Annotated in this window: 51 protein-coding genes and 2 tRNA genes (1 of these 53 running past the window's edge); 32 read left to right on the top strand and 21 right to left on the bottom strand. The window is 48.0% G+C overall.

Features of this window, described 5'->3' with window-relative positions; translation table 11 throughout:
• The 3 genes from Q7J08_RS01650 to Q7J08_RS01640 form a co-directional block, all read left to right on the top strand.
• On the top strand, nucleotides 1–901 hold the 3' portion of the coding sequence (locus tag Q7J08_RS01650; protein WP_370651227.1) for an acetate--CoA ligase family protein. 1,181 nt of this gene lie to the left of the window's left edge; only the last 901 of its 2,082 coding nucleotides appear in the window; its start codon lies beyond the left edge, outside the window; its stop codon occupies nucleotides 899–901.
• Nucleotides 902–1,815: 914 nt separating this feature from the next.
• Complete coding sequence (locus tag Q7J08_RS01645; RefSeq protein ID WP_304909948.1) at nucleotides 1,816–2,610, top strand: SIR2 family protein; 795 nt, start codon at nucleotides 1,816–1,818, stop codon at nucleotides 2,608–2,610.
• Nucleotides 2,598–5,177 carry a hypothetical protein gene (locus Q7J08_RS01640; protein ID WP_304909947.1) on the top strand — a complete coding sequence of 860 codons (2,580 nt, stop codon included), beginning with the start codon at nucleotides 2,598–2,600 and terminating at the stop codon, nucleotides 5,175–5,177. The genes Q7J08_RS01645 and Q7J08_RS01640 overlap by 13 nt, the downstream gene beginning before the upstream one ends.
• Nucleotides 5,178–5,582: 405 nt before the next feature.
• On the opposite strand, the gene Q7J08_RS01635 is transcribed toward Q7J08_RS01640, so the two are convergent.
• The 9 genes from Q7J08_RS01635 to Q7J08_RS01595 form a co-directional block, all read right to left on the bottom strand.
• Nucleotides 5,583–7,169, bottom strand: a complete 1,587-nt coding sequence (locus Q7J08_RS01635) for a sodium:solute symporter (protein ID WP_304909946.1) — start codon at nucleotides 7,167–7,169, stop codon at nucleotides 5,583–5,585.
• A 270-nt stretch (nucleotides 7,170–7,439) separates the two neighbouring features.
• Nucleotides 7,440–7,916 carry a hypothetical protein gene (locus Q7J08_RS01630; protein WP_304909945.1) on the bottom strand — a complete coding sequence of 159 codons (477 nt, stop codon included), beginning with the start codon at nucleotides 7,914–7,916 and terminating at the stop codon, nucleotides 7,440–7,442.
• A gap of 9 nt (nucleotides 7,917–7,925) precedes the next feature.
• Entirely contained in the window at nucleotides 7,926–9,428 is a 1,503-nt protein-coding gene (locus Q7J08_RS01625) for a glutamine synthetase beta-grasp domain-containing protein (protein ID WP_304909944.1), read from the bottom strand.
• Between the two features lie 107 nt (nucleotides 9,429–9,535).
• Nucleotides 9,536–10,438, bottom strand: coding sequence for an aldolase (locus Q7J08_RS01620; RefSeq protein WP_304909943.1), 903 nt, complete (start codon nucleotides 10,436–10,438; stop codon nucleotides 9,536–9,538).
• A gap of 53 nt (nucleotides 10,439–10,491) precedes the next feature.
• Nucleotides 10,492–10,935, bottom strand: a complete 444-nt coding sequence (locus tag Q7J08_RS01615; RefSeq protein WP_304909942.1) for a hydrogenase 3 maturation endopeptidase HyCI — start codon at nucleotides 10,933–10,935, stop codon at nucleotides 10,492–10,494.
• Between the two features lie 45 nt (nucleotides 10,936–10,980).
• A tRNA-Gly gene (locus Q7J08_RS01610) sits at nucleotides 10,981–11,052 on the bottom strand.
• An 82-nt stretch (nucleotides 11,053–11,134) separates the two neighbouring features.
• On the bottom strand, nucleotides 11,135–11,926 hold the full coding sequence (locus tag Q7J08_RS01605; RefSeq protein WP_304909941.1) for an RNA methyltransferase: 792 nt from the start codon (nucleotides 11,924–11,926) through the stop codon (nucleotides 11,135–11,137).
• Between the two features lie 120 nt (nucleotides 11,927–12,046).
• Entirely contained in the window at nucleotides 12,047–13,387 is a 1,341-nt protein-coding gene (gene gltA, locus Q7J08_RS01600; RefSeq protein WP_304909940.1) for an NADPH-dependent glutamate synthase, read from the bottom strand.
• Nucleotides 13,388–14,242, bottom strand: coding sequence for a sulfide/dihydroorotate dehydrogenase-like FAD/NAD-binding protein (locus Q7J08_RS01595; RefSeq protein WP_304909939.1), 855 nt, complete (start codon nucleotides 14,240–14,242; stop codon nucleotides 13,388–13,390).
• A 109-nt stretch (nucleotides 14,243–14,351) separates the two neighbouring features.
• On the opposite strand from Q7J08_RS01595, the gene Q7J08_RS01590 reads away from it, so the two are divergent.
• Genes Q7J08_RS01590 through Q7J08_RS01575 form a run of 4 tightly spaced genes read left to right on the top strand, consistent with a single transcriptional unit; the run spans nucleotide 14,352 to nucleotide 17,298 of the window.
• A complete protein-coding gene (locus Q7J08_RS01590) occupies nucleotides 14,352–14,813 on the top strand; it encodes a Holliday junction resolvase (RefSeq protein WP_304909938.1) in 462 nt (153 codons plus the stop codon).
• 34 nt (nucleotides 14,814–14,847) lie between these two features.
• On the top strand, nucleotides 14,848–15,951 hold the full coding sequence (locus Q7J08_RS01585) for a methanogenesis marker 9 domain-containing protein (RefSeq protein WP_304909937.1): 1,104 nt from the start codon (nucleotides 14,848–14,850) through the stop codon (nucleotides 15,949–15,951).
• Entirely contained in the window at nucleotides 15,944–16,750 is an 807-nt protein-coding gene (locus Q7J08_RS01580) for a triphosphoribosyl-dephospho-CoA synthase (RefSeq protein ID WP_304909936.1), read from the top strand. The genes Q7J08_RS01585 and Q7J08_RS01580 overlap by 8 nt, the downstream gene beginning before the upstream one ends.
• Nucleotides 16,738–17,298, top strand: a complete 561-nt coding sequence (locus Q7J08_RS01575; protein WP_304909935.1) for a DUF447 domain-containing protein — start codon at nucleotides 16,738–16,740, stop codon at nucleotides 17,296–17,298. Before Q7J08_RS01580 ends, Q7J08_RS01575 begins: the two co-directional genes overlap by 13 nt.
• Before the next feature lie 47 nt (nucleotides 17,299–17,345).
• Here the strand turns inward: Q7J08_RS01575 and Q7J08_RS01570 are convergent, their stop codons facing one another.
• The gene (locus tag Q7J08_RS01570) at nucleotides 17,346–18,539 is read right to left on the bottom strand and encodes a Xaa-Pro peptidase family protein (RefSeq protein WP_304909934.1); all 1,194 of its coding nucleotides are present in this window, start codon (nucleotides 18,537–18,539) and stop codon (nucleotides 17,346–17,348) included.
• A gap of 231 nt (nucleotides 18,540–18,770) precedes the next feature.
• On the opposite strand from Q7J08_RS01570, the gene Q7J08_RS01565 reads away from it, so the two are divergent.
• The gene (locus Q7J08_RS01565) at nucleotides 18,771–20,225 is read left to right on the top strand and encodes an aminotransferase class I/II-fold pyridoxal phosphate-dependent enzyme (RefSeq protein ID WP_304909933.1); all 1,455 of its coding nucleotides are present in this window, start codon (nucleotides 18,771–18,773) and stop codon (nucleotides 20,223–20,225) included.
• Nucleotides 20,226–20,544: 319 nt separating this feature from the next.
• Complete coding sequence (locus tag Q7J08_RS01560; protein ID WP_304909932.1) at nucleotides 20,545–21,885, top strand: aspartate aminotransferase family protein; 1,341 nt, start codon at nucleotides 20,545–20,547, stop codon at nucleotides 21,883–21,885.
• A 111-nt stretch (nucleotides 21,886–21,996) separates the two neighbouring features.
• On the opposite strand, the gene Q7J08_RS01555 is transcribed toward Q7J08_RS01560, so the two are convergent.
• Genes Q7J08_RS01555 through Q7J08_RS01530 form a run of 6 tightly spaced genes read right to left on the bottom strand, consistent with a single transcriptional unit; the run spans nucleotide 21,997 to nucleotide 28,053 of the window.
• Complete coding sequence (locus tag Q7J08_RS01555; RefSeq protein ID WP_304909931.1) at nucleotides 21,997–23,160, bottom strand: nitrogenase component 1; 1,164 nt, start codon at nucleotides 23,158–23,160, stop codon at nucleotides 21,997–21,999.
• The gene (locus Q7J08_RS01550; protein ID WP_304909930.1) at nucleotides 23,161–24,387 is read right to left on the bottom strand and encodes a nitrogenase component 1; all 1,227 of its coding nucleotides are present in this window, start codon (nucleotides 24,385–24,387) and stop codon (nucleotides 23,161–23,163) included.
• Between the two features lie 2 nt (nucleotides 24,388–24,389).
• Nucleotides 24,390–25,136: a nitrogenase iron protein NifH gene (locus tag Q7J08_RS01545; protein WP_304909929.1), complete on the bottom strand. Its 747-nt coding sequence runs from the start codon at nucleotides 25,134–25,136 to the stop codon at nucleotides 24,390–24,392.
• Between the two features lie 10 nt (nucleotides 25,137–25,146).
• Nucleotides 25,147–25,929, bottom strand: a complete 783-nt coding sequence (locus tag Q7J08_RS01540) for an ABC transporter ATP-binding protein (protein ID WP_304909928.1) — start codon at nucleotides 25,927–25,929, stop codon at nucleotides 25,147–25,149.
• Entirely contained in the window at nucleotides 25,926–26,930 is a 1,005-nt protein-coding gene (locus Q7J08_RS01535; RefSeq protein WP_304909927.1) for an iron ABC transporter permease, read from the bottom strand. Before Q7J08_RS01535 ends, Q7J08_RS01540 begins: the two co-directional genes overlap by 4 nt.
• Nucleotide 26,931: 1 nt before the next feature.
• Nucleotides 26,932–28,053 carry an ABC transporter substrate-binding protein gene (locus Q7J08_RS01530; RefSeq protein ID WP_304909926.1) on the bottom strand — a complete coding sequence of 374 codons (1,122 nt, stop codon included), beginning with the start codon at nucleotides 28,051–28,053 and terminating at the stop codon, nucleotides 26,932–26,934.
• A 351-nt stretch (nucleotides 28,054–28,404) separates the two neighbouring features.
• On the opposite strand from Q7J08_RS01530, the gene Q7J08_RS01525 reads away from it, so the two are divergent.
• Nucleotides 28,405–29,238: a class I SAM-dependent methyltransferase gene (locus Q7J08_RS01525; protein WP_304909925.1), complete on the top strand. Its 834-nt coding sequence runs from the start codon at nucleotides 28,405–28,407 to the stop codon at nucleotides 29,236–29,238.
• A gap of 41 nt (nucleotides 29,239–29,279) precedes the next feature.
• On the opposite strand, the gene Q7J08_RS01520 is transcribed toward Q7J08_RS01525, so the two are convergent.
• Nucleotides 29,280–30,386 (bottom strand): YeiH family protein, encoded by a 1,107-nt coding sequence (locus Q7J08_RS01520; protein WP_304909924.1) that lies wholly within the window; start codon nucleotides 30,384–30,386, stop codon nucleotides 29,280–29,282.
• 162 nt (nucleotides 30,387–30,548) lie between these two features.
• On the opposite strand from Q7J08_RS01520, the gene Q7J08_RS01515 reads away from it, so the two are divergent.
• Together Q7J08_RS01515 and Q7J08_RS01510 are read left to right on the top strand one after the other, a co-directional pair.
• The gene (locus Q7J08_RS01515) at nucleotides 30,549–31,100 is read left to right on the top strand and encodes a flavodoxin family protein (RefSeq protein ID WP_304909923.1); all 552 of its coding nucleotides are present in this window, start codon (nucleotides 30,549–30,551) and stop codon (nucleotides 31,098–31,100) included.
• 190 nt (nucleotides 31,101–31,290) lie between these two features.
• Nucleotides 31,291–32,139: a glycerophosphodiester phosphodiesterase family protein gene (locus tag Q7J08_RS01510; protein WP_304909922.1), complete on the top strand. Its 849-nt coding sequence runs from the start codon at nucleotides 31,291–31,293 to the stop codon at nucleotides 32,137–32,139.
• A 14-nt stretch (nucleotides 32,140–32,153) separates the two neighbouring features.
• Here the strand turns inward: Q7J08_RS01510 and Q7J08_RS01505 are convergent, their stop codons facing one another.
• Entirely contained in the window at nucleotides 32,154–32,804 is a 651-nt protein-coding gene (locus tag Q7J08_RS01505; protein ID WP_304909921.1) for a YitT family protein, read from the bottom strand.
• Between the two features lie 100 nt (nucleotides 32,805–32,904).
• Between Q7J08_RS01505 and Q7J08_RS01500 the strand changes: the two genes are divergently transcribed.
• From Q7J08_RS01500 to Q7J08_RS01490, 3 genes are all read left to right on the top strand, one after another.
• On the top strand, nucleotides 32,905–33,723 hold the full coding sequence (locus Q7J08_RS01500; protein WP_304909920.1) for a DUF169 domain-containing protein: 819 nt from the start codon (nucleotides 32,905–32,907) through the stop codon (nucleotides 33,721–33,723).
• 431 nt (nucleotides 33,724–34,154) lie between these two features.
• Complete coding sequence (locus tag Q7J08_RS01495) at nucleotides 34,155–35,576, top strand: amino acid permease (protein ID WP_304909919.1); 1,422 nt, start codon at nucleotides 34,155–34,157, stop codon at nucleotides 35,574–35,576.
• Between the two features lie 14 nt (nucleotides 35,577–35,590).
• A complete protein-coding gene (locus Q7J08_RS01490; protein ID WP_304909918.1) occupies nucleotides 35,591–37,501 on the top strand; it encodes a pyridoxal-dependent decarboxylase in 1,911 nt (636 codons plus the stop codon).
• Nucleotides 37,502–37,762: 261 nt separating this feature from the next.
• Here Q7J08_RS01490 and Q7J08_RS01485 read toward each other — a convergent pair.
• A tRNA-Ala gene (locus tag Q7J08_RS01485) sits at nucleotides 37,763–37,834 on the bottom strand.
• A 149-nt stretch (nucleotides 37,835–37,983) separates the two neighbouring features.
• Here Q7J08_RS01485 and Q7J08_RS01480 point away from each other — a divergent pair.
• The 13 genes from Q7J08_RS01480 to Q7J08_RS01420 all read left to right on the top strand — a co-directional run bounded on the left by Q7J08_RS01480 (nucleotide 37,984) and on the right by Q7J08_RS01420 (nucleotide 51,122).
• Nucleotides 37,984–38,652, top strand: a complete 669-nt coding sequence (locus Q7J08_RS01480; protein WP_304909917.1) for a cytochrome c biogenesis CcdA family protein — start codon at nucleotides 37,984–37,986, stop codon at nucleotides 38,650–38,652.
• A 57-nt stretch (nucleotides 38,653–38,709) separates the two neighbouring features.
• Nucleotides 38,710–39,381: an MTAP family purine nucleoside phosphorylase gene (locus Q7J08_RS01475; RefSeq protein ID WP_304909916.1), complete on the top strand. Its 672-nt coding sequence runs from the start codon at nucleotides 38,710–38,712 to the stop codon at nucleotides 39,379–39,381.
• Nucleotides 39,378–40,682, top strand: a complete 1,305-nt coding sequence (locus tag Q7J08_RS01470; protein WP_304909915.1) for an amidohydrolase — start codon at nucleotides 39,378–39,380, stop codon at nucleotides 40,680–40,682. Before Q7J08_RS01475 ends, Q7J08_RS01470 begins: the two co-directional genes overlap by 4 nt.
• A 96-nt stretch (nucleotides 40,683–40,778) precedes the next feature.
• Nucleotides 40,779–41,381, top strand: a complete 603-nt coding sequence (locus Q7J08_RS01465; protein ID WP_304909914.1) for a transglutaminase family protein — start codon at nucleotides 40,779–40,781, stop codon at nucleotides 41,379–41,381.
• Between the two features lie 85 nt (nucleotides 41,382–41,466).
• Complete coding sequence (locus Q7J08_RS01460) at nucleotides 41,467–42,195, top strand: NifB/NifX family molybdenum-iron cluster-binding protein (protein ID WP_304909913.1); 729 nt, start codon at nucleotides 41,467–41,469, stop codon at nucleotides 42,193–42,195.
• Between the two features lie 3 nt (nucleotides 42,196–42,198).
• The gene (locus Q7J08_RS01455) at nucleotides 42,199–43,044 is read left to right on the top strand and encodes an ATP-binding protein (RefSeq protein ID WP_304909912.1); all 846 of its coding nucleotides are present in this window, start codon (nucleotides 42,199–42,201) and stop codon (nucleotides 43,042–43,044) included.
• On the top strand, nucleotides 43,041–43,904 hold the full coding sequence (locus tag Q7J08_RS01450) for an ATP-binding protein (RefSeq protein ID WP_304909911.1): 864 nt from the start codon (nucleotides 43,041–43,043) through the stop codon (nucleotides 43,902–43,904). The genes Q7J08_RS01455 and Q7J08_RS01450 overlap by 4 nt, the downstream gene beginning before the upstream one ends.
• A gap of 235 nt (nucleotides 43,905–44,139) precedes the next feature.
• Nucleotides 44,140–45,312 (top strand): molybdopterin oxidoreductase family protein, encoded by a 1,173-nt coding sequence (locus tag Q7J08_RS01445; protein ID WP_304909910.1) that lies wholly within the window; start codon nucleotides 44,140–44,142, stop codon nucleotides 45,310–45,312.
• A gap of 2 nt (nucleotides 45,313–45,314) precedes the next feature.
• Complete coding sequence (locus Q7J08_RS01440; protein WP_304909909.1) at nucleotides 45,315–46,553, top strand: Coenzyme F420 hydrogenase/dehydrogenase, beta subunit C-terminal domain; 1,239 nt, start codon at nucleotides 45,315–45,317, stop codon at nucleotides 46,551–46,553.
• A 218-nt stretch (nucleotides 46,554–46,771) separates the two neighbouring features.
• Nucleotides 46,772–47,713 carry a DMT family transporter gene (locus Q7J08_RS01435; protein WP_304909908.1) on the top strand — a complete coding sequence of 314 codons (942 nt, stop codon included), beginning with the start codon at nucleotides 46,772–46,774 and terminating at the stop codon, nucleotides 47,711–47,713.
• 284 nt (nucleotides 47,714–47,997) lie between these two features.
• On the top strand, nucleotides 47,998–49,224 hold the full coding sequence (locus Q7J08_RS01430) for a glycine betaine/L-proline ABC transporter ATP-binding protein (RefSeq protein WP_304910176.1): 1,227 nt from the start codon (nucleotides 47,998–48,000) through the stop codon (nucleotides 49,222–49,224).
• On the top strand, nucleotides 49,224–50,066 hold the full coding sequence (locus Q7J08_RS01425; RefSeq protein WP_304909907.1) for a proline/glycine betaine ABC transporter permease: 843 nt from the start codon (nucleotides 49,224–49,226) through the stop codon (nucleotides 50,064–50,066). The genes Q7J08_RS01430 and Q7J08_RS01425 overlap by 1 nt, the downstream gene beginning before the upstream one ends.
• A gap of 177 nt (nucleotides 50,067–50,243) precedes the next feature.
• Entirely contained in the window at nucleotides 50,244–51,122 is an 879-nt protein-coding gene (locus tag Q7J08_RS01420) for a glycine betaine ABC transporter substrate-binding protein (RefSeq protein WP_304909906.1), read from the top strand.
• Between the two features lie 99 nt (nucleotides 51,123–51,221).
• Here the strand turns inward: Q7J08_RS01420 and Q7J08_RS01415 are convergent, their stop codons facing one another.
• Together Q7J08_RS01415 and Q7J08_RS09455 are read right to left on the bottom strand one after the other, a co-directional pair.
• On the bottom strand, nucleotides 51,222–52,796 hold the full coding sequence (locus tag Q7J08_RS01415) for a sodium:solute symporter (RefSeq protein WP_370651229.1): 1,575 nt from the start codon (nucleotides 52,794–52,796) through the stop codon (nucleotides 51,222–51,224).
• Nucleotides 52,780–52,908: a symporter small accessory protein gene (locus Q7J08_RS09455; RefSeq protein ID WP_370651226.1), complete on the bottom strand. Its 129-nt coding sequence runs from the start codon at nucleotides 52,906–52,908 to the stop codon at nucleotides 52,780–52,782. The genes Q7J08_RS01415 and Q7J08_RS09455 overlap by 17 nt, the downstream gene beginning before the upstream one ends.
• Before the next feature lie 349 nt (nucleotides 52,909–53,257).
• Here Q7J08_RS09455 and Q7J08_RS01410 point away from each other — a divergent pair, with 349 nt between their 5' ends.
• The 4 genes from Q7J08_RS01410 to mcrG form a co-directional block, all read left to right on the top strand.
• Nucleotides 53,258–53,476 (top strand): heavy-metal-associated domain-containing protein, encoded by a 219-nt coding sequence (locus Q7J08_RS01410; protein ID WP_304909904.1) that lies wholly within the window; start codon nucleotides 53,258–53,260, stop codon nucleotides 53,474–53,476.
• Between the two features lie 12 nt (nucleotides 53,477–53,488).
• Nucleotides 53,489–55,372 carry a heavy metal translocating P-type ATPase gene (locus Q7J08_RS01405; protein ID WP_304909903.1) on the top strand — a complete coding sequence of 628 codons (1,884 nt, stop codon included), beginning with the start codon at nucleotides 53,489–53,491 and terminating at the stop codon, nucleotides 55,370–55,372.
• 748 nt (nucleotides 55,373–56,120) lie between these two features.
• Nucleotides 56,121–57,434, top strand: a complete 1,314-nt coding sequence (gene mcrB / locus Q7J08_RS01400) for a coenzyme-B sulfoethylthiotransferase subunit beta (protein WP_304909902.1) — start codon at nucleotides 56,121–56,123, stop codon at nucleotides 57,432–57,434.
• Between the two features lie 96 nt (nucleotides 57,435–57,530).
• The coding region (mcrG, locus tag Q7J08_RS01395) for a coenzyme-B sulfoethylthiotransferase subunit gamma (protein WP_304910175.1) at nucleotides 57,531–57,671 on the top strand (141 nt) is incomplete at its 3' end.

Here is a 57,671-nt window from a genome sequence, read left to right as displayed (position 1 = left end):
GGGAGCTATCGTGAATGCAGTTGTCGGAATCTCCCTTTCGGAAGGCTCCGAGATGGGATACTCCGAGGTCGTATCGGTCGGAAACCAGTGCGATCTGGACTTCCTCGACTATATGAGTTATGCAGCCCGTGACCCGCACACCAAATCGATCATCCTCTACGTTGAAGAGATCAAAAACGGTGTGGCATTCATGGAGATGGCAAAGCAGATCACCCAGACAAAGCAGATCACCCAGACAAAGCCGATCGTTGCCATCAAAGCAGGTTCTTCGAAGAGAGGTCAGGCGGCAGCCGCTTCCCATACCGGTTCCCTTTCCGGTGCATTCGAAGTCTACATGGAGGCATTCAGAAAGTGCGGTGTTGTTCCGGTCAAGACGCTTCCGGGCGCATTCCAGGTGGCAAAGGCCCTTGGCGATCTGAAGAAGCCGCTGACCGGCCGTCGTGCTGTCGTGATCACCAATGCAGGTGGATTCGCCGTTCTCTCCAATGATTACGCCGAGACCTGGGGTATCGAGATCGTTGATCTGCCAAAGCACATCATCGATGAGCTGAACACCTTCCTCCCGCCGTTCTGGAACAAGAACAACCCGATCGATCTCTTAGGCGATGCCACCGAGGCACGCTTCAGAGGGGTCTTCGATGTTCTGTGCAAGAATGCAGATCTCTGGGATATGGCGATCCTCGTCAACTTCCCGAACAAAGTTCTGGCACCCGACCGGGTTGCCCAGATCCTGATCGACAACTCGAAACGCACGGACAATCTGCTTGTCGGAACCTTTGTTGGAGGAGACTGCCTGAAACCGGGTGTTGATCTCTTAAAGAAGAACAATATCCTGGTCTTCGAGGAGCTGGAGTTCACCTACCGTGCACTCGGACACCTGAGCTGGACCGCAGATCGCTGAACGCTGAAAAGCGAAATCAGGTCTGCCTCTCATTTTTTTGCGGGTTGGACGCTGAAAGCGGCCGACCTCAGCCGAGCAAGGCTTTGCCTTGCGACCGACGCGGTGGAAATATCGTATTTGCACATTTAAGAATAGGTAATCCCTTTTTTGCGGACGTGTGCTTTGATCTCGTGTAAGAGATTGTGTAGATCCATGAGGAAGAACCAACTGCGAATCGGCGCGAATCCCGCCCTTCGGGCGAAGAGAATCGGATTTGCTTATCCTCACTTTCGCAAGCCAGCTACGCTGTCTTGCTCCTCCCTCATCGGGAACGTTCGGGCAAATCCTGTCGCCGCTCCGGCGGCTCCCAAAAATATCCCATCCCTTTTTTTGATTATCAAAACCCAATTGGGTGTTTTATTAGAGAGAAATATGTTATAGATCATTTTTCTCAAGAAATTTCCTGGGGATGTTATGAGAAATAACTAGTGAAGGTGATTCTAAATTATGGACAATTTACCGCAATTTCTTTCACAAACCTTTTATTATATTCGAAAACTTATAATTCACATCCTTAACCGCAAAAATGTCTCAAAGAACTATTCTAGATATTCCTCAAATACCACAAGAAATAATCGATGCAGTGAACGATGACGAGTTAGCTATTTTTTTTGGTGCTGGAACTTCGATGTCAATAGGATGCAGCAGTTGGGAAAAAACTTGCCGAGACTCTCATCGACAAGTGTTTTCCAGAAGAAAAAAAGGACGACTCGCCAAGTACATCCAGAAATATAATTGAGCGAAAGACCCTTGAAGATATAATAGAAAAAGATCCAAAAAAAGTAATCACAATTTGTCAATGTATACTTGATAAAAATAATTCAAGCAACATCTTTTATGAGACGGTCAATGATTCTCTGAAAGTTGATTTAGATTTGTTAGATAAACAAAATATCTACACCGAATTGTATGGACTGCGGGGATTATTTATTACAACAAATATTGACACGCACTTTGACGATCGTTTTGATTCATCTCACATTATTTGTCGAAAAGAAGAGATTACTGAGGATAACATTGATAAATCAAAATTATACCATATCCATGGTTCGATATTAGATAGGGATTCAGTTGTTCTTACCGTTAAGAATTACTTTGATAGATATAGTGATCCTAAATTTATGGCTTTTTTAAGGAAAATTTTTGATGAAAAAGTAATATTATTTATCGGATATGGTTTAAGTGAATTTGAAGTATTAGATTTCTTATTTACTAAATCGCAAGATTCTCTTCCCGGAAGAAAAAAACATTTTATCTTACTGCCTTATCGCGAAAATGAAGACACAAGATTACAATTTGATACATATTATTATTCTGAACTTGGTATTGATGTAATTCCTTATCTGGATAGTAATAGAGATTATAATCAGTTATTCAATGTGATAAAAACATGGAATCGAAATATAATTCTTGAATCTCGTGCATTTTATGCATTATTTAATGAATTTAGGGATGCAGCTAATAATTATGATCCATTGAAAGAAGGGAAGATATTCCAAGAAATCAATAATGATCGATCCTGCAAATTAGAGTTCTTTAAACAATTATCACAATCACAAAATTCTCTTCCCTGGTTAATTCCTCTTAAGAAAGAGGATATTTCAATCCAAAAAATAATCCCGCACCGGTCAATGGATCCGTGTCATATTGGATTGTTATGGGGGTTTTAGAAAATATTGCCAAACTTAATCAAACCAATCCCAATTCAGAGATAACACATGAAATCCTTACAATTATCAAATCGATTATAGAATATAAAGATGCAAAAAATGAGCGTATCCTAAATTATTTAACAGACCAGCACATCATACGCATACTCTTTCTCCTTCCTTTAAATGAAATCAGTCAGTTCCACTTTGATTATATTAAAAAATGTATGCATGATTATACTGATACCCTCTATTTTGCACATGATATTGCTGAAACTATCATTCCGCGACTTCTTGAAAACGGTAATAAAGAATTACTTCTTGAAGTTCTTGATATCGTATTAGATTTCAAGAAAAATGAAATTCCGGCATTTGAAGAATATATCTCTATTCTATATAGCCCTAATCTTGAAGAATATTATCTCAATTTAATATTAGAGACATTCTCTGAGAGAATTATAACATTATGTGCGATGGACAGTATAAAAATCGCATTAGAAAAAATCGAGATAATTGTGAGAGAAGATTCAACTCAGTTCAATCCTGTCTGGATCCCCTCGATTAAAGAAGATGATGAATATTCAGACAGGTATGATTATCAAATAGTTCATTTCGTTTGGATTGCGCTCAATATGATGAATATTGAGGAAATCCAAGATCTTACGAAGTCATTGTTAGAGAAAGATCACCCAATTTTCAAGAGAATCGCAATTTGTTTGATAGATGAGCATTATCCGGAATTAAATGAGATATTTTGGAATTACAAAGAAAATCCACTTCAGGAATATCATCTTAAAACTGAAGTATATGACTTGTTTACCAATCACTGCAAAGAGTTTTCGGAATCAGAAATTACACAGATTATTGACTGGATCGAGACTAAAGACTATCATGAAGATAAATTATCTCATGATTTAGAAATTCAGAAACTATATCTTGCAGAGTGGAAAAAAGAATGGTTATCTGCGTTATTGGAAGCAAACAATCCAATAGTTAAATCCCTTTTCGATAAATATAATCAGATAAATCCTGTAAAACTATCACCTCCAAACCAACCTCCAAACCGAAGTGCAAGAGATTATATGGATGCTGCCCAATCTCCTCTATCAAAAGAGGAACTTCTTAGCAAATCTAATTATGACATTGCCGAATATCTCAACAATTTTAAGAGAGAAGACTTTGGAGAGATATTTGTATCAGCTCACTCTCTTGGTAATGTCCTTCGATTAAGCATTATTGATAATCCCGTAAAATTTGTTGAATATCTTGATCCATTTCTAACATTAAAACGGCTATATCAATCTGAATTGATATATGGCTTATCTGAAGCCTGGAAAGCAGATAAACAATTCAACTGGAATCCTGTCATTCAATACATCAATTCCATCATTGATTCTGATGAATTTTGGACAGAAGCATATCAAGATGGAGAAATTAACTACAGAAAAGAGATAATCTCCGGAATTACAAGATTATTTGAAGAAGGAACCAGAAATGATGCTCACTTAATAGAGATGGAGTTGTTACCGGAAGTTGAGAAGATTCTCTTAACTCTCTCTAATAACGTTGAGTCCGATCTCTATCCAATGGGCGACCTTGTGGCTTCCGTCTTAAATTCAGCTAAAGGGCATATTTATTCATCGATGGTATGTTATTCTCTTTGTTTTGGCCGCCATTATCGTAAAACCGATGAAATACGATGGCCGGAAACAATTAAAGCTGAGTTTGAACGAAGACTTGATATTACATTTGAACAGACGGTGGAATTTTCTGTGACTCTAGGTCAATATCTTTCAAACCTCTGTTATCTCGATAATTCCTGGGTAAGAGAAAATATCAATAAGATATTCCCCCAAGAAAATGACGAACATTGGAATGCTGCATTTACAGCGTATTTATTCAATTCAAATATTTCCAAAAATATCTATATATTGCTTAAAGAGAATGGGCATTACTCAAAAGCAATTCAAACGGAATTTAAAGAGCTACGTATCAATCGCCATTTAGTAAATCATATTTGTCAGGGATATCTAGAAGGATTTGAGCTATTAAGTGAGAAAGAAAGTTTGATCAACCAAGTTTTTGACCGATGGGATTCTGAACAGATTATACAATTAATACGTTCATTTAGATTTTATGGTAATAAACTCCCTCCAGAGAAGCGTCCAATGGTTATATCGCTCTGGAACATCATTATTTCTAAAATCGAAGAGGATCCGGAAAATAGTGACAACATCAAAATATTAGCTGAACTAAATTGCTGGATATCTTTAGTCGATGAATTAACCGATGAAATATGTGAGTGGCTAAAACTATCAGTAAAGTACATGAAACCCTTTGAAACAAAATTCATCGACAATTTAATCAAACACGCCCCATCACAACCAAAACGTTGTGTGGAACTGTTTCTAATTATGATTGAATCAGGACAATACTCTAGGCACCCTGAAGACAAAATTGTTCAATTTGTGAAGATACTTTATCAATTAAATGAACGCAGAAATGCAGATATGATATGCAATAGTTATTTACAAGCGGGTTATGATTTTCTCCGACCTATCTATGAAGAAAATATGCAAGTTCCCTAATGTCGGATGATATTCACAGGACTATTTTGTCCTCAACTTTTTTTAATGAGATGGTCTATGTTTTCTCCCAGAGGAGCCGCTGGGGCGGCGACAGGATTTGCCCGAACGCTCCCGATGAGGGAGGAGCAAGACTGCAGAGCAGGCTTGCGAGAGTGAGGATAAGCAAATCCGATTCTGGGAGCCCGAAGGGCGGGATTCGCGCCGATTCGCGGTTGGTTTTATCTTATGGGTCCACAATGTCAGGATCCCCCACCGCGGGCCGCTCCGCGCCGGATCGCAAATCAGAGATTTGCTTCGCTGAGGTCGTCCGCTTTCAGCGTCCAACCCGCAGTCGCGTCCCCGCACCCCGCGATCAGAAAAAGAATTGGAATAAACGATTGGCGAAAATCGCGTGAAAAAAAGAAGTTACTCTTTTGACTCTTCAGTCAGAGAGGTTGGTCCATCCTTTGGATGAAGGTACATGCCTGTGTAGGTCATGTCAAGTGCCTTCTCGGAGTTCTTCTTCGTCAGCAGACTGAATATGATCATCGCGGCGATCGAACAGGCCAGTGAGTAGATCGAGAAGTGCATTGGCAGTTTCTCTACGAAGTTGTAGTAAGCGCCGAACGCGAGACAGGTGATCAGACCGATCAGCATACTGGCGATAGCGCCTTGTGCGGTCGCCCGTCTCCAGTAGAGGCCTGCGATCATCGGCACGGCGAATGCACTGAGCATCAGACCGATACCGAGCCAGATCAGGAATGCGAGCATCTCCGGCGGGTTGATTGCAAGGATCAGCGAGATGACGGCTGCGAGAAGAACGCAGATCTGACTCACGAGTACCACCTGACGCTCGTTTGCTTTCGGTCTGAGCATGGTCTTGAAGATATCCCAGGAGAAGGTCGTTCCGACCGTCAGCATCAGCCGATCGGTCGTTGACATGACTGCCGAGAGCACGATCACCGCAAAAAGCCCGGTGATCAGGATGCTTGGACTTGACGCCTGGATACCGTACATAAGTGCAAAGTCTGCGACCCGTCCTCCCTCCGGCACAATGCCCGAGAGGAGTCCGTCGGCCTGCATGGATCTGACAGCCATACCGCAGATCTTAATGAGAAGCATGATCACGAGGTAGATCAGAAATGCCACCATCGGCGCCCACTTGAAGTACGATGTCTTTTTTGCAGCAAATACGTTCGAGAGAACATGCGGTGCACAGGCGAGACCCACGATCAGCAGTACGCCAAATGAGAATAGATATTCAGGTGTACAGTAGGCATATGCCGCGGTACTTCCCGACGGGAACCAGGGCATTACCAGGTTCGGATCAATCGTTGCAAGAACGGTATTGATATGCTCGAGACCGCCTGCATAGGTCAGGATGAACGGAGCTACGAGGATCACACCAAAGATAAGGATCAGACCCTGAACGAGTCCTGTCCATGAGACTGCATACAGACCGCCGATCACAGTATATGCGGTGATAATGACTCCTGCAATCAGCAGAGCCTGCCAGTGTTCAATACCAAACGCCCAGATCAGAACGATACTGATGGCAGTATACTGCCCGACGAGATATACCAGTGAAACAGCAATACTTGCAAGAGCAGAGAGGGCACGAAGCTCCCTCGTATTTTCATATCTGAGTGAAAAGTAATCCACAACGGTCATGCAACCGTGTTTTTTACCGATCTTATTGAGTTTCGATCCAAAGAATATGATACAAAATGCTGCCGACAGCGGAACGAAAATCTGTTCCCAGATGCCCGGCCAGCCTGATGCAAAACCAAATCCGCTGGTTCCAACAAGGGTCATACCGCTGCAGATCGAACAGACGATCAGGAGGGTAAACAGCCAGAACCCGAGACTTCTGCCCGCGAGCATATAGTCTTCGGTATTTTTGATCTTCTTTGAGGCCCATACGCCGATACCTAGTAAAACTACAAAGTAAACAGCGATGAGAGCTATCGTAATAATTGTGCTTCCTTCAGCAAGTGCCATCTCAGTCTTCATTCTCCTTAGGGAATGTAATGCCCCAAATCAGTAGGAGGATGATACATAAAATGATGGCTCCGCCTACAGCAAAAACTGTAATATCGGGTAATCCTAATATCATATCAATAGTATGCTACGTGTTGACATATAACACGATCGGTTTAATTTTGGAAAGCCACTGAGTGATTAATGGCTGAAGAGTGAAAAAAGAGGGTTTGTCGTTGATTTATCTGTGAGGTTTAGAAGTTTTCACGCGGAACCGCAGATGACCGCGCGGGATTGGAGAAGTTACAGCAGCTTTTGACCGGGCTGGATCTCATACTGCTGGAGAACACTTTTTTTCAGATCAATGACTGCGTCCTCAAGCGGTACGACGAATACGAACTTCGGCACATCGGCAAATCCGTGCAGACCGAAGACGACGTAGAATGGATTTCCCTCAGCTTTTGCATAGGCAAGATATTTGTCGTAGATCTCCTGTGTCGTCCACGGCAGATACGCCTCGCCGTCTTCACCGATAAACATCCGGCTCCGGTAGCAGGTGACCAGATCGAAACGGACCTCGTCGGCGTTCCTGAGGGCAAGAAGATCGGGCTCACCCAACTCCCTCTCCTCGCGGCCGGTCGCCGACCAGTTGCTTCCAAGCCTGTTGATCACATAATCACGGAACGCCAGAGCTACCAGCGGATTTCCGTCATCGGGCTCAGTGTCCTTGTCCGGATACCAGACGCCAAGTGCACGTTCAATGTTGCCTAAAAGTCCCATACTATCAAATCAGTTTATGTGTACGTAGTGCTCTACGCATTCGATGAACAGGGTCTCGTCGCGGATGATCCTTTCGGAAAGCGTCTCGTCATTATATGCTCTCAGCTTTTCTGCCTGTGCATCGATGACTCCCGGCGGGAAGATATCATCTCTTTCAAACATTTTTCGTTTTGCTATGAGGGCATCAGCTGATTCAGCACAACAGGTCGGCAGTTGCCGAAGCGTTTTAAGGAACGACGTGCACTCCTCGTCGAAAATGTTTCTGGACGTGTAGAGTTCATCTGCTTTGGTGAGAGCGCCGTTCATACCAAGACCGTGGATCGCTCCGCAGATCAGACAGGCGACCGTTTCGTAGATATTGGCCGAACCGTCTGCAACACGGTATTCGAAGGTCTGCTTGGCATCTTTGTCGGTTTTTCTCTTGAGACCAAAGTTTGCTTCTGCAGCCATATCGGCCGAGTCGATCCAGCCGAGCGGTACGCGGATCACAGCCGAGCGGTTGTGGTTTCCCCAGAAGATATAGGTTGGTGCTCTTTGATTGGGAACGAGTCTCAGATATGAGACGGGAATAGTGTTCCCGAATGCGGTCACTGCGTCGCTGACATCCAGAATGCCGACAATCATCCTCTTTGCCGTGTCGGAAAGCACGCCCTCTTTGATCAGCACGTTTGTACCGTTTTTCTCTGCGAGGATGTGGATATGGAGACCTGAACCTGCTTTGTTGATGGCGATTTTCGGAGCGAAGGAGACTTCAACACCGTACTGGACACTGAGCACACGAAGGATCCATTTTGCAATGAGGATCTGTTCGACGGCGAAGACCGGACTGGTCGGCAGAAACTCGATCTCATGCTGCTCATAATAGTAGCCGTCTTTGGTGAAGGAGCCGACTTCGGAGTGTCCGTATTTGATCTTACAGCCTGCCCGGGTGATCATGAGCAAGGCTTTGGTCCGCATCTCACAAAACTTGCAGAATGGGGCTGATTCCTGATATCCCGTCCTGTTGCTTCCGTGGTAGAATGTATCCTCTTTGGAGATGACATAGTATTCAAGTTCACCCAGACATTTGAATTCCATACCGGTGTGTTTCTTGAATGATGATTCTGCCTGACGAAGAATATGTTCTGGAGAAGAGGCAAGCGGATGTCCGGTACTGTCGTAGTAGGAACAAAGGATGTTTAACGTCGGGACCCCTGCGAAAGGATCCATGAAAGCTGTGCCGTACCTTGGAACGACAAAGAGATCGGAACTTGGTGCTTCAATGAAGGAAAAGAGTTTGCTGCCGTCAACACGCTCACCATCGGAGAGGATGGTGTCGAGATACTCCTTTGACGAGACGGCGAAATTCAGGGTCTTGAGTTTCCCGTCGCCTGCAGCGTAGCGGAAGTTGACCATTTCAACATGGTTTTCTTCACAGAAACGGAGGATGTCGTCTTTTGTGAAATACTCCGGACTTTTTTTCAGAAACTGTACCAAATCATTCGGGTTCATCATAACCTCCGCATCATTCATAATGATGTATTATTGTACTTTTTTGGTAATTAAGGGAACTGGGTATACATCAGCCCGGGGTCCGTGCTGCGCTGTGCATTCCAAAAAAATGTAAAGAAAAGAGGGTATTATTTGAGAAGAGCGATTGCGTCGCTCACGCTTTTATTTTCCACAGTGATCGCATAGATCGCATTGCAGAATTTGACTGCATCATCCAGAGATTTCTGGTGGATGTTTCTGCCGGTTGCGTTTCCGGATGCTCCGCCGACATGGATCTGGTCATAGAGTTCGCTGAGGAACTTCTCTTCCGTGGTGACCGAGCCCCCTGCACAAACAAGTTTCGTGCGGCCGGCGGCACGAACCGCTTCCCTGAGGAGTTCGGGCGAGGACTTTCCATCTTTTTTGGGTGCGTTGACCTTGACGAAGTCGCTGCCGAGACATGCGGCGACACCTGCCGCTCCGGCGATGAGGTGGGGATCCTTCTCGTCACCAACGGCTTTTCCTCTCGGATAGATCCAGAGCACACAGACCATGCCGTAGAAGTGTGCTTCGTTGATGATCTGGGCGGCTTCAGCGAGCATATCGGCTTCGTTTTCGCTGCCGAGGTAGATCGTATAGCCCACACCGGCGATCTTTATTCCGGACTCTTCAGCGATATCAGCGATCTGCTCAACACTCCACAGCTGCGGGGAGACCGGGTCTTTCTGGGAAACGTTTACCAGATGCGACTTGGAGTTCATCTTCACGAGATAGGGAACGGAAGGGTAGTCTCCGGCATACCGCACGATGAGTCCCAGTTGAGCCGCGAGAACGCCGATCTTTGCTTTGGATGCGATGCGGAAGAGATGTTCAGGATCAGCATCATCTTCGGAGATCCCTGCACCGTAGAAATCGTCGTTCAAGTGTTCTATTTTCTGATCTCCGGCAAAGAGCATCAGGCGACCGGATCCGGCAGTGATCAGATCATAATTGGAAAGATATATGTCCCGCATGGCAAGGGGGACGTCGAGGGGGACCGTAATGTCGGACATGATTGTATTACTTTCTGTTTTTCGACAGTGATTAACTTTATCTTTACGCGAAATCACAAAACAGGGATTTTCAGCAGGTTGTTTTCGGCAATCATCATCTTAATTTCGTTTAATGCCGACGCAACCGGGTCACTCACGTGATCTGCCCATCCAAGACTTGCCGGCTGGATGCCGATAATCACGATTTTCCGTGAGGGTTCGGCTAAAAAATCGACCAGATGATACAGAGGAAGCGTATGCGTCCCGACAGAAGTGTCATGGATATTTTCCGGCGGGATGATCCGGACCGATCCTGCCGGAAGTCCCATCTCTGCGGCGTCTGCGATGATCAGCAGCTCGGGATTGAGTTTGCGCACAAGTCCGGTGAAGTTCTCCGGAGCAGTCCCGCAGTTGAATGCGGTCACGCCGGAAACGCCCTCAAGCATATCCGCAAGCCGGGGTCCCGCCCCGTCATCTGCGTGAAGCGGATTGCCGATCCCGAGAAGAACTATCGACATATCGGTCCTGACAGAAAAATCATTTTAAATCACCAAAAAACAGAATGCATCGACCGGGACTCGAACCCGAGTTTAGGCGTTGGCAACGCCTAGTGATAACCACTACACTATCGATGCTTGCACTAATTACAAGGACGTATAAACATTAAAAGGATTCGATTTGGAGTTCTGAGAGCTTGCCCAGAACCCCATTTTTTGCTTATTCTTTGCCGTCCCAGTACTCTCTCTCTTCCGCGTCATATGCCTGACCCGGATGTTTGAGATGCCACTCGGTCCTGCGCAGGATCCCGTGAAGCGTGCTTGCTTCACGAACGGTGAGTTTGGTTCGTCCAAGGACCCTTCGCGCAAGGAGAAGGGTCGTCTCGCGTTTCTCGACCGGGTGCCGGATCCCTTCCAGGAATCGTCCAAGGTGGGCGTAAAGTGATTCCATCTCGATTTTGCTTGCGAGCTGATACTTGCCACGCTGGAGATGGGCGAGTTCATAACAAACGATGCCTACTGCGTGGGAGATGTTAAGGATCGGGTATTCTTCGTCTGTCGGTATCGTGCAGACGATATCGCACCGTGCGATCTCTTCGTTGTTGAGTCCCCAGTTTTCTCTGCCGAAGAGGATAGAGATCCTGCCGTCAACGTCTTTGATCATCTCGCGGAGTTCGGCGACCGAGTAATACGGCATCCGCATGGGACAGGTGACGGATTTTGCGAGACCGCCGGTTGTCGCAATACAGATATTGCTCCTCGCAAAGACCTCGTCGAGAGTGATCCGTTCAGCATTTTCCAAAACATCTTTTGCATGAACTGCACGGGCTTCGGCCTCCATGCTGAGTTTGGGCGGGTTGATGAGAACGAGATTATGAAAGCCGAAGTTTTTCATCACGCGGGCGGTGAATCCAATGTTTCCTTCGTACAGCGGTTCCACCAGCACGATGTCGATCTGCAGAGGATCTTTATTGGGTTTTTCTGAGGAAGACTGGGTTGTTGGGAGATGCATTATCTTTCGTTTGGGTCACTGAATATTCAGTCTTGTGTTTGGGTCAGTCAGCCCGAATGAAAATGAGGCTCTGCGTCGGTTTGCTCCGATCAAACGTAAAAAAGAACAAAGTCTGAGAATCTATTTTCTCAGCTTTTTATCGATGGCAATAGCCGCTTCTTTTGCGGTCCCCATCGCGAGAATCACGGTCGCGGCTCCGGTTGCGACATCTCCGCCGGCATAGACTTTGGGGATGCTCGTCTCGCCCAGACAGTTCACGGCAACACTGCCGTTTCTGTTTCGGGTAAGTTCGGGCAGCATGCGGAGAAGAAGCGGGTTTGGTCCCTGACCGATCGCCTCGACCACGACATCCGCCTCGATCACAAACCCGCTTCCTTCTATCGGGTAGAAAGAACAGCGGCCGTCGTCTCCGGTCGTGCCGAGTTCCATCTTGATGGCCTCGACCCCGGAAACGGCGTTGTTCTCGCCAAGGATAGCGATCGGATTCGTCGCTGTCATGAAGGAGACACCTTCCTCCTTCGCATGACGAACTTCATCGAGTCTTGCCGGCATATCTGCTTCGCCTCTCCTGTACATGAGCGTTACGTCAGCGCCCATACGCCGGGCGACACGTGCCGCATCCATCGCGACGTTCCCGCCGCCGATGACCACGACCTTTTTGCCGACCTTTACCGGCGTATCGTTTTCAGGGAACTTGTTTGCCCCCATCAGATTCACGCGGGTCAGGAACTCGTTTGCCGAGTACACGCCCGGCAGATTTTCTCCCGGAATGCACATGAAGTACGGGAGGCCCGCGCCCGTTCCAAGGAACACGGCACTATAGGTGAGAAGCTCCTCGACCGAGACCGAACGGCCCACGATATGGTTTGTTTTGATCTCGACACCGAGTTTTTTCACCTGATCGATCTCATACTGCACGATATCCTTTGGCATACGGAACGCCGGGATGCCATACATCAGAACGCCTCCTGCCTCATGCAGGGACTCAAAGATCGTTACAGAATGACCGCGTCGTGCGAGTTCGGCAGCACAGGCAAGACCTGCAGGACCCGAGCCGACGACCGCCACTCTTTTGCCGGTCGCCGGAGCACATTTCGGGCACTTCGCCCCTTTCTTTCGCTCAACGTCGGCAACGAACCGCTCAAGCTGGCCGATAGCGATTGGCGTGTCCTTCTTACCGAGGATACACACTCCCTGACACTGGGATTCCTGCGGGCAGACACGTCCGCAGACAGCCGGCAGCATGTTGTCCTTCTTGATAATATCCGCCGCATCCTGGAACTTCTCGTCGGCGATCGCCTGGATAAATGCCGGGATGTCGATCCCCACCGGGCATCCACTGATGCATTTCGGTTTTTTACACTGGATACACCGTTTTGCCTCGGCAACGACCTCTTCTCTGGAAAGTCCGAGATCCACTTCTTCGAAGTCGGCTACTCTGATATTTGCATCGCGATCCATTTACTCCACCTTCCTGCAGCGGCAGACGTGTTGTTCGGCACGGAATTCCATCGACTGCTTCTCCTCTGCGAGATACATTCTCTGCCTGGTCATCAGATCGTTCCAGTCGACTTCATGCGCATCGAACTCGGGTCCGTCGACACAGGCGAACTTCATCTCGCCGCCGACGGTGACTCTGCAGCTCCCGCACATTCCGGTACCGTCCACCATCACCGGGTTTAAGGAGACGTAGGTCTTGATACCGAACGGACGGGTCACTTCGCTCGTGACTTTCATCATCATGCCCGGTCCGATGATCCAGACCTTGTCGATCGTTCGTCCCGACTCGCATAACTCTTTCAGAGGGCCGCTTGCGAATCCTTTGATCCCGTAGGAACCGTCATCGGTCGTTACATAGAGTTCGTCGCATATCGCCCGCATGTCGTCTTCGAAGATCAGCAGATCCCGGTTTCTCGCACCGATGATGCCGATGACATAGTTTCCGGCGTCCTTTGCTGCCTCTGCAAGGATCGGCGTACAGGCCACGCCGACTCCTCCGCCGACGATGACCACGGTCTCGCTGCCGCGGGCGATATCGCTCGGCATTCCGAGAGGGCCTGCAACGTCACGCAGTTCATCGCCCGTTTTCAGGGTTGCAAGTAGTTTCGTTGTCGTTCCTACTGCCATGAAAGCGATCCTGATATCGTCTCCGTTCGTTCCGGAAATCGTCAAAGGAACCCGTTCCCCAGCTCCATCGGCGTGGATAATACAAAACTGGCCGGCCTTTGCATGGCGTGCGACCTGAGGTGCATGGATCCACATCTCGAATACGGCTTCTGATAAGGCTTGTGCCTGAACAATCGTGTACTTTCCCATAATATGTTCCTTTGAGATATGTGATTGTACATTTGCTCTGACATACATTAATTGTGACGTTTATCCGGTCGCCAGATTCATCACTGTTGAGTACAAAATCATAAAACAGATGAGCAACGACTTTGAGCGGGAGATGGTTCTCTGCATGAACCGATTCTTTACCGAAAATAAAAAGAAGGGGTTTGCCTACCGACTCAAACAGTCTCACTTTAACACCCAGTATGTGGATATCATCGTCGATTCGCTGGATCCTGCCTATTATCTCGCGATCGAGTGCAAATCCCTGAACGGAAAACGGCTGTACTTCACCAGCAACTTCCACAAAGATAAGGACGGTGTGCATCAGGTCGACAACATCTCCGGGTTTGTCAAATACACCGGCCGTTGCGGGTATCTCGCGGTCGAGTTCCGTGGTCAGGGTCCAAAAAATGAGGCATATCTTATGCCCTGGACGAAGGTTCTGGAGTTTTTCGGGACATCTGCCGGGATCCCTATCGAGGAGTTTCGGAAATGCATTCCACTTGAGAGGGTGCAGGGAGGCTACCGTCTTCCCTGTCTCAATCCATTATAGTAATTAGGAGTGAAAACCAATAAGTATAGAATTCATGACGGCAGCTACAAGATTCATATCAATAAACGGAAGGCCTGTCAAAACTCCGATCGTGATCGCATCAATGGCAGGAATAACCGATGCGGAGTTTGTTCTTGCCCGCAGTAAACATGCCGGCGTTGCTTTTATCGGCGGATACAATACAGATGAACCAAGCAGAAAAGCGTCGACTGCGATGGAAGCAGACGGACGTAAAGAGTTCGATGCTGACTTTGATGAAATAGCTACCGAGATCGATATCCTGGACGGAGCAGACATCATCATCGGTCTCAATCTGAGAGGAGCGACACCGGAAGGGTTTGTTGCCGCGGCAAAACGGTTCGGACCTTCGGTCGTGTACGAGATCGATGCCCACTGCCGTCAGCAGCCGATGATCGATGCAGGATGCGGCGAGTATCTTCTTCACAATCCGGAAAAGTTGTGTGCGATCGTTTCGGCCCTTGCAGCCGAAGGTGTGACCGTTTCAGTCAAGACCCGTGCAGGTGTGGTTGATGACCGCGAGCTCGCAAAAATGCTCTGGAAAGCCGGAGCTTCGATCATCCATGTCGATCTGATGGATACGGGACACACCAAGATCAGACAGATCAGAAACAGCTGCCCCTTGATCATCATCGCAAACAACGGGGTCAATAGTCCCGACAAGATGATGGACTACTTCGCTCACGGGGCGGATCTTGTTTCGGTCGCCCGAAGTGCAAGCGTCAGTGTCCTGCAGACCCTCGACCGGTATATCCGGGCCGTCGCAGAGGAGATCGGCTGGTACAATGCGCCAAAGCAGCTGTGCAGGGGCGGCGATATGCGCTCGCTCACGTTCTGCTGTATGCCGGTGAAACAGTGTCCGCTTCTTCCCTCTCTGGAGTCACTTGGTATGAGCCGCGAGGAGTATCTCGCCCTGAAAAAGGAGGCGACGATCGAGACGCCTCTCTCACAGGGCAGTCATACCTGTTTCGGCAGTCTTGCCTTTTGCTGTAAATCCTCGACCCCCTGTATGTTCCGGGACATGACGCTGAAGTCGATCGATCTCCCGATGAATGAATATATGGCTCTGAAACGTACGCTTTCAGAGAAGATCGTGAAGAAGATCTTTGAAAATGTCTAAGCTGTCTCTTGCTGAAACTGCCGAACTATCGATGCTCCTTGAGGTGAGCGCCAACATCAAACCGGGAAATATCGACCGGTTTCATGATTATGAGGATACGAAGTTCCGGCATTTTCTGGCATCGGCAGTGCTCGCCAGGGATGTTTTTGAAAAGGTCTCGAATCTGACGCTCGGCGAGGCGATGTATGCGACAGTCGTTCACACGAACGGTCATGCGGGAGGGAATACGCATTTCGGGGCGTTTATCCTCCTTTTGCCGCTGATCAAAGGCAAAGGCATCGCCGGGGCGTGTGAAGCCGTCATGCAGACGACGGTCGAAGATGCCATTCTTTTTTATCAGGCTTTCGGCAAGACCCAGGTTCGGGTGAACAAGGAGGATGAGATGGATGTAAATGATCCCGCGTCGATCGCGATGCTCCGCGAGAAGAAGATGACTATGCTTGATGTTATGACGTATTCGAGTGAGACGGATATGGTTGCCCGCGAATGGGTGAACGGCTTTTCGCTGACGCGAAAGGCGGCCGATATGCTGAAGGAAAAGGACGGGGCAGATTCGATCCAGGATATGTTTCTGCGTTTGATGGCCGCGTATCCGGATACGTTTATCGCGAAGAAGTTCGGGTATGCCCGGGCGGTTTCGATCATGGAACGGGCGCAGCTGGTTCGCGCAGGCGGACTTTCGCTGAGCAGGTTCGATGAGGAGTGCATCCGCGGCGGGGTGAATCCCGGCTCTCTTGCAGATATCTGCATCGCGGGGATCTTTACTGCGCTTCTGGAGGGGTGGCAATGGGACTGTTAGGCGAAGGGATCACTGAAGTGATCGCGGTCACCAAGGATAATGCAGCACCGATCGGGATCATTGTGCGGGCGGGTCAGGCGCCGAAGATGATCCTTTTCAAGGGGTCAAAGACGGCGGAGAATGTGGCACAGTACGGCTGGGTGACGGCGAATTTTGTGAGCGATTCGTATCTGTATCCGCAGTATGCATTTTCGGATGTGGAGAAGTCGAGTCTCCGGAAGGTGTTTGTCGGGGGGACGGTGATGCAGCTGCTTCGGGATGCGGATGCTTGGATGGCATTTACGGCCCGCGTGGTGAATGAGACGAAGGATGCGTATTTTGTGGAGCTTGAACCGGTTGCCTCAGAGTTTTGTCGTGATGAGATGCGACCGGTGAACCGCGGATTCAATGCGGTGATCGATGCGACGGTCCATGCGACGAGGTATGTGATGAATCATGATCCAAAGCTGCGTGATCTGATCAAGTATCATCTGGGTATCGTGCGTAAGTGCGGAGGGGCGAGGGATCTGGAGGCAGCAGCACTAATTAGGGAAGTCTGCGGGCTTTAGTTCTGTATTATTTCAACACAAAATATCTGCCAGCCCTTTCGCTCGTATCAATACACCGGGATCAGACCCGTATTCTCCCCGGTGATGCATTCCCCACCGTGAGGCGTCACGATAAACGTATTCTCGATCCCGACCATTCCTACATCTGTTATCCCCTTCTTCGGCTCGATCGCGAGCGTCATATTCTCAGCAAGCGGCTCATCAAACCCTTTCGCGATGACCGGCATCTCATCGATTAACAGACCGATCCCGTGACCAAGGAATTTGACCCGCCGTTCTTTATAGCCCATAAAATTTTCTTTGAAATCCTCATCAAGACCGTCCATTATCGTCTGATAGATCACCGACGGGATCTCACCCGGTTTCAGCATCGACGCAACTGTATTCTGGACATCTACACATTTATAATGCATATCCATCACATCTTCCGGCTGTGATTTCCCAAACATATATGTCGTCGTCTTATCCGTCTGATACCCGTGATAGCCGCATCCCACATCCAGATACACCAGATCACCAAATTTCAACTTCCTATCCGGACTTCCGAGCACTGGAGCATACGGCCCGATACCCCGGTTTCCGCTTGCACCGTTAAAATACGACGGATATAACGAACTCTCGCCAAACCCGATATGACCCATTATCATTTCTGTGTCAAACATCCCGAACCTTACGAGCCCCTGATGACCCTCCTCAACAAAAACCTTGTAAAGGTCTGTTCCGAACTCCGCCTCGCTCATACCTTCTCTGAGCATATCGGGAACCAGATCCTCTTTCACATGACGATGGATCTGCCCGGATTTTTTCATGAGCGCAAGCTCATACTCACTCTTTACTGATCTGAGATCGGCGATCGTCTTATCAGCTGAAACGATATTCTTGAACGGGAAATATTTCAGAAATCTCTGCAGGTGTGCGTAGGAGATAAGTTCCGTTTCTGTGTAAATGGTTTCACTCGTGATTGCCGATTCTCCTGCAGCATCGCGGAAACTTCCCATCGGTCGTATATCTTTAAAGTTGGATTCATCAAGAGCACGTGAATAACTGTTTCTCACCCAGAATACAGCGTCTTCATCGCGGGGGATCAAAAGCACGCCGTCCTGCATCGTGCCGGTAAAGTAGTAGAGATTGACCTTGCCAAAAATTGCGGTATATTCCCAGTCGGGATTTTTGCAGTCCATGTGTGCATGAAACCGGGTCATACGGTTTTCAAGCTCAAAGAGAGGGACATTATTTTGCATAACCAGTTTATTCAGAATAAGGGGATAATACTTGGTATATCTCATACAGGATCAGGGTGGATGCAGGCCCTGTTCGTTTTCTTCATGTATTCGGGCAGCCCGCAATCTCAAATCTCAAGATTTGCTCGCAAGGCAAAGCCTTGCTCGGCTGAGGCCGCCCCTGCGGGGCAGCCCGCATCCCAAAAAATATAATTCGACAGGCGTTGTACGTTGTACCCACAAGGGAATGCCATGAATACACCATCGATCATAACGTTTTTGACGGAACATGCAGACAAAAAAACCGTCTCCTTCCACATGCCCGGCCACAAAGGCTCCGCCGTCTACCGGCGGTTCGGCTACGATGACTTCCTCCAAAAGATGATGGACTGCGATATCACCGAGATCCCCGGCGCCGACAACCTTTTCCAGACCGAAGGCATCCTCAAAGCTGCTCAGGAAAAGTATGCCGAACTCTACGGTGTACAACGCTCCTATCTCCTCATCAACGGTACAAGCTGCGGCGTTATTGCCGCCGTTATGGCCTCCGTTCCCAAAGGCAGAAAACTCGTCATGGCCCGCAACTCCCATAAGGCGATCTTCAACTCTCTCGTCCTTGCTGACATCCAGCCAGTCTATGCCTACCCCGAGATCATCAGTGAATACGGCATCTCCGGCGGCATCACTGCAGATGAGATCGAACGGTGTCTTGCCGAAAATCCCGAAGCCGAGGCAGTAATTCTTCCATCTCCAAATTATTACGGAATCTGCTCCGACATCCGGGCCATCGCCGAAGTCGTACACCGCCGCGGGAAGGTCCTCATCGTCGATCAGGCGCACGGCGCCCACCTCAAATTCTTCCGTAACGCAGGCTTTACCGACATGCCCGAATCCGCCGAAGAGCAGGGTGCCGACATCGTCGTCAACTCGATCCACAAAACCCTCGCCTCCTTTACGCAAAGTGCGGTACTCAATCTCAACTCCGACTGGGTCGATCATTATGTACTGGAAGACAAACTTCAGATGCTGGAATCCACCAGCCCCTCGTATCTTCTCATGGGCTCGCTCGACATAAATGCCGCGATCCTGAACGAACACCAAACGACCCTCATGACCGAGTGGCATGAGAGCCTCATGCACTTCTATCAGGAGGCGCCTGCCGTCAAAGGTCTCAAGGTCATCGGCAGTCCTCTGGATGCTGACGCGAATATAAGTATGGACATCACGAAAATCAACCTCGACATGAGTGCGGTCGGCATCGACGGGGCACGACTCGAAGAACTTTTGATGGAACGCGGGATCTTTGCTGAACTTACCACCGGCCCGATCCTCATGTGCATGACAGGGATCGGCAATACACTCAGCGACAGTAAACGGCTGATCGAAGCTTTGAAAGATATTAGTGCATGCTGCAGCGTCGCGGCCGCCGCCTCGCCAGCAAAAACCGCGGTCACTGCGGTCCTCAAAGAAAAACTTCGGTTGTTCCCTGTACCGCAGGACAAGGAACGCGTCCCGCTACTTGCGGGTGCCGGTAGGATATGTGCTTCATCGATCATCCCCTATCCGCCGGGCATCCCCTTCATCTGCCCCGGCGAACAGCTCACCGAAGAGGTCATACAGTACATCAAAAAGCTGAGAGATGCCGGAGAGAAAGTCATCGGCATCAACGATCTGGGCGAGATCACCGTCGAGCGGCAGCTTCGGTAAACCGCCTTTCGGCAAATATTTTTTTACCCCGCTTATGCGCGTATACCCCCCCCCTCTTTTTCCAAAAAACCGCTGAAGCCCAGTCACCCAAAACTATTCAACCCCCCTTGTGACATAAATGGAAAATCCGGGCATGCATTTGGTTTTTTGAAGTCCATGGATATCGGCCCAAAGTCCATAAATCAGGCAATTCTCCATTCTTTTACGAGGGACACCTTTAAGCCTAGGGGGGGGCAATTAAGTTTAGTAATCTCAGAGCCGCCCGGTTGCGGGGCTAGATTTCCTGTACTTTCATACTAGCTAAAAAGGAGTGTGGTCTATGGGTCTTGAAAACACAAATGACGTCTTGATGGAAACAACCTTATTCGAAGAATTCGAAAGTAACGTAAGGTCGTATTGTCGGAAGTATCCGGTTATTTTTTCAAAAGCCAAAGGCTCTTTACTAATTGATCAGAACGGGATCGAGTATATCGATTTCCTCTGTGGGGCCGGCAGCTGTAACTATGGTCATAATAATGACTATATCAAAGAAAAAGTGATCGAGTATCTGCAGAGTGATGGCTTGATCCATGGTCTGGATATGTATTCCATTGCCAAGGGCGAGTTCATTCAGTTCATGCAGAAGTATGTTCTGATCCCGCGCGGTCTCAATTATAAGATCCTGTTTCCGGGACCGACTGGGACAAATGCTGTTGAAGCTGCATTAAAGATCGCCCGCAAGGCGAAAGGCAGATCCAACGTGTTGGCATTGATGGGCGGATTCCATGGAATGACTCTTGGAGCTCTTGCTCTGACGACGGAGAGAACTGCACGGGAAGCCTGTGGTGTGACTCTCGGAAATGCAACGCATGTTCCTCATCCGTCGATGATGAAGAATCTGGACACGATCGAGTATATCGATATGATCCTGAGTGATGATCACAGCGGTGTTGATAAACCGGCGGCCATTATTCTCGAATCCGTACAGGGAGAGGGCGGTATCAATATCGTCTCGGATCAGTGGCTCAGAGACATCCGTGCATTATGCGACAAACATGATATGCTGCTGATCCTGGACGAGATCCAGACTGGATGCTGCAGGACAGGTTCGTTCTTCTCGTTCGAACGCGGCGGTATCGTTCCCGATATCGTGGTCATGGCAAAATCCATCGGCGGTATCGGCATGCCGTGTTCGATTGCTCTGGTGAAGCCGGAGTATGATGTCCTCGCGCCAGGTGAGCACAACGGAACATTCAGAGGCTTCCAGCTTTCGTTCGTTGCAGGAAAGGCTGCTCTCGAGTTCATGCTCAATGAGCATATCGAAGAGGAGACCGTTCGAAAAGGTAAGATCGTTCAGGATTATCTGGCTGCAAACCTGCCGCTCATTGATCCGGGGCTGACCTTCCGGGGTCTTGGATTGATGTGGGGTATCGACTGCGGGGCATATCCTGCAGGGACCGCTCATCAGATCAGACAGCTGTGCTTTGAAAACCGGCTCATCCTTGAGCTCTCGGGCAGAGAGGACTCGGTTGTGAAGCTGATGCCTGCATTAACGACCGATGATGCTATGCTGATGCAGGGTCTTGAGATCGTGCGGAATGCGATCACCCAGGTGGTCACAGCGGTAGTAGCTTCCCAGACAACGGGCGATGAACAGGATAATACCAAATTATTTGCCTGAATATTCAGGCACATTTTTTTTAATTTGTTGTTTTATGCGCATGAATGCGCTGTAATATTTTGAAGATTTATTATCAGCGCATCAATCGAACTAATTTTCTCATTCTCTGCTCTACTGTAATGTTACAGGACTCTTGTGATTTATCTTTGCAGAAAGATATGTTGAAAAATCATTGTTGAGAAGAGAAACATACGAATGCCAGTGTAATTTACTGCTCACTGCCGGATGCGGAAGTGAAACAAAAATCTGTTGCTGGTTCGTAAACCGTTCAAACAGCGGGTCACCAACAATGAGATCATAACATCCTTCTTCGATAAGTTTTTGAAGATGTAGTTCATTTGAAAGTTTGATGTCTCCTTCACGTGCGATAGAACCAGCAAATGCAAAGAATGTGGCGACATTCACCGTAGAATAATTCAGGTCTTCAATCAGGAAATCACGTCTAGTGTTCGCAGAAATCTGTTCCCCAATCACAAGCGCTTTTCTGGAATAAACATGAGGGGCGGGAAGTTGCGGCGTATAATCTTGTAAAAATGCCTGCATTTTCTCTTTGTCGTTAGTAGTTCCCGGAAGCATTGCGCAGAAAGGAGTGCCATATTTTTCCTTCATTTTTTCTGCAAGAGGAATTGCTGCCGCGGACACCACAATATTTTTTTCCGCATTGGGTGCTTTGATAATCGTCTCCAGATCATCTCCGGGGAGAAAACATAATACCCGGTATCCGCACGACTCTACAAATGATGCTAATCTTCGATCGTCGCCTGAAATGAAAAAATCTAAGGGGGTGTATCCGAGGATATTGACTGTTTTTGGCTCTTTTACTCCCGATTCCTTCATAAACTGCTCTTCGATCATCAGGAGAGCTTTTTTGATACCATCATCATAATACTGAAATCCTGTAGTATTCAGCCCAAATGCGGGAATTTTGGCAGCATCAAAAACTTCAGCAGCAATTCCCGAGATATCACAACCGATTAATGCAGGGACTGGTGTTCCAAGAATTGCAACAAATTTGGGATGATGATTTTTGCACTCCTGAAGAATTTTATCGAGAAGAATCGAATCATCACCCATCGTTGCCTCCTCCTCACGGATAAATGAACTAAATACCATCTCTGGAGCATGATACCAGCGGGGTTCGTCAAATCCGGTAAAATTACCCATACATCCTGATGGTTCATGGATCACTACAAGCCCGCCCATATTATAAAATACCGAAGCGGCGCCGGAATAATCCGTTGCAAATGACGGCAGGTGTACAAACAGATGGCTCATTTATGCCACCAGTCCATAAGCTTCAATCATTTTGCGCAGATCCTTTGGATGAGAGACACTCTCTATCAAAAGATTCATCAAGAGTTCTACCCCATAGTAGCCAAACATCCCTTCATCACCAAGCAAATCGACCACACTTTCAGCACCTGCGAAATATCCTGCATCATATCCGACAGCAATTTCCGCCATACCGCATTTTCCAATGTTATTCGTCATTGCGGGATCTTTCGTATCATGGATCACAATTTCCGGAGCATACTTTCGTATCCATTCATACGCTTCGCGTTCAAAGGGCACAACATCTTTTCCGAAAATGTCAGTGACAACAAAGCCATAGATTATCAATGCCCGAGCAAGACTAAACGGTCTGCATACCGCAGATGCTCCGACTGCGATCGGCTTTTTTCCCACTGCATCTTTTGCTTTATTGATTGCTTCCCGCGCACGTTTTTCATACTCTTCGAGCTCGCATCGTGCAGAAAGCATCGAAAATATCTCTTCATACTGCTCTCTAATCTGAATAATATCATAAGAGACCGGAACAAAGCGAAATTCCATTCGGGAACTTAGACTTTTTGCTGCAAGAATCGCTTCGGGACGAACCACCAGATTCCATTTTGATCGCCCCATTCGTCTAAAATCTTCAAATGAGGGTTGGTCAGATACATGAAATGTCTCTGTAACCCCACAGTTTTTTAGCACTTCATAAATTTCGCTGTTGGAATTGATCGGCACATTATTCCCAATAAAATTGAGCGTGTTCAGTTGTGATGAAGAGAAATCCAGTAATGAGTACATCTTCTCCTGCATAGTCAGTCCAGGGGGACGTTTCGTATCTGCAGACACTGGATTCATCAGACAAATTTGAAATACAATGTCGGGATTTCGCTTTTTCAGCTCATCAATTATACTTTTTTCATCAAATCCTGCTAAATAAAGAACACAGCAGATATATACCAAAAATACTTTAGGGCGTTGTATCTGAGGTAGAAGTTCATCAATAGCATTACAGAGCTCATCTTCAACCATTCCAAGAGCAAGTTCATGCTCATCAAAGAAAAGATAACTGATCCTATTTTTATACTCCTGCTGAATTGCATTGATGGATGTGTGCCGCCCGCATGATGGCGGGCAGACAAACAATAGATAGCTTTCCGGAATTAATGAACCGACTCTTACAATCCCATATCCTCCATAGGTGGTTGAGCAGAAACAGAGTTTATTCATATTTAATCCTCAAGTAAAATTCCTGCAAGTTTTCTATACAAATCTGCTTGAGATGAATCCGGTGCATATTCCACAACAGTCATGCCGGCATTTTCAGCCTTTTGGACAATCGGGTCACGGTTAATCCTGGACAAAACCTTTGTATTCATTTCTGCAGCCGCTTTTTCCACAATCTCATCTTCATTTTCAATATTTTTTGCATTGAATATGAGTCCTTTCAATGCTGCATATCCGCGTTTTGAATAATTTTTAACCGCCTGAGATATGTTATCTGCCGCATACAAGGACATCATCTCGCCGGATGTTACAATACACACCTCATCTGCATATCCCTGACGAATCGGCAGGGCGAACCCTCCACAGACCACATCTCCTAAAACATCATAGAGAATAATATCTGGATGATATTTTTTATATGCCCCAAGTTCCTCCAATTGTTCAAACGCAGTAATAATACCGCGACCTGCACAACCCGATCCCGGCTTTGGGCCTCCTGCCTCTACGCACAAAATTCCGCCGGATCCACAGTAAACAATATCGTCCAGACAAATGTCATTCTTTTTCTCCCGCATAACTGAGAGAACAGATGGAATCGGATCCCCGCGGGTAAGATTTCTTGTTGAGTCCGCTTTTGGATCGCAGCCAATCTGCATGACCGTGAATCCCTGTTCAACGAGAGCCATAGATATATTTGAGACACAGGTTGATTTTCCGATTCCGCCTTTTCCATAAAATGCAATTTTTTTCATTCATAACTCCTTATTTTCTGATGGATATTGGTAATATGTATTGATGGATTTTGGTTCCGTCTGAAACATTTCCAATCATTACATTCACCCGAAATGCATCGCGAAGATGCTGTTCTGTAATAATGTCAGGCGTATTGCCGCAGATAGTCTCTCCATTCCCGAGAAACATCAACGCCTTGTTAGAGATACGCAAAGCATGTTCCGGATAATGAGTATTGATGATGCAGGCTATCGTTTTTGAAAGATCATGTATTTTTTCCAGAATCATGAGTTGGTTGTGATAATCCAGATTTGATTCAGGTTCGTCCATAATCAATATTTTTGGCTCAGTTGCAAGTGCCCGGGCAATTAAAACCAGTTGCATTTCTCCCCCGGAAAGTGTTTTACAAGAGCGGTTCGCTAAATGTGTGATTCCAAGAGTCTCCATGGCACGTTCGGTAATTTCCATGTCAGAATCGCCTGGTTCTTTGAAAAAAGGAAGATGGGCACTTCGTCCAAGCATAATCATGTCGCGAGCAAGATAGTTGAATGCCGATGATTTTGCCTGCGGAACGTAAGATACCTGCCTCCAGAATTCTTTGGACGGTAGTGTTGAAATGTCGGTCTTATCCAGATATGCATGTCCTTGTTTCCAAGGAAGCATATTCATAATACATTTCAGTAACGTTGTTTTTCCAATGCCGTTTGGTCCAAGAATTGCGAAGACATCCTGGTCATTCACCGTGAAATTAATATCTTTAAACAAATAATCATCATGATAGCCAAAACATCCTTTTTGAATTGTTAGTTTCATAGCCATGATCTCGCTTTTTTAAGAAACAGATATGCAAATAATGGCGCTCCGATCAATGCTGTCATAATAGACAACGGAATTTCTGATGGTGATATTGTTCTGCAGAGTGTGTCGATTATCAGAAGATAGCAGGCTCCAATGCTAATGCTTGCTGGAATAACATAGCGATTATCTGAACCAACCAGCATTCGGGCAACATGAGGTATCACTAATCCAACCCATCCAATTTGTCCGCATAGTGATACTGTCGCTGCGACAATCAATGTTGCAGCGATGATTATTGTCCACCTGGTACGTTTTGGATTGATTCCGCATGATTGGATCTCCTCCTCACTTAACGCAAGGATATTTAAACGCCATTTCATTATCCAGATAATAATGATGCCAAGAAGCAACAGCGGTGCTGCAATCACAATTTTTTCATAATTCGCCCCTGCCAAACTGCCCATAAGCCAAAAGGTAATTTCAGGAAGTTTCAGCAGAGGGTCGGCGGTATATTTTACCAATGAAATCATCGCTGTAAAAAATCCGGAGACGATGATGCCGGCAAGCACTATCATGAGGATCGAATCGGTTTTTGCCGCTTTACTTAAAGCAAATGTAATCCCAATCGCCGCGAGACCAAAAATTATTGCAAGAATCTGAACAATGAACATATTTTCAAAGAGCAAAAGACCAAGTGCTGCGCCAAAGGCAGCTCCCGATGAAACCCCGATGATATCCGGTGAAGCTAAGGGATTTGAAAATGTTGACTGAAACGCTGTGCCGGCAATGGCAAGACCTGCTCCTACAAAGAGAGCGAGAAGGATTCGCGGAAGCCGGAGGTTGAGAACAACTGATTGGATGGTCGTTTCAACGGGATATCCAAAAAATGCCAGAAACGCTCCATAGACATCAATGGGGTTGATCCAGTATCTCCCAACACAGAGGGCAAGACAAGCTACTGCTATCGGAAGAAAAAATAAAAAAATGAAAAATGATTTTTTTGAGACAGTTTTCATCTTAATGGAGTCTTACTGCAATGTATTCGGGATTCAGGAATCCTTTGATGTCTTCATCTGTCGCAGTATAGTTGAAAAATTCTTTGAAGAAGTATGAGGTTTCTTCTTCCATGTCAAGATCTTTGAACAGATCTGGATGGTTAATCTGTGCCATCCACTGAAGGACGAGTCCATCTTCGAGAGACGGCGCATAGGACATGTAGGTTGCATAGGGGAAGATGTATACCTGTTTGTTTTTGACTGCACTTACCTGACTCCAGTCGTAACCGGCAATGGTATTGTTGTAGAGGTCGGAAGGCAGAGCATTCTGGGAGTTGGCAAAGTAGATAATTTCCGGGTCCCATGCAATAATTTGTTCCATGTCAACTGGTTTGAGTCCGGAAAGTTCGGAAGCAACGTTTTCTGCTCCGGTTGCATTCAACCAGTATTCAGAATAGTGCCCGCTTCCTGCTACCTGCAAGGTTCCTTCTTTGTAGGTAAAGATGATTAATGCACGCGGTTTTTCGTTGTCAGTTACTGTGTCGATTTTTTCAGCGACTTTTTCCTGAACTTCGGTGTTATAAGCGATGAGGTCATCGGCTTTGTTGGTCTCTCCAACTATTTTTCCTAATTGATTGAGCCAGAGGTCGAGTTGAGTAAATACGTTGTAACCAGTGGCGCCAAGTGAGGTGGTGAATCCGACTGCAGTAAGATTTGCATCTGTGAGAAGGGCATATTCATCCTGACGTGATCCGGTGTAGATGACAACATCGGGATCAAGTCGGAGAATTTCTTCGATGTTGATAACAGTTCCCTGAACAAATCCGGTTTCTACAGAGTCAAGTTCTGGATAAATCGTTGACATAACTCCTGATTTTGCGTAGGTGATACCTGCCGAGTTTGCACCAACCAGTTTGTCGGTTCCATCCATGTAGTAGACATAAATGGGCACCATCGGCGACATGGAAGTGATAATCACTCGATCAACTGATTCAGGGAGGGTGACGTTGTTTCCTGCAAGGTCAGTGAACGTTGTGCCAGGACCAATGGTTGGCTGACTTGTTCCAATACATCCGGCAATTGCGCATATCGCAATAATGATCACTATGATAAGTGGGAGATAAACATTTTTTTTATGTGTCATAATATTATCTATAATATTGTTTGACGTATTTGATATTAATAAAACACTATATATTATTACTATATATTGCAGTATAAAAAAATGATATGTGATATATTTTAATAATCTAAGCTTTGGTAATATTTTGGAGTGATCTCTTTTTGGTAAATGATTGCAGAGTTGACTGAATCCATGCTTTTCTCTCTCCAAATTGATTCCTGGAGATTTTTATCATAACGAAAGTGTCATTTTTCTTGCTTATACGTTCAAAAGGGTGTCGATAGTATTTTCCAAGTGTTGAACTCCCTTGTCCGTTATCAAAAATGACAATCAGTGGTAGTTTATAATCTGCAAAAATAAACCATAATATATATGACTGAACTACCGGACTACTGCCAAATCTGGGATGAAACCTATACACGTGCTCTTGAAGGAAAACTCAACCCGGGCGATACAGAAGACAGTTTCTGGTCGGACCAGGAAAATGTCGACCGGTTCGTCAAGCATCTTCTTAATAAAAAAGGCGGCAAGATCGAGGATAACATTGCATCAATGAACATCCCGCCGGGATCCACCGTCCTTGACATTGGTGCCGGACCCGGAACCCTCGCTGTCCCTCTTGCCTGTGCCGGCTGCCGGGTAACCGTCATCGAACCATCCATTCCGATGGGTGAGGCGATGGAGAAATACCGGATGCATATGCACGCTCCGGAGATCGCCGGGATCCGCAAACGCTGGGAGAATGTAACCCCGGAAGAGGCAGGCAGTCATGACTTTGTGATCGCGTCAAGATCGCTTATGTTTGGCAATCTCCGGGAAAACATGCTTAAGATGGACGGTGCTTCAAAGAAAGGTGTCCATATCTACTGGTATCTGACCTCAAAATCCTCATCATGGGGACATGAAGATCTCTGGCAGAGTCTGCACGGAAAACCGTATTACAGTGCACCGAATGCATCCGTGCTCTGGAATGCATTGAATCAGCTTGACATCAATGCAAATATCAACCTGAAAACCGAGACGAATGGTCATCTCTATTCGACCGTTTTGGACATGCAGGAGGATTATTACGGCCGTTTGTCGGCATCGGAACCTTGGCAGAAGGAGATCGTGAACGCGTATCTCGCGAATAAATTCGAGAAGACCGATGCAGGAGTCCGTGTTCCAAGCACATCGTACCTTGCTCATATCTGGTGGGAAAAATAGATTGAAAAATACCTCAAAAAAATGTGAAAATTTTTCTTTTTTTATACGAACAGCATTATAAGAATGCACATGGCTACGATCTGGAACAGCCAGACTGCAATACCGAATGGAAGCAGCTTTTTACCGGTTGAAAGAGTATCTTTCAGATTCATCGATAGACCAACACCTGCCATTGCGATCGTCAGAATAGTTACTGAAATATTTGTGATGAGTGCCTGGATCGCTTTTCCCGGATCATAAAAGAAATAAATCACCAGGCTCATCAAAACAGCCATTATAACGAACAGTATCAGAAATCCCTGGATTTTGGCTTTTTCCGTAGGACAGGACCCGTTCACCTGCTTCTTCTGACGTCTGCAGTACATCCAGCCAAACACGGTTGCGACCACCACAAGCATGGCAACCCGGATCATTTTATAAGCAAGTGCCAACGCCCCAACGTCAGAACCCGTGATCGAGTAGTAGAGGTCTGCCGCCGGGATGACATTCCCGATTTCATGCAGAGTCCCTCCGATGAAAACCTCTGCCTGCGTGGGAGTCATTGAAAGAAAAGACGCGATTGCCGGGATGACAAATACGCCGACGATCCCTAAAAGGCTGATAACGCCGACCACTGCATCAACATGTTTCTTGTCGGCATTGATTACCGGAGCTACCGAAAGCGTTGCTGAAACGCCGCAAATTCCATTCCCGGTGCCGGTGAGGACGGCTGCATCCCACGGAAATTTAAAGCCTTTTCCGATGAGCATTGCCACAATCAAAACTCCTGCGAGAACGCAAAGGATGATGATGAGACCTACAAGAGAACCGGTCATCAAAACATCATAGGTAACTCTGGCACCCATCAGGATGATGGCGATACGCAGGATGTATTTCCCGGCGTATGACCCTCCTGCTTCGAATTTCCTGACATTGATAAAAATGCAGATGATGAGGGCAAGGACGATCGGTCCTATTTTTGAAAGGAAATAAAACACCGGATTATCAGTGAACAACTCTGCCGGAAGAATCCTGAACCCGCCTTCCCAGAGCGTACCCCGCGTAAGGAGATATGAAACGAGAGCAACTATGATGCAGACGAGAATCCCTGGAATCAAACCCCGATGGAACCGGAAGTAATCCCTGAAATCTTCCCGATATGAACTCATAGAATATTATTGTATTGATACAGGATAAGAATTTGGAAAGTGAAAGTTTCATTTTCCCTTGCAAACTATTCCATTTGAAAAACTTGGATGGTGATGACATTGTTTTTCCCTCCCTCAGATGAACAAAAACCCGTTATATAATCACGGATAATATATGGTCATATGAAAATCATCGGATTATCTGGATCTGCAGCACCGAAGAGCAGTACGAAAAAACTGATCGAAGCGGCTCTTGAAGCTGCAATGGAAAAAGGCGCCGATGTCGAGTTCATCAACATCGCGAAACTAAACATCAAAGGATGTCTGGGCTGCACAGAATGCAAAAAGGACCAGACCACATTCTGCTGCCAGAAGGATGACATGGCAGGACTCTACACCAAACTCAATGAAGCGGATGTGATCCTGCTCGGATCCCCGGTGTATTTTGGAGATATAACCGGACAAAGCAAATGCTTCGTTGACCGGATGTATGCATATCTCGGTCCGGCCGGTTCCAGGCTGAAGAAAGGGAAGAAAGCTGCTGCGATCATTACTCAGGGTTTTACGGACGAAACGCATTATCCGATTGCAGCAGAACATCTGACCAAAGGCTTTGAGAGCTGCGGTGCAGATGTCCTTTCACCGGAATTCTTCGGCGGGCTCCACAACGCAGATGAGGTCACGGATGCACAGCTTGCACGGGCAAAAGCATTTGGTGAAAAACTCACTGAATAAGGAACAACTTCTTTTTTTCATTCTCTGAACGCTGAATAGTTTTTTTCACAAGGTACCTAAACTGAAAAGCTAAAAAGAGATCCAATATACCTTTTTACGATACCGGGTGTAATAATATACTCAGACGATATTCAATAATCCAAACAGTTTGGTTTTGAATAGTTATGCATTTACGGAAAAATAGCGAGCTATGATCATTCTCTATATTCTCATAATCTTCCTTGCGGCGGCCTGCCTCTATCTTTTTTTACTCTACCCCGGGAAAACCAGAAAAGAGAGGATGCTTGTCTTTGGACAATACCGCATTGCGCACAGAGGGTTATTCAACAATACAACGTCAGCTCCGGAAAATTCCCTGTCCGCATTTCAAAAAGCGGTTGATGCCGGTTTTGGGATCGAATTGGATGTGCAGCTGACCAAAGACCGCGAGGTGGTCGTTATCCATGATGAAGATCTGCATCGCACGTCCAAGGTCGATACAAAGATTGCAGATTGTACCTATGCTATGCTTCGAGAGTACAGGCTGTTTCAATCAGATGAAAAGATACCTAAATTTTCTGCAGTCTTATCTCTGATAAACAGGACTGTCCCTCTCATCGTTGAACTGAAAAACACTTCTTCATCTGATTATGCAGAACTGTGTGAAAGAACAGCTGCATGTCTTGATACGTATAACGGGTTATTTTGTATCGAATCGTTCAACCCCATGATAGTTCATTGGTTCAGGATCAATCGCCCGGACTATTTACGGGGCTTTTTAAGTACGGATTATCATAAGGAACTGGCGTCCCTCACGTGCGTTCAACTGCCGAAACTGACATTTTTAGAGAAATTTACTCTCACAAATTGTTTGATGAATTTTTATATCAGACCTGATTTTATTGCCTACAACATTCATTATAGAAATCAATTGTCTTATCGGATCTGTACCGGATTATTCGGCATAGTTAAAGTCGGGTGGACGATCCGCAGTAAAGAAGAATTGGATACAGCAAAATCCTCTTTTGATGTGATCATCTTCGACTCGTTTCTGCCTTAACGCAAACTGAGCGTTCAGCAGGTTTTTTCCGTGAAGATCCGGTCCAGACATCCAAGTTTGGGTATAAAGAACTTCACGATAAGGCCGACCAAAACTGCCGCAACGATCGTTCCTTCCCGCACGCCCACTAAATCGGCAAACAGTATCCATGAAATGACGACCGCTGTCATTACCATTGTGCTGTCGAATCCTACTTTGGTATAGCCGAACTGAATCTTCGAGACCAGCGATAACGCTCTTACGAGAGCGTCCCCTGCCATCATCAGAAGATTTGCTTTCAGGAGCAGGGCAATACCAAATGCGACCAAAACACAACTCATGAGACAGAATATCCATTGGAATACATAACCGGTAATAACGAGATCTCCTACGAGGATCATCGCGAGATCAGTGAATATACTGAATACGAATATGAGCGGGATCTGCAGCCACTGATAGGTTTCAAACTTTTCTTTCAGCAGGAAATACTGAAAAACAACAAACAGACAGTTCATGAGGAAGGTGAACGTTCCAAAGGAGAGAGGAAATCCCTGGCTCAGAACATATGGCACGCATGAGATGGGGGTCGTCCCAAGGCCTGCTTTGGTGGAAACGGCGATGCCGAGCGACATGATAAAGAGACCGAGGATCATCACCGTTATCCGAATGGCAGTATCTTGTTTCATGATGCACGGAAGTTGATATAGGTTGGACGGTCTGGTATTTATGCGGGACGGGATGATCGACAGGGATACTGCTATAATACGGGAAATCAATAATTATCGTATGGAAAGCCGTATTGCAACTGAGTTAGGAGGAGCATTTGGGCCGATCGTGTTTCTGCGGACAGATACCTGTCCTTCAGACGCGATTTCCCCAAAAGAGGGGGCACGAAGAGGATGTGTGATGGGATTTATTTCGCATGTTATCAGAGATCGAAAGACGGCAGTTTTCACGAAAGAAACATGTCTTTGTGCCGGGGCAACGGCAGGTCTCTGTTTTGGGAACGGTTACGCGGCAGCAATTGGAGGCGTAGATACATTTGCGGCATTTTTCTCGTATGGTCTTGAGTCGGCGAAGGATCCGGAGATGTATCAGAAATTTTGTGATCGGATGCCGGAAAACATCCGACGGAAATTTCTGGAGGGTGAACGGATGCACGCAGATTTTGAGACGGCAAAAGCATTCATTAATAATGAAGTCACTGTGATACCGCCGATTTCAGGGAAATATGCCGTGTTTAAGCCGCTGGAGGATCTTTTGGACGGAGAGATCCCTGTCTCGGTGATCTTTACGGTGAATCCTGTTGAGCTTGCGGCTCTGATGCATCTCGCGGGTTCGCTTCCGGGCGGGAACGGGCTTTATGCATCGTCACGGATGTCGGCATGTCAGGCACTCGGAAGCAAAGTTTTGCAGGAATCAAAGAAGGATGTGCCGAACGGCGTTCTCGGTATGACGGATCTTGCGGGTCGCGGGCATTGTCGAAATGTTATCCCGAATGAGTATATGACCTACGCGGTTCCCTGGGAAATGTTTCTTGCAATGGAGGCGGTAGCGCCGAAGAGTTTTTTCCAGACGATGATCTGGGAGAAGTTCAAGGAGTGAGGGGGAATTAACGAACTCGAAACGCGAGAGATGAGGGATATTTTTCTTTTGCGGAATTTTGCTTATATTCGCGCATGGTTATGTGTGGTTGTGGTTGGTTTTTTCTGCATCTACACAGATCCTTCGCTCTCCTGAATCTGACAACTCTTTCTTCACCTCGCACTCCCGTTTTTTTCTCTTAATCCGGCATATTTCACTGGGTTTTTATAGCGCTCTTTCCATATCTAACCATATTGTTTAACAATACCTCTATATTTCGGAATTATTATATACACCTCCCCCTTAAGTCTTACATGTAGGTATAGTCAGATTATTTTGTGTTAATATGTCAATAGAACGGATTACATGGCAGAAATCATGCCTGAAAAATGATCTGTCCCAAAAAAGATTTATTATCATTGGATTCCCATACAGTGCCTTAAGGACGTACTATGTCAACAAAACCTTCGATTAATTATAAGTTATCATTAACCGCATTCATCCTGATTACTTTTGCAGCTATCATGAGTATGCGTACCTTCCCATCGCAAAGTGAGGTGGGCTGGCAGTCGATCTTTTTCTGCCTCCTTGCTTTCGTCGTATACCTCATCCCTGCCTCCCTGGTTTCGGCTGAACTAGCCACAGGCTGGCCGCAGGAAGGTGGTGTCTATGTATGGGTAAAAGAGGCATTTGGAGAGAAATGGGGTTTTACGGCCATATGGCTGCAGTGGTTCCAGATGACGATCGGATTTATCAGTGTTCTGACCTTCATTGCTGCAACATTCTCCTACATCATCAACCCGGAGCTTGCGAATAACAAATTATATCTGTTCGTTTTCATTGTAATTGTCTGGTGGGGTCTGACCTTCCTGAACTTCAGGGGCCTTAAAGCATATACCAGAATCAGTTCCGTCTCCGTTGTCTTAGGAACTTTCATTCCGGCAGCCATACTTCTTGTTGGCGGAGCATGGTACATCTTCTCCGGACACCCTGTTCAGCTCACTCTCCAGCCGACGGTCGCAGACCTCATTCCTGACTTTTCATCCCTTTCCAATCTGGTCATGCTCGTCACCTTTGTCTTTTTGTTCATCGGTATCGAGATGACCGCAAGCCATGCACGGGATATCAGCAATGTCAAGAAAAATTACCCGCTTGGTATCTTTACCGTCGGTTTGGTCATCACAGCGGTAAGTATCATTGGTGCACTTATCGTCGCATTACTCGTGCCGGCAGACAACATCAACCTTCTTGCAGGGATCATGCAGACCTTTGAAGTAATCTTTGCCGGTCCGTTCTCATGGCTGGTCATGATCATCGCTCTGCTCATTGCAATTGGGGCGATCGGTCAGGTCTCTACATGGATCTTAGGGCCGGTCAGAGGTCTTTTTGCGACAGCCAAAGAAGGAACGCTTCCTCCTCTCCTTCAGAAGAAAAACAAGAACGACATCCCGGTAAATATGCTCATCCTCCAGGGAATACTTATCACCTTCTGGGGAGCGGTCTATGCCCTTGCTCCCGGAGGAGTAAACAGCTCTTTCTGGATGCTCTTTGCTCTGACGACAACCGTATACATCGTCATGTATTTACTGATGTATGCTGCAGCAATCAGGCTCAGATACACACGTCCAGACGTTCCAAGGGCATTTAAAATCCCCGGCGGAAAGGCAGGAATGTGGCTTGTCGGAGGATTTGGATTTCTGATGATGACCATCCTCTTTATTGTCGCAATGCTGCCTCCAACCCAGATTTCAGAGGGCGGCGGCTATGTGGCATTTATGATCATCGGAACGGTTGTCGTCGCAGCCATACCTTTAATCATCTATGCCTTCAAAAAGCCCGAGTGGAAGCAGAATCAACCTGAGACTAAAGAATAATTATTGAAGATACCATGACAAATACTGAAAAAAACAGCACATCCCCCTGCGTAAATGAAGATGCCCTCAAAGTGAAGGCTCTCTTCCTGGGGCCAAAGTCCGAGAACCGCGATTATTTCAAGAATATGCTTAATTTCCTGATGGATGAGCATATGCACTGGAGAAGTGACTTCCATCCTGAAGACAGGATGGTCTCCTCTCCAAAGGAGATGAGAAGCGAGGAGTACCAGACAACACTTGACCGCACATCTGAAGTGCTCATGCAGCTGTCGAACAAACTTAAAGAAACTTCAATGCCCTGGTTTTCATCCAGATACCTCGGTCACATGAATTCCGACACTCTGATGGTGGCTAACCTCGCTTATATGGCGACGATCCTCTACAATCCAAACAACGTGGCATATGAAGCATCAACCGCGACGACTCCGATGGAAATCGAAGCCGGAAAGGACATGGCCACGATGCTGGGTTTTGACCCCGAACAGTCATGGGGGCATATCACTACCGACGGTACCATTGCAAATTATGAGGGTCTGTGGATGGCACGAAACCTCAAATCGTTCCCACCAGCGGTGAAAAAGATCCGGGCCGACCTTGTGCCGGGGCTTGACGACTGGCAGATCATGAACATGAGTACCAGCCAGGTTCTTGACCTTATTGGGAAAGTGAAAGAAGCAGGATGTTTCGACGAGGTAAGAAACGAAAGCGCCAGAGGTATCGGCGCCGGTGATGGTAGGCTTGGCGTGGTACTGGTTCCTCAGTCCAAACATTATTCATGGGTGAAGGCTGCCGATGTTCTCGGGATTGGAAACAAGAATCTTATCCAGGTGCAGGTAAATGACCAGTATCACATGGATATCGATACGCTCAAGAGTATCATCGATGATCATGTCGCACGAAAGGTCCCGATCCTTGCTGTTGTCGCCGTTGTTGGAACGACGGAAGAGGGTGCCATCGATGAGATCGACAGGATCGTAAAATTACGCGGGGAGTATGAGAAACAGGGTATCAACTTCTACTTCCACATCGATGCAGCCTACGGCGGCTATTCAAGAGCTCTCTTCCTTGACGAGAATAATCGTTTCATGGAGTTTAAGGAAGTAAAAGAACGCCTCAGTGCCGACGGGATATTTGTACACGAACATGACTACCCGCTAAAAAAGATTTATGAGTCATATAAGGCAATACCGGCTGCTGATTCGATAACCATCGATCCGCATAAGATGGGATATATTCCCTATTCTGCCGGAGGCATTACCATTAAGGACAGGCGTATTCTCGATCTTATCTCGTACTTTGCCGCATATGTCTTTGAAGCGGGAGAGGATTCGCCAACCCTGCTTGGAAGCTATATTATGGAGGGATCAAAGGCTGGGGCCACGGCAGCTGCGGTTTGGGCAACACACAGACTGATCCCGCTGAATGTAACCGGGTACGGCAGGATTATCGGCCGAAGCATCGAAGGCGCCCAGATGTTATCCAAGGCGCTGGATAAGACAAAATACCTGACGGTGAATGGAAGAAAATTCCAGGTGGAAACTCTTGCGGAAAAACCCGACTTCAATATCGTGTGTTTGGCTTTCAACGAGGTGGGGAATACAAATCTGGATGCCATGAACAATTTAAACCAAAAAATCTACGACGAATCTTCCTACGTCAGCGGACCTGTGTATAAAAATGACTGGATCACCTCGAAGACTGCCCTTGCCCGGGAAGACTACGGCAATGCTCCGAGAAACTTCGTGAAGCGGCTCGGCATCCCGGAGGGAGAATGGGACCGTGTCGGATCGGTGTATGTGCTCCGTGTCTGCCTGCTCAATCCCTTCATCTCCCATGATGAGCATTTCGATGTAATGTGGTCCAAATTCCTTGACATCCTCAAGGAAAAGATTGCTCAGACAATTACCTGCGATGTAAAGTGCTGATCGGTATCAGCCCGGCTTTTCCAAAGCCCGGGCATTTTTTCAGTTATGCAGAAATCCCTTTTTTTTGATTTTTACCCCTCATCACGTCCCCCTCGATAAACTGCCGCTACACTTTTCGGAAAAGGGTTTTCAGGTATTTTGTGCCCGTCATATTTCATATATGACGACGCTGTCTTCTTTGGAAACGATTATACCGGAAAGAGGCGGGAAAAATACGGCACGAACATAAACTCAAAGTATCTGAAAAACGTAAAAAACGAGTGGACCGGGCGGAAATTGAACCCGCGGCCTCGTCCATGCCAAGGACGCGATCTACCACTGATCTACCGGCCCAACAAACACACATACAATATGTGCCTTAACCAATAGGGCAGATATCAATAAAAAGATGTTGCTTTCTCCGTCGGAAAACTCTCTATTTATTCACCTCCTAATCACCGAAACCATCATACCTCACCACCTGCCTCATACATAAGAGATATATGACCGCTGTATTCGATCCCTCCCTCACCGGTATTTTCATCTTCGGCCTTCTCGCAGGTATCTGTCCATGCAACAGTGTCATCTGCCTCGGGCTTATCGGTTATCTTACCAGCGGTAAAACCACCTTCACGCTTCCAACAATACTCAAACTTGTCCTTGCCTTCTGCATAGGGACGATCCTTACCCTTCTCCCCTTAGGACTCCTTGCCGGATTCCTCGGTGAGTATATCCTCTATCTCAATAGTTCGGTTGCCTGGGTTCTGGGCGGGATCCTCATGATCGCCATGGGACTTCAGCTCCTCCATCTCTACAAGCCGCCTATCCGGCGCATCTTCAACCGTTTTCGTCTTCCAAATGCCTATACTATTGTCGGCGCATTTCTCCTTGGCCTTTCGTTTGGGGCGATCACTGTCGGTCGGGGCGCTCCGATGCTTCTAATCGTTCTCACCTACATCGCCCTCTACCAGACCCCGCTCCAAGGACTCCTCACCATCTTCATCTATGCCGTCGGTCTCAGTATCCCCCTGATCATCCTCAGTTCGATCGGCGGTTCCCTTGGTCAGAAGATCCGCTCGGTCACCAAACTCAGCGGAAACACCATCGACATCATCATCGGAATCGGAATTATTCTGATCGGCATTTACTTTATTATTCTTGCCTTCCTCTAAAATCGCGCGATTGAACCGACTCTTATATATCTTCGACGGAAAATAATAACTCTGACAATGTTAGGAATCATCGGGGGGACAGCCCTCCTGCAGGCACGCCTGCCCCCTCTGGAAAAAAAGCGTGTATCAACACCCTTCGGCCCGGCCCAGGCTCACGTAGGTCGGATCGTCTTTATCAGCCGCCATCAAAACGATACCCCGCCCCACCGGGTCAATCATCGAGCACACCTGGCCGCCATGAAAATCCTCGGCGTGGACCGGCTCATCGTTATCGGCTCGACCGGCAGTATGCATGATGAACTCCCTCCGGGAAGCATCGTTATTCCTGACGACTCCTTCAGCCCCTGGGATATTCCCAGCCTGCACGACAACGACATCTATCACATTCCCCCGTCGATCGATGCAGGGCTGAGGGAAGAACTCGCCCGCATCGTTCCGGAAGGCCGACCTGGCACCTACTTCCAGACTCGCGGTCCCAGATTCGAAACACGGGCGGAGATCGCCTGCTTTGCAGGAGATACCGATGTGGTCGGTATGACTGTTGCAAGCGAACTTAACCTTGCAAACGAACTTGAAATCCCCTGTGCAGCTCTTTGCACGGTAGATAACTATGCAAACGGCATCGGCGGGGCATCGGCCCCTGACTATGACGAGATCGTCGCCATCTCCCGAAGAAATGGTGACCGGATAACTGAAATCATAACAAAAATCGTGGAAAAACTCGCATGACAGACACAGACATCTTTGGAAAACAGGTTCCGATTCTCATCAGAAACGTCAGCCTGAACGGAAAAATACAGGAGATCTACCTTGATGGCACAGGAATGATCGGGGCGGTCGGAGAAAAGATCACCGATCACGACGCCGAGTTTATTATTGACGGCGACGGGGCGACCGCACTGCCCGGCATGATAAATATGCACACCCACTCGCCGATGGGTCTGCTTCGCGGATATTCGGATGATATGCAGCTTTTTGAGTGGCTTTCCACCAAGATCTGGCCTACAGAGGCACATCTCACCGAGGATGACATCTACTGGGGAGCGAAACTCGCCTGCCTGGAGATGATCCGAACCGGAACGACAACCTTCAACGATATGTACTTTAAAATGGAGCAGGTCGCCCGTGCCGTCGCAGAGTCCGGGATCAGAGCATGTCTTTCGTACTGTATGATCGACGGCGGGGATCATGCGAAGTTCGAGTCTGAGGCCCGGGTCATGGAGTCGACGGTGAAAAACATCAGGAGTATGAACAATCCGCGGGTCATGCCCGGCGTTTCGCCGCATGCGGTGTACACTGTTTCAGAAGAGGGTCTGACCTGGTGTGCTGAGTACGCAAAAAAGGAGAATATCCCTCTGCATGTACATCTTTCGGAGACCGAGCAGGAGGTTATCGACTGTGAGGCTGCTCATGGCATGAGACCGCCGGCATGGCTGGACCACTGCGGTGTTCTGTCTGAGCAGTGCATAGCTGCACACTGTTGCTGGCTGGATGCGGGCGATATTTCGCTTCTGGCAAAGAGAGGGGTGACTGCGGTCCATAACCCGATCAGCAATATGAAGCTTGCCGGAAACCGTGCCCTGCCCTATCCGGAGCTGAAAGTAGCCGGCGTGAACGTGGCTCTTGGAACGGATGGAGCTTCCTCGAACAATGATCTGGATATGTTCGGCGAGATGAAAACGGCTGCGATTCTGCAGAAGTTCTTCTGGAACGATCCAACCGTGATGCCGGCCGCTGATGCGCTCAAAATCGCGTCCCTTAACGGGGCAAAGGCTTTGGGTCTCAATGCAGGCGTGATTGCTCCCGGCCGTCTCGCGGATCTGATCCTCATTGGAAGAAATCCGCTAAATGTGCCGGCATTCAACACGGATTCGAATGCGGTGTACGCGACAAGCGGTCTCGCTGTCTCGACGACGATCTGTGACGGCGTGATCCTGATGCATGACGGCGTGATCCCGGGTGCGGAAGAGATCATGATGAAGGCCGGAGAAGTTGCTTTGGATCTCGTCAGACGGGCAACGTCGGCATAACCACATCATTCTTTTTTGTGAATATCTTTTCCTCGTCAGAATCAGAACTGACTCCGTCACGTAGTTTATATCAGATACCAATCCTACAGTAAAGAAATGGATCTGCACACATTCCTCATCGAAGATCCGTATATTGATTTCTCTCACCCGCTCATACAAAAGAAAGCCCGGGAGCTCTTCTCCGATCTCGCCTCCGACATCGAAAAGACCCGCTCTGCTTATGAGTTCGTTCGTGATGATATCCCGCACTCATTCGATATACGGGCAGACATAATTACGGCAAAAGCTTCCGATGTTCTCAAGTATCGGACAGGTATCTGCCATGCAAAAGCAAATCTTCTCACAGCTCTTCTCAGGTCAGAGAGTATCCCGACAGGATTCTGTTTTCAGCACGTGACCCTTGCAGACGATGATTCTCTCGGTTACTGTGTTCACTGCTTTAATGCCGTCTTTCTGCAGAACCGCTGGATAAAACTGGACGCACGCGGGAATACCAACGGGAAAGATGCACGATTCTCTCTGGAAACACCAATACTTGCATTCCCGAACCGGAAGGAATATGACGAATACTTCTGGAAAGGAATCTATGCTGCTCCCCACCCTGAGACCATGCGAATGCTTGGTAAGGTGTCATCTCTCAAGGACATCGTCGACAACATTCCAGATACTATTACCGAAACTCCCGACAGTCCCGAATGATCGCTTGATCTTGTTTTCAGAAATTTTTGATTATGTGCCTCAATAGTTATATATTTATATTTTCGCGCATATGTGTACTATTGTTATGACACAGCAAATCAAAAAAATTGCCATTGCGCAGGACGGGAGTCTGGTCTCCCAGCACTTTGGCCACTGTATGAGCTATGCATTGTTCAATCTCGAAGACGGTAAAATGACCCGGCTTCCCGATCTGGAAAACCCCGGTCACGAACCCGGAAAACTTCCGCGCCTGCTTGCCGCTGAAGGCGTCAACATCGTCATCGCCGGTGGAATGGGTCCGCGGGCGATCGACCTCTTCGAAGAAAACGGCATTCAAGTAATTCTTGGTGTCTCCGGCGATCTCGGCCGTGCTGCTGAGGCATTTGCAAACGGCACTCTTACTGCCGGTACGAGTTCCTGCTCGCATGACGACCATGCATGCGGCGGCGAAGAGCACACCGAACAGGATCATCCTGCCCACATCGTCTGTATCAGTTCAACAGGGACCACTCTGGATTCCCCGGCAGATATGAAATTCGGCCGTGCCCCTTACTTTGCCGTGATCAATCTCTCCTCGAACACAGCCTCCATGATCCAGAATTCCTTCACCGATGTGGAAAGCGGCGTCGGTCCCAAGGTCGTCCAGCTTCTTGCCTCCAATGGTGTCTCGGTTCTTATCACCGGACGAAGCGGAGTGAATGCAAGTGCTGCTCTGAAAGCCGGCGGGATCGCTGCATATGAACTCACTGAACCTATCACAATCGCTGAAGCCCTTCAGAAGTACCTTGCTCACGAACTTTCGCCACTTCTCTAAGTCATGAAAATCGTCATCGCAAGCGGGAAGGGCGGGACAGGAAAGACCATGGTTGCCGCTAACATGGCCTATGCCGTCTCCCGGCAGGAGCACGTCTCTCTCGTGGATTGTGATGTGGAAGAACCAAATCTCCATTTGTACTTCCCGGGCGAACCGCGGTCTGTTCCGGTGAAGACCCGTATCCCCGTGATCGACCAGCACGTCTGTACTTTGTGCGGGGCATGCGGCAGATTTTGCAGATACGGTGCTCTCACGGTCCTCAAAGACCGTGTTCTTTTCTTTTCGGAGATGTGTCACTCCTGCGGGGGATGCATGATCGCCTGCCCAGAACACGCTATCACCGAAGAAGACCATGTCATAGGATCCGTGGAAATACGAAACATCTCGGACACTCTCACGCTCTACAGCGGGATCATGGATCCCGGTCAGGTACTTGCTCCCCCCATCATTCATGCAGCAAAGGAGCAGGCGGCTTCCGGTCTGATGGTCTGCGATGCAGCTCCAGGCATCGCCTGTCCGGTGATTGAAGCATCTTCGGATGCGGATTTCATCCTGCTGGTGACTGAACCTACACCGTTCGGCGTTGCAAACCTCTCCCAGATGGCCGAACTCACCCGGATGCTTGGAATTCCTGCCGCTGTGGTGATCAACCGGAGTTTTGGCGATGATGAGGTCGTTCACGCATTCTGTCGGGATGCAGGTCTGCCTATATGGCTGACCATCCCGTTTTCGCGGGAGTTTGCCGCCGTTCAGAATGCGGGCGACCTGATCTCCCGGGAGTTTCCTGCATGGGAACAACGGTTTCTCGATCTGTATACCGGGGTCCGGGATAAGAGTGATGCTTCATGAAGATCGCTGTTGTCAGCGGAAAGGGCGGGACAGGAAAGACCACCGTCGCTGCAGCGCTCGCTGATCTCTGTGAAGGACCTCTTGTTCTTGCTGACTGCGATGTGGATGCTGCAAACTTCGGGCTCGTGTTTCCGGCAAAGGGCACGACGTCGAGTCCGTATGCCGGTCGCGATGTCGCCTGCATTGATACGGACCTCTGTACCGGCTGCGGGGCCTGTGAGGATGTCTGCCGTTTCTCCGCTGTTTGTGTCAACGGTGATAAGGCAGAGGTCAAGATGCTTTCCTGCGAAGGATGTGGTACCTGTACGCTGGTCTGCCCTACAGACGCGATAACGCTGAAAAAGATAATCTCCGGCGAGATCCTCTCCGGAACAACAGCAAAAGGGCCGCTCGTCTCAGCGAGACTTTTTGCCGGCTCCGGTAACTCAGGCCGGATGGTCCATGAAGTAAAACGTCGTGCCCTGACCCCCGTATTGGTTTCTCCCGTCATCATCGATGGCCCACCGGGTATAGGCTGTCCGTTGATTGCGACGGTCGGTGGTGTGGATGCAGTTCTCATGGTTACGGAACCCGGTATCTCCGCGGTCCATGATCTCAAACGTCTTGTTACGGTATGCAAAGGACTGCATATGCGGATGTTCACCGTAATAAACCGGTGTGATCTTTCCAATGATCTGGTCCGCGAGATCGAGCGGTTTTGCGACGCAGAACATATCCCGGTGATCGGCAGGATCCCGTTCGATGAGAACGTGGTGACCGCCGTATCGGCATGCATGCCGGTAACCAGGATCCCCTGTCCCGCGACGGATGCTCTTTGCTTGATGAAGGAAACGCTGTTCTCCCAGATGGACCTGATCTGACCATCCCGAAAAAAGCAGGTAATCAGAGATGTCCATCCCTACTTCTCTCTTCTAATTACATGGCTTTCATATTTTTATCTACGCGCGTAGTTAATGTGTTTTGCATATAAATACTTTTTAGTACACAATATTTAATTTACAAACCCACCATTAATAACCAAATGCTTAGTAAAACGGGGTTTAGTTAACATCACCATTAAATGCTGAAAAACGTGACCGTTTTTATGGTAATATCATGCAGATGAAATATGTGACCACCATATGCCCGTACTGCGGTACAGGCTGTGCACTCAATCTCGTTATTCGGGATGGAAAATCAGTAGGGGTTGCTCCTTCTCACCGTTCTCCCGTATGTTCCGGCAAACTCTGTTCCCGCGGACTTCACGCTGCCGATGCTCTTGATGAAGCGAGGATCGAACAGCCCTTTATCAAGGGAGAGCCTGCAGACTGGGAGACGGCGCTCAGTAAAGCGGCTGAACTAAAGAAGTTTGCCGTCGGTGAGACCGTTGTCATCACCTCGGCACGTCTCACTAATGAAACCCAGTTCCTTGTACAAAAGTTTGCTCAGGCACTAGGTGCCGATATCGGTGTCGTGAACGGTGGAACAGGTGTCCCAACCGTCACACTCAATGGTATTAGGGAAGCCGATGTGATCCTTGTTCTCGGTGATGTGATGAAAGCACTACCGCTCACGGGAAACCGGATTCTCCAAGCCAAAGAGAAAGGCGCCCGTGTTCTCTATATCGGTCCACAGAGCTACACCGCCGTCCAGGCAGACACAGTCGAGATAACTGACGAATACACGGAACTTCCACCCGGATTCAGTGCACTTCTCAAGAATGCTACTCATCCGGTGGTCGTGCACCTAGCAAATGATCCGGCAGCAGCGACCCTCGCCGAGGGGCTTAAGATCAACACCGCAGTATTGTACGAAACAAACAACGGCCGGGGAACCGCTGCGATGGGAGTAGGTCCCCTTTCTCTTCCGGAGAATGTCAAAGCTGCCTTCATTATCGCCGAAACACCGTTGATGGAACAGGATATCTATGCTGATCTTCTCGAGAAACTGGACAGCCTTGAACTGACCGTCGTTGCGACCTCTGCCGAGACATCTCTGTCCGACATAGCCGACATCGTTTTGCCGATCACAGCACTTCACGAAAGCGAAGGGACAGTAACCAACTGGGAAGGACGTCTCCAGATGGTCAAACCGGCCGTTGTTTCAGCAGAGGGTGTGAAGACGCTTGATGCAGTCCTTTTAGATCTTGCCGGAAAGATGGGAGTCAGCATCCCGTCCGGCACGCCTGAGGAGCTCTTTACCGCTCTCAGTGCCGAAATCCCGGTATTTGCCGGTGCCGAATATGTTCAGATCGCCAAACCAGAAGGCGTCTTTCTTCGTGAGGTCTGATTATGTCTGAAAAAGGCGATATGTTCTATGCGTGGACGAAGTCCGACGACATCAAAGGCGAGTGCGGAGGGGCGGTCATCTCTCTCCTGAAGTATGCTCTTGAAGCAAAAATCGTCGATGTTGTCCTGACGGTCAGAAAAGGGTACGATATCTACGATCCTCAGCCGGTATTCATCACGGATCCTGCTGAGCTCGCTTCGTGTGCGGGATCACTGCACTGCGGAACGTTCCTTCTCCCGAAACTGATCAAAAAATATCTGAACGGCGCAAAAGATCTCAAGGTGGGGATCACCGTCAAAGGCTGCGACGCCAAGGCACTCTATGAACTCGCCAAACGTCAGCAGATCAATATGGACAATGTTCTCTCGATCGGTCTCAACTGTGGAGGATCCGTTTCACCGACTGTCGCCCGCGAGATGATCGCCGAAAAGTACGGCATTGATCCTGATGACGTCGTCAAGGAGGAGATCGATAAGGGACAGTTCATCGTGATGACCAAAGATGGTCATCACAAAGGCATCAAGATTGATGAACTGGAAGAGGAAGGTCTCGGCCGCCGTGCAAACTGCCAGCGCTGTGAGACCAAGATCCCCCGACAGGCGGATCTTGCCTGTGGTAACTGGGGTGTTTTCGGTGACAAAGCAGGGAAAGCCACCTTTGTTGAAGTGTGTTCTGCAAAAGGAGCCTCAGTCTTTGACGGGGCAGTCAGTGCCGGCGCGATCGATGTTTGCGCTCCTGATCCGAAAGGGCTTGAGATTCGTGGAAAAATCGAGACCGTCATGGTCAAGATGGGCAAAAAGACTCAGAAGAGTCAGTTTGCAGCTCTGGGTGAAGGAACCGAGCGACTTGCCAAAATCATGCGCGACTCTTCCCGCTGTATCACCTGCCGTGCCTGTATCGAGAACTGTCCGATCTGTTACTGCGTCGAGTGTTCAACGTTAAAACCCCATCTTGTCGACCAGACTCAGACCCCTCCTGACTTTATGTTCCATCTGATCAGATTCGCGCACATCGCCGACTCCTGTGTGAACTGCGGCCAGTGTCAGGAACTCTGCCCTGCTGAGATCCCGAACGCCCTTTTCATGCATGCCCAGCAGGTCGAACTTGAGAAGATGTTCGGTCACACTCCGGGCATTGACATGAGTCTCCCGATTCTCGCGTTTGCAGAGGAGAGTGTGGAACGCCAGCGTCTGCATGATACAGGATCGGATATGATCTTCGAAAATGTCTTCAAGGAGTGATAGAAAAAACACCCTATCTTCTTTACACAAAACTGAAATGCTGACCAGCTTTTATTCAGTCCAACCCTCGCATATTCATCAACCCCTCATATTTTTTTGGATAATTCTGATTTCCGGTCTGAGATCATTTTCGTGTGTCTTCTCTCTGTCTCCTTTAAGTATCGTGAGTGACAATACCTCTGAACAATCAACTTTATCCGTGACAGGTGACTTCCCCTATGAGTATAAAATATGCAGTACATTCCGTAAGTGAAACGCGGCTCGCTTCTTTTCTCATCATCCTTGCGGCGATATTCTGGGGGACGATCGGTATTTTTACGCGGGAGCTTTTGGCATCCGGCTTCACCACAGTTCAGATAACCGGGGCACGGTGTGCGGTCACCGCTATCTGTCTGGTGGGATGTCTGCTTGTTCTGGACAGAGAAAAATTAAAAATCAATCTCAAGGATCTCTGGATGTTCATCGGGACCGGGATACTGAGCATCGTATTTTTCAATATATGCTACTTTACCTCTATCCAGTATCTGACACTTTCGATGGCGTCGGTACTGCTTTACACAGCGCCTTTTTTTGTGATGCTGATGTCGCTCTTTTTATTTCATGAGCGTATGACCGTGCAAAAAGGGTTAGCTCTCATTCTTGCATTTGGCGGCTGTGTTCTGACTGCCGGCATCGTTGGAGGAGATATTGGAACAATTACCGCTGTCGGGATTCTGGTTGGGCTTGGCTCAGGGTTTGGTTATGCACTGTATACGATATTCGGACGAGTGGCGCTGAAAAAGTATCATCCTCTTACGATCACGACATATACATTCGTCGTGGCGGCTGTGGGGATCCTTCCATTTTGCAATGTTGCTGAGATGGTCGGGCTTTCCGTCGAGAATCCCGGTGTTCTCCCGTATATCCTGATTCTGGGAATACTGTGTACGGTCCTTCCTTACTTCCTGTACACGAAAGGTCTGAAACACGTGGAAGGTGGAAAGGCATCGGTCATGGCGTTTGTTGAACCGATGGTAGCGACACTTATCGGGATCTTCCTTTTCCATGAACAGATGACCCTGTTGAATATGACTGGCGTCATTCTGATCTTTGCAGCGATCGTTCTGCTGAACAGACGATCCCGGTCTTCAGTTGCCCCTGAGGTTCCCCGATTATCGTAAGTAACTGCGGGAGAATGCCTGCGCGCACGTAATTAATCTCCGAATTTTTGTATGGTGTAATTCAGTATTTGTTCTTGAAAAATTTCAAGCGTAATGTGGGTTTTATATTAAAATCGATTCCCAAAATGGCAATAAATACTAAATTCATGGACACGTTGAGCTTAAATTTTTAATTGAAGAGCATACTGGGGTAAAAATGACAATTCCTCTTTAAAATGAGCTTTTTTGAAAATGGGTCATTTTAACAAAGATTAAAAACAAATACTAAGTCGGAGGATTTCGTTATAGTTGAAATAGTATGTAGCGGGGATTCGCCTGATTCGCAGCCGATCGTTCGTGTATGTGGTCTGACCAAAGTCTTTGGTCATGATCAGGAAAAAGCCCTGGAACTTCATCGTTCCGGTCGCTCAAAAAAGGAAGTTCACGATGAGACCGAGGCGACGATCGCTCTGCATAATGTCTCATTCGAGGTTATGCGGGGGGAGACCTTCGTTCTTATGGGTCTTTCCGGGAGCGGAAAATCTACTCTTCTTCGTTGTATTAATCGTCTTATTGACCCGACCGAAGGAGATATTGAGATCGACGGCGAGGACATTATGGGCATGGATCACGAGGAGCTGCGGCAGATCCGCCGACGCAAACTAGGGATGATCTTCCAGAATTTTGCTCTTCTTCCGCAGAGAAATATTCTGGACAACGTCGCCTTTGGTCTTGAGATCATGGGGGTTTCTAAAGCTGAACGTAATCTGCGGGCTGAAGAGGTCCTTGAGATGGTCGGCCTTGGCGGCTATGGGACGAGTATGCCTTCCGAACTCTCAGGTGGGATGAAACAGCGGGTCGGTCTAGCACGTGCGCTTACCAGTGATCCTGACATACTATTAATGGACGAGGCGTTCAGCGCTCTTGATCCGCTGATCCGCCGTGACATGCAGGATGAACTTCTGGAACTTCAGGAGCGTCTCGGCAAGACGATCATCTTCGTGACTCATGACCTTGACGAAGCACTGAAGCTCGGCACCCGGATTGCTTTGATGAAAGACGGGGCGATCGTGCAGATCGGCACGCCGGAAGAAATACTGACAAACCCGGAGAATGCATATGTCGAAAAGTTCGTCGCCGATGTTGACTTGACTCGTGTCCTTTCAGCAAAAGATGTAATGCGTCATCCCGAACCGGTTGCCCAGTGTACCGCCGGACCCCGTGTGGCTTTGCATCTGATGGAAGAACATGATATCCCAATGATCTTCGTCATCACCCGTCATCGTAACCTCCGTGGTCTGGTGACCCTGGACGATACAATTGGCGCTGTCAAGGCAGGCAAGAGTCTTTCGGATATTCTCAAAACCGACATTCCAATCGTTGCTCCCGATGCATCTCTTTCCGATATTATCTCTATGATCGTTGATAGTACGTATCCAATGGCGGTTGTAGATGAGAACGGCAGACTGCACGGAGTGATTTCCCGGGCATCCATCCTGGCCGCACTTGCCCGTAAGGGGGGTGAGGCATAATGGAACTGCCTAAGATTCCGATAGGTGATGCCGTAGAAGCAATCGTTGATTGGATCGATCAGTATTTCTCATGGCTGCTTGATGCGATCAGCGATGGACTCCGTGTTCTCGTGAACGGGCTTGATGATATTCTTCTCGCAATACCAGCCCCGGTTTTAATCGTCCTTATGGGTGTTATCGTCTGGTTCGTTACGCGTCATGACATCAAAATGACGGTCCTCACGATACTAGGTCTTCTGCTGATATGGGATCTCGGCCTCTGGGAGCTTTCGATGCTCACCGTGGTCCTTGTTATTATCGCGACGGTAATTGCGCTTGCGCTTTCGATTCCTATTGGTATCGCGGCCGCGAGAAGCGACACACTGAACACGATTCTCCGACCGTTTCTGGATTTCATGCAGACGATGCCGTCATTCGTGTATCTGATCCCTGCAGTGATCTTCTTCGGTCTTGGCAGTGTTCCCGGTATCATTGCAACGGTGATTTTTGCCATGCCGCCTGCCTTACGTCTCACGACGCTTGGCATCCGACAGGTCCCTGTCGAGCTGATCGAAGTGGCTGATGCATTCGGCGCAACCCCCAGACAGAAATTGTTCAAGGTCCAACTTCCGGTTGCACTTCCAACGATCATGGCCGGGGTCAACCAGTGTATCATGCTTGCTCTTTCGATGACCGTTATCGCCTCCATGATCGGGGCTGGTGGTCTCGGATATCAGGTTCTTGTGGGTATCCAGCGGGTGGATATTGGCATGGGATTCGAGGCAGGGCTTGCTATTGTTATCCTTGCGATCATCTTCGACCGGATCACTCAGAACCTTGTCCCGAAATATGGGAAGAAGTGAGGCATAACCCCACTATCCCTTTCACAAAACGAAATCCCAAAAAACTCAGATGAAGGGGGCACGGTGCTGTGTCTGCGGTCTTCTCCCTTCATTTTGTCCGCGTATCGCCGCACCCCGTTGTCCGGGGTGGGAATTCCGTCTTGCTGTGGTGAGGCGGATCAATCTATGGTAAAAATCATGATTCAAAAGAAAAAAACTTTAACTCTTATCGTAATTGCCGGGCTTCTCTTAATGCTTGTTCTATTCACTGCTGGGTGCACATCTCAGACGACAGAACCTGCAAAAGAGATCAGCATCGGATATGTCACATGGGACTGCGCTATTTCCAGTACCAATGTGATGAAACAGGTGTTCGAAAAGGCGGGATATGATGTCACGCTGGTTGCAGTCGATGCCGGTCCTCTGTATCAGGCTCTTGCCGACGGTGATGTCGATTTCACAACGACTGCATGGCTGCCTTATACCCATGAAGGCTACTGGGATACCTATGGTGATAAGATCAATTACGTCCATGAAAATATCAAGGGCGCTGCACGCATAGGTCTTGTTGTCCCTTCATACGTGACGATCGACTCGATCGACGAATTGAACAGCGTTGCTGACAAGTTTGACCACATGATCATTGGTATCGAGCCGGGAGCGGGCATTACCTCCCGAACCGAGCAGGCAATCGACGAGTATAATCTCGACTTTAACCTGATCACCAGCAGCAGTGCCGGTATGGCAGCTGAACTCGACTCCGCTATCGGAGATGGTGACTGGATTGTTGTGACCGGATGGTCCCCGCACTGGATGTTCAGCCGGTATGATCTCAAGTATCTTGAGGATCCGAAAGGAGTTTACGGCGGCGCTGAAGATATCGTAACGCTTGCACGTGTTGGTCTTAAGACCGATGACCCGGAGGCATATGGTATCCTGAGCCGGTTTGACTGGACAATGGCAGATATCACGTCAGTCATGAATGCGATCGCGGGTGGAATGTCCGAGACGGATGCTGCAAAGGCATGGGTCGACGCAAACCCCGATACCGTGGCATACTGGATCGGCACTGCCTGATTCTCTTTTCTTTTTTTTAATCCCGAAAATTCTGTATTCCAATTTTCCAGAGAGGGCTGCCGCTTCCATCGGATAGTTTGTAATTGTTTAAAAAAAGGGTTAGATAAGTTTCATCTGTTGTTCATGCGTCACCTTGTTTTTATCCAGGGGGATGAGGACAAGAAGCACAGTGACCGAGAGGACGACTCCGACGACCAGCGGGTCGAGATAACACCAAGGTGAACTGACAAGAGAATCGACCCCGAATAGTGCATTACAGATTCCAAGCATTTTTGATTCCGCCAAGTGGCAGAAGACGGCCCAAAGAAGCCAGCCTCCGGCACCTACTGCCATACTCCATTTCGCGGCGAGGTAGGATGGATTCTTTGCAGTGATCCCGTGGACGAAGGCTGGGAGAAGTGCTGCTGTGCAAAGTCCCATAAACATGGCGGTTGCCCGTGCAATGATACTTCCCGGCATCATCACCGCGAGTATAACACTGGCGATCATCATTACCACGATCCCGATCTGGTTTGCCCTGATCGAGTAGCGAACTCCTTTCATTCTGGCAAAGATATCTCCGCCGAGTGTTGTACCCATGGTGTGCAGAAGGGACGACAAGGTCGACATGGCCGCCGAAAGTAGCGTCAGCATGAAAATGATAACAAACAACTCAGGCATTGCCGAGTTGATGAAGAGCGGAATGATCAAATCTGCATTTCCGCCGGCTGCATCGATCGCCAGCATCCCAACCTTATCCATGAAATACACATTCGTCAGAGGTCCGACGGTGAATGCAACTCCCGTCATCATCACGATGAAGAGAGCACCAATCGGGATCGCCCGGTTCAGCGATCTGCCGTCTTTTGCCGTCATGAACCTGACTGCAAGCTGGGGCTGGGCAAGGACGCCCACCCCTACTCCGAGAACGAGCGTCGTGATGACCGTCATCCAAATCGGAGATCCGAATTCCGGCATTGAGGTCCACCCGGTCATACCCATTGAGGAGAGTGTGCTTGGAACGAGAGATCCCATTGAGTCCAGGGCACTGTTCGCCGCTGTCACTCCTCCGAGATAGATATAGGTCAGCACAAGCAAAACACCCATGCCAACGAGCATGATCGCTCCCTGGACTGCGTCGGTGTACATGACGGCCATCAGACCGCCTATGACGACATACAGCGCAACAACTCCGGCAAAACCGAGCAGGGCAGTCATGTATGGGATACCCAGGGTCGTTTCAATGAAACGTGCCCCGCCAATCAGCACGGCCGCTGTGTACAGAGGCATGGCTGCGACAAAGATCGCGCCGGTAGCATAGATGATCTTCTTCGATCCGTACATCTTTCCGAGGAGTTCGGGATAGGTCAGGGCTCCCAGATCTTTCCCGATCCGTCTGATCCGTTTTCCCATGAAGATGAACGCTATGATCACCCCGACCACGATACACAACACTGTCAGCCACATCAGACTCATTCCGTATTGAGCAGACGTCCCGCCAAAACCGATGATGGCGGACGTACTGATGAATGTGGCACCATAGGACAGGGCTATTATAACCGGATGCGTATTTCGCCCGGCGACCATGTAGTCCTCTACCTTTTTTGTTCGTCTATATCCATAATATCCGATACCTATGATCATCACAAGGTAGAACGCGATGATGCCGATCGTTAGCTCAGTGCTGACCGTCATCATCATCACTGTCCTTGTTCCAATTTATGTATCCGTAGATTCCGCAGAATAGCAGTGCTATAAAGCAGATGAGGTATGTCATCCATACCCACGGGTCACTAATGCCTAACATAGAGATTCACCAAATTTTGGGTGATTCGGGCGTTTTCGACACCATACGGTCACTGTATCAGATCAAGCGGAGAACCATGATACGCGAACGTAACGGTGGTTCTCCTATCTAAAGAAGAAAAAGAAAACGTGGAACGTAGATAGAATACCGCATGAATTACTCGTGCGTTCTACGTCCATGAGAATCGTTCACATGGTTTGAGTTTTACCTATAAATAATGAGTGTATTGCCTGGGTTTGTATGATATCAGCCCAAGATTTGGTTTCTTAGAGGAAACTACCTGTTCTCCGAGTCACTTTTTGCTTAATACCGTCGGAAATACAATGAGGATATGTACTTGGAGACTGTTATGAAAAAGAGTTTCAAACTGGAAAATCTTGACTGCGCACACTGCGCAGCTGTTATGGAAAATGGGATAAAAAAGATTGAGGGCGTGCATGATGTGAGTATCAGTTTCATGACCCGGCGACTTGTTCTGGATGCGGATGAGGGGCGTTTTCCCGAGATCCTCAAAGAAGCCGGGGTCATCTGCAGACGTGTTGAGCCGGATTGTTTTATTAAGGAATAACCGAGCAGTTTTATGTCTGTTACCCTGAACAAAAAACAGCGTCGATCTCTGTATCGGATCATCGCAGCGTCGGTTTTCTTTGCCTTCGCCGTTTTACTCTCAGCAAATGGTGTCTATCCCAAACTCTATTCATCATATGCTGAGTTTTTGCTGTTTCTGGCTGTTTATCTTGTGATCGGCGGTGATGTGCTTCTGCGTGCCGGCAAAAATATTCTCCATGGCAATGTTTTTGATGAACATTTTCTGATGTCTGTTGCGACGATCGGGGCATTCTGTCTCGGTCAGTATCCGGAGGCCGTTGCCGTGATGCTTTTCTATCAGATCGGGGAACTGTTTCAGAGCTATGCAGTGGAGAAATCCCGCAGATCGATTGCCGAACTGATGGATATCAGTCCTGATCATGCGTATATCGAGCGCGACGGAGTGATAGTCTCCGTCAATCCCGGCGAACTGCAGGTTGGGGACCATATCGTGATCAAGGCAGGGGATCGGGTCCCGGTCGACGGCGTAGTGATTGCAGGTTCATCGGAACTGGATACCGCTTCACTCACAGGAGAGTCCCTTCCCCGTTACGTAGGTGTTGGCGATCAGGTGATCAGCGGGTGTATCAATATCAGTGGAGTGCTTCATGTTCGGGTAGCAAAGCCTCTGAGCGAATCTACCGTCACCCGTATTCTGGAGCTGGTGGAGAGTGCGGCTGGTAAAAAGGCAAAAACCGAGCAGTTCATCACGAGATTTTCCCGGTATTATACCCCAGCCGTCGTAGCTGCTGCTGTAATTTTGGCAGTGATACCGCCGCTGCTTCTCGCCGAGCCGTTTCCTGTCTGGATCGAGCGTGCCTTGATCTTCCTCGTCGTTTCCTGTCCCTGCGCCCTTGTTATCTCGATCCCGCTCAGTTTCTTTGGCGGGATCGGGGGGGCTTCCCGATCCGGGATACTTGTGAAGGGAAGCAATTATCTGGAGGCTCTGTCAAAAACCGACACGATTGTTTTTGATAAAACAGGTACGCTTACCAGAGGAAGTTTTTCCGTAACTGAGATCCACCCGGTCGGTATGTTGGAGAGTGAGCTGCTGGCATATGCCGCACATGCAGAAGCATACAGCAGTCATCCTATCGCCGTTTCGCTACGGGCGGCATATCAACAGACAGTCAGCACCAGCGATCTGACGGATGTTTCCGAACATGCCGGTCATGGTATTACTGCAACGTATCTAGGTCGCCGGATTGCCGTAGGCAACGCCGAACTAATGCAGGAACTGGGGGTCAACACTGAAAAAGATTCTCCGTCAAGACAGGGGATCCATGTTGCTGTGGATGGGAGGTATGCCGGCTGGCTCGTGATTGCCGATACGGTGAAACCCAATGCTGTTTACGCAGTGGCGGAGTTGAAAAAGCTTGGTATCCGGCGTGTCGTCATGCTCACCGGGGATTCTTCTGATGTGGCATCTTCAATAGCACGGGAGTTGGGGGTCGATGAGTATTATGCCGGTCTCTTGCCCCAGGACAAGGTCTCAGTTATGGAAGAGATTCTGACTAAGCAGAGAGCAGGCAAAACGGCGGCCTTCGTAGGGGACGGTATCAATGACGCTCCCGTTCTTTCACGTGCTGATCTCGGGATCGCGATGGGAACTCTTGGGTCTGATGCGGCAATCGAAGCGGCTGATATCGTCCTGATGGACGATGATCTGATGAAGATCATATCTGCGATCGGGATCTCGCGCAGGACGATGCATATCGTTTTCCAGAACATCGTGTTTGCTCTGGGCGTAAAGTTTCTCGTGCTGATCCTTGCGGCATTTGGTGTCGCGAATATGTGGGAAGCAGTTTTTGCTGATGTAGGGGTCGCGTTCATCGCGATTCTGAATGCGATGCGAACGCTGAAAATCATGAGATAACAGGACCCTGCACATATGACCGGTATTTGTTCCGGTTGTTTGTGTAAAATTTCCCTCTTTCGCGGCGCGGCGGTGTCCTATAAGTCCCTGATGGATCGGGAGCGCATAATCTCATCTGGATTCTTTGCAGGATGAGGACCGATCCGTCGAGTCTGTCCGTTGTCTGCGCGGGGATTTTACTATATTTTGTTACAGAATTTCTGCGGCTCGTCTTGGCAGCAATCTACAAAAAAAGCTGGAAAAATTCCAGCATTGCCAGAAATATACATTTTTAACGCCAAATAAATCATGCAAGCGGTATGAAGTCGAGAGGGGACGTGATATATTCTATGGAGAATCATCTACACCGCCCGCATGAGTTTTGTCCATGATTAAAGGACCAAGACGTCAGGTGGGGACTTCTGAACCAGCCTTTTTGTAATATTTCTGTGATTAATCGTATCACTTTGTTCAATATAAATCCATCAGATTTGATTCTGGACACATTCGTATGCTTGTTTCTATAATGTGCCCACAATAGAGTACGTTTGACTAATAAAGCAACATATAAATCATTTAACAAAAAACAAATATGGAGAACTGGAGATTATTTTGTTACTAATATATTAATTAAGCGCATTTCGTGTTAATTAACCGTATTAGTAAAATAAGTCTGTCCAATCTCCTTGGAACAGATTTTGTCTCATTAAATAAAACTCCGTTCGGTAAAAAGCATGCGATTTGCATGAACTAAAAACAGGTAAACATTATGGCAAAATACAAGGATGTCATCGATTTATATGATGACTATGGCAAACTCTTACGGAGCAATATTTCCCTTGAGCGGATCAGCCCGCTTGTGAACCCGGCCGTCAAGAAGATCATTGACGACACAAAACGTTCAGTTGCAGTCAACCTCGGCGGTATGCAGGACGGTCTGAAATCAGGTAAACTTGGCAAGCACCAACAGATCCTCGGACGCGAACTTGACCTTGATATCCTTGGAAATATCGACGCTATCGAAGCAAAGATCAAAGAGTATGTCTCTGTTGAATCAGGTGACGACACGGAGATCAAACGCTTCAACGGCGGAAAACTTCTGTTAGTGAAGGTCCCCTCAGCACGTATTGCAGCATCAGCAACCTACGATGCAGCCCTCACCTCTGTAGCAGCAGCTACTACCTATGCAGTTGTCGAGCAGTTCAACGTTGATATGTTCAACGCAAACACTGTCAAGGCAGCAGCATTTGGTACCTACCCAGTCACAATGGATCTCACAGGAGGAGCATGTTCCATGATCATGTCCATCCCGCAGAACAACGAATCCCTTGGATACGCACTCCGTAACATTCCGGCAAACCAGACCGTAATGATGACCCACAGAAACGCAATGCAGGGTGCAGCACTTGCATCGACCTTCGAGCATGCAGGTCAGTTCGAGATGGGTAACGCAATCGGTCCGTTCGAGCGTGCCCAGCTCTTACTCTTTGCTTACCAGGGTCTTAACGCCAACAATATCGTCTACGACATTGTAAAAGCAAATGGTCAGACCGGTACTGTCGGTACTGTTGTTCAGTCCTTAGTCGAGCGTGCAATTGAAGACAAAGTTATCACCCAGACTGCAGGAAACCCCGGCGGCTACTTCAAACCCTACGAAACCAAAGACCCGATGCTCTGGAATGCCTACGCATCCGCAGGTACCCTCGCAGCAACCATGGTCAATGCAGGAGCAGGAAGAATGGCACAGGCAGCATCCTCCACCTTACTGTACTTCAACGACCTTCTTGAGCACGAAACCGGACTTCCGGGATCAGACTTTGGAAGAGTTATGGGAGCCGGTGTTGGTTTCTCCTTCTTCAGTCACTCCATCTATGGTGGGGGAGGACCAGGTATCTTCAACGGAAACCACGTCGTTACCCGCCATGCAGCAGGTGTTGCTATGCCTTGTGCAGTTGCAGCATGTGCTCTTGATGCAGGTACCCAGATGTTCTCTCCGGAAGGAACCGCAAAAGTTTACGGTGATACCTTCGGTAAGATCGAAGAGTTTGCACGCCCGATCCAGGCAATTGCAAAAGTTGCATAACTTTCCATCCGTGTATAAGATAGCTGACGGCATCCAGTAGATATTCTACTGGATTCGTCTGCGAATAAACAAAGACATCTACGAAGGAACATAAAAATGGCATACAAACCACAGTATGGTCCGGGAACCTCCAAAGTTGCGGAAATTCGTCGCAACCAGATGAACCCGAACGTAAAGCTCGAAAAGATTCGCAGCGTCACTGATGAGGACATTGTCCTTATTATGGGACACCGTGCA

The sequence above is a fragment of the Methanocorpusculum sp. genome (assembly GCF_030655665.1).
Taxonomy (GTDB): domain Archaea; phylum Halobacteriota; class Methanomicrobia; order Methanomicrobiales; family Methanocorpusculaceae; genus Methanocorpusculum.
Note: the sequence above shows the minus strand (reverse complement) of the source record. Positions and strands in the feature narration are given on the sequence as shown.

What these genes read in the sequence shown, in the direction of transcription:
- Q7J08_RS01640 (WP_304909947.1), top strand. Translation starts at nt 2,598, where the DNA reads ATGGGGGTTTTAGAAAATATTGCCAAACTTAATCAAACCAATCCCAAT.
- Q7J08_RS01635 (WP_304909946.1), bottom strand. Translation starts at nt 7,169, where the DNA reads ATGAAGACTGAGATGGCACTTGCTGAAGGAAGCACAATTATTACGATA.
- Q7J08_RS01630 (WP_304909945.1), bottom strand. Translation starts at nt 7,916, where the DNA reads ATGGGACTTTTAGGCAACATTGAACGTGCACTTGGCGTCTGGTATCCG.
- Q7J08_RS01625 (WP_304909944.1), bottom strand. Translation starts at nt 9,428, where the DNA reads ATGAATGATGCGGAGGTTATGATGAACCCGAATGATTTGGTACAGTTT.
- Q7J08_RS01620 (WP_304909943.1), bottom strand. Translation starts at nt 10,438, where the DNA reads ATGTCCGACATTACGGTCCCCCTCGACGTCCCCCTTGCCATGCGGGAC.
- Q7J08_RS01615 (WP_304909942.1), bottom strand. Translation starts at nt 10,935, where the DNA reads ATGTCGATAGTTCTTCTCGGGATCGGCAATCCGCTTCACGCAGATGAC.
- Q7J08_RS01605 (WP_304909941.1), bottom strand. Translation starts at nt 11,926, where the DNA reads ATGCATCTCCCAACAACCCAGTCTTCCTCAGAAAAACCCAATAAAGAT.
- gltA (WP_304909940.1), bottom strand. Translation starts at nt 13,387, where the DNA reads ATGGATCGCGATGCAAATATCAGAGTAGCCGACTTCGAAGAAGTGGAT.
- Q7J08_RS01595 (WP_304909939.1), bottom strand. Translation starts at nt 14,242, where the DNA reads ATGGGAAAGTACACGATTGTTCAGGCACAAGCCTTATCAGAAGCCGTA.
- Q7J08_RS01590 (WP_304909938.1), top strand. Translation starts at nt 14,352, where the DNA reads ATGAGCAACGACTTTGAGCGGGAGATGGTTCTCTGCATGAACCGATTC.
- Q7J08_RS01585 (WP_304909937.1), top strand. Translation starts at nt 14,848, where the DNA reads ATGACGGCAGCTACAAGATTCATATCAATAAACGGAAGGCCTGTCAAA.
- Q7J08_RS01580 (WP_304909936.1), top strand. Translation starts at nt 15,944, where the DNA reads ATGTCTAAGCTGTCTCTTGCTGAAACTGCCGAACTATCGATGCTCCTT.
- Q7J08_RS01575 (WP_304909935.1), top strand. Translation starts at nt 16,738, where the DNA reads ATGGGACTGTTAGGCGAAGGGATCACTGAAGTGATCGCGGTCACCAAG.
- Q7J08_RS01570 (WP_304909934.1), bottom strand. Translation starts at nt 18,539, where the DNA reads ATGCAAAATAATGTCCCTCTCTTTGAGCTTGAAAACCGTATGACCCGG.
- Q7J08_RS01565 (WP_304909933.1), top strand. Translation starts at nt 18,771, where the DNA reads ATGAATACACCATCGATCATAACGTTTTTGACGGAACATGCAGACAAA.
- Q7J08_RS01560 (WP_304909932.1), top strand. Translation starts at nt 20,545, where the DNA reads ATGGGTCTTGAAAACACAAATGACGTCTTGATGGAAACAACCTTATTC.
- Q7J08_RS01555 (WP_304909931.1), bottom strand. Translation starts at nt 23,160, where the DNA reads ATGAGCCATCTGTTTGTACACCTGCCGTCATTTGCAACGGATTATTCC.
- Q7J08_RS01550 (WP_304909930.1), bottom strand. Translation starts at nt 24,387, where the DNA reads ATGAATAAACTCTGTTTCTGCTCAACCACCTATGGAGGATATGGGATT.
- Q7J08_RS01545 (WP_304909929.1), bottom strand. Translation starts at nt 25,136, where the DNA reads ATGAAAAAAATTGCATTTTATGGAAAAGGCGGAATCGGAAAATCAACC.
- Q7J08_RS01540 (WP_304909928.1), bottom strand. Translation starts at nt 25,929, where the DNA reads ATGAAACTAACAATTCAAAAAGGATGTTTTGGCTATCATGATGATTAT.
- Q7J08_RS01535 (WP_304909927.1), bottom strand. Translation starts at nt 26,930, where the DNA reads ATGAAAACTGTCTCAAAAAAATCATTTTTCATTTTTTTATTTTTTCTT.
- Q7J08_RS01530 (WP_304909926.1), bottom strand. Translation starts at nt 28,053, where the DNA reads ATGACACATAAAAAAAATGTTTATCTCCCACTTATCATAGTGATCATT.
- Q7J08_RS01525 (WP_304909925.1), top strand. Translation starts at nt 28,405, where the DNA reads ATGACTGAACTACCGGACTACTGCCAAATCTGGGATGAAACCTATACA.
- Q7J08_RS01520 (WP_304909924.1), bottom strand. Translation starts at nt 30,386, where the DNA reads ATGAGTTCATATCGGGAAGATTTCAGGGATTACTTCCGGTTCCATCGG.
- Q7J08_RS01515 (WP_304909923.1), top strand. Translation starts at nt 30,549, where the DNA reads ATGAAAATCATCGGATTATCTGGATCTGCAGCACCGAAGAGCAGTACG.
- Q7J08_RS01510 (WP_304909922.1), top strand. Translation starts at nt 31,291, where the DNA reads ATGATCATTCTCTATATTCTCATAATCTTCCTTGCGGCGGCCTGCCTC.
- Q7J08_RS01505 (WP_304909921.1), bottom strand. Translation starts at nt 32,804, where the DNA reads ATGAAACAAGATACTGCCATTCGGATAACGGTGATGATCCTCGGTCTC.
- Q7J08_RS01500 (WP_304909920.1), top strand. Translation starts at nt 32,905, where the DNA reads ATGGAAAGCCGTATTGCAACTGAGTTAGGAGGAGCATTTGGGCCGATC.
- Q7J08_RS01495 (WP_304909919.1), top strand. Translation starts at nt 34,155, where the DNA reads ATGTCAACAAAACCTTCGATTAATTATAAGTTATCATTAACCGCATTC.
- Q7J08_RS01490 (WP_304909918.1), top strand. Translation starts at nt 35,591, where the DNA reads ATGACAAATACTGAAAAAAACAGCACATCCCCCTGCGTAAATGAAGAT.
- Q7J08_RS01480 (WP_304909917.1), top strand. Translation starts at nt 37,984, where the DNA reads ATGACCGCTGTATTCGATCCCTCCCTCACCGGTATTTTCATCTTCGGC.
- Q7J08_RS01475 (WP_304909916.1), top strand. Translation starts at nt 38,710, where the DNA reads ATGTTAGGAATCATCGGGGGGACAGCCCTCCTGCAGGCACGCCTGCCC.
- Q7J08_RS01470 (WP_304909915.1), top strand. Translation starts at nt 39,378, where the DNA reads ATGACAGACACAGACATCTTTGGAAAACAGGTTCCGATTCTCATCAGA.
- Q7J08_RS01465 (WP_304909914.1), top strand. Translation starts at nt 40,779, where the DNA reads ATGGATCTGCACACATTCCTCATCGAAGATCCGTATATTGATTTCTCT.
- Q7J08_RS01460 (WP_304909913.1), top strand. Translation starts at nt 41,467, where the DNA reads ATGACACAGCAAATCAAAAAAATTGCCATTGCGCAGGACGGGAGTCTG.
- Q7J08_RS01455 (WP_304909912.1), top strand. Translation starts at nt 42,199, where the DNA reads ATGAAAATCGTCATCGCAAGCGGGAAGGGCGGGACAGGAAAGACCATG.
- Q7J08_RS01450 (WP_304909911.1), top strand. Translation starts at nt 43,041, where the DNA reads ATGAAGATCGCTGTTGTCAGCGGAAAGGGCGGGACAGGAAAGACCACC.
- Q7J08_RS01445 (WP_304909910.1), top strand. Translation starts at nt 44,140, where the DNA reads ATGCAGATGAAATATGTGACCACCATATGCCCGTACTGCGGTACAGGC.
- Q7J08_RS01440 (WP_304909909.1), top strand. Translation starts at nt 45,315, where the DNA reads ATGTCTGAAAAAGGCGATATGTTCTATGCGTGGACGAAGTCCGACGAC.
- Q7J08_RS01435 (WP_304909908.1), top strand. Translation starts at nt 46,772, where the DNA reads ATGAGTATAAAATATGCAGTACATTCCGTAAGTGAAACGCGGCTCGCT.
- Q7J08_RS01425 (WP_304909907.1), top strand. Translation starts at nt 49,224, where the DNA reads ATGGAACTGCCTAAGATTCCGATAGGTGATGCCGTAGAAGCAATCGTT.
- Q7J08_RS01420 (WP_304909906.1), top strand. Translation starts at nt 50,244, where the DNA reads ATGATTCAAAAGAAAAAAACTTTAACTCTTATCGTAATTGCCGGGCTT.
- Q7J08_RS01415 (WP_370651229.1), bottom strand. Translation starts at nt 52,796, where the DNA reads ATGACGGTCAGCACTGAGCTAACGATCGGCATCATCGCGTTCTACCTT.
- Q7J08_RS09455 (WP_370651226.1), bottom strand. Translation starts at nt 52,908, where the DNA reads ATGTTAGGCATTAGTGACCCGTGGGTATGGATGACATACCTCATCTGC.
- Q7J08_RS01410 (WP_304909904.1), top strand. Translation starts at nt 53,258, where the DNA reads ATGAAAAAGAGTTTCAAACTGGAAAATCTTGACTGCGCACACTGCGCA.
- Q7J08_RS01405 (WP_304909903.1), top strand. Translation starts at nt 53,489, where the DNA reads ATGTCTGTTACCCTGAACAAAAAACAGCGTCGATCTCTGTATCGGATC.
- mcrB (WP_304909902.1), top strand. Translation starts at nt 56,121, where the DNA reads ATGGCAAAATACAAGGATGTCATCGATTTATATGATGACTATGGCAAA.